We start from the raw sequence: 56612 nt of genomic DNA, 5'->3' as shown, positions 1-56612 counted from the left end.
TGATCCGCCGAGTAGTCCACCCGCGCCACCCATGCGCTGGTCACCACCATTCGTACCCTGGGCGGAACCGTCCGGCATCGCCGTGCCGTCTTGCCCCTGCGCGCCACCGTCCGACGGCATGCCGGTCGGCGCACCCGTGGCCGCACCGTCCGGGGGCGTACCACCGGGCGCGGCACCGTCCCTGGCGCCGGTGGTGGCGGATCCCTCGGCGCCGGGCCTGCCACCGTCACCGCCGGGACGCATACCGGGTCCACCCATTCCGTGCATCCCGCCGGAACTCGGACCGGCGGAGGGGATCGCACCGGAATGCGCGGACGCGAGAGTGTCGACCGAGTAGGCGATCGGCCCGGCGAGTCCGATGAAGGCGGCGGCGAGCGCGGCGATCACCGACTGCTTGCGCGCCAGTGGGAACACGAAGGCAACGGTGGTGACGACGCCGGCAGCAAGAATCGCCCATCGCAACCACGGCTGGAAGGAAGCACTGCGCGACAGCAATATCCACGCGGTCGCCGTGGTGAGCCCGATGGCCACAGCACCTGCACACCGCACCCACAACCGATCACGCGAACCCCAGATCTGCACCGCCCCGATCCCCACCAGCGCCGCGACAGCGGGCGCGAGCGCCACCGTGTAGTACTGGTGGAAGATCCCCGCCATGAAGCTGAACACCAACCCGGTGACGAGAAGCCAACCGCCCCAGAGAATCAGCGCGGCACGGCGGCGATCGGTACGTGGCGCTCGGCCGCGCAACACGAGCCCGGCCACGAGCGCGAGCAACGCCGCCGGAATCAACCACGCGATCTGACCGCCCTGCGCGGACTCGAACATCCGGGTGATCCCGGTGCTGCCCCACATTCCGTTCCCACCTGCGGGCAGTTCGCCACCCGGCCCGACGCTGCCGGTCTCATTGCCGTTCAACCGCCCGAGCCCGTTGTATCCGAGGGTCAGTTCGATGATCGAATTGTTCTGCGACCCACCGATCCACGGCCGGGAATCCGCGGGCCACAGCTCCACCGCCAGCAACCACCAGCCCGCCGCGACCACCATCGCCGCGCCGGCGGCGAACAGCTGTGCGACCCGCTTACCCAGCTTGGGCGGTCCGGCGATCAGATACGTCAGCGCCAAGGGCGGCACCACCAGCAGCACCTGCAACTGCTTGGCGAGGAAGCCGAATCCGATCAACCCGCCGGTGAGCAGCAACCAGCGCCAGCGCCCGTCCGCGACCGCGCGCGTCATCGCCCACGTGGCCGCGACCATCAGCAATACGAGCAGCGCGTCAGGATTGTTGAACCGGAACATCAGCACCGCAACGGGAGTCACCGCGAGAACCGTGCCCGCGATCAACCCCGCCGCGGGTCCGAACGACCTGCGCACCGTTGCCCACAGCAACGCGACACTGGCCACGCCGAGCAGGACCTGTGGCACCAGCATGCTCCAGCTGTTGAGCCCGAACAGCCGTACCGAAAGTTCCATCACCCACAGCGAAGCGGGCGGTTTGTCCACGGTGATCGAGTTCGCGGCATCGGAGGAACCGAAGAAGAACGCCTCCCACGATTGCGAACCCGCTTGTATCGCAGCGGCATAGAAGTCGTTGGCCCACCCGTTGGCGCCGAGATTGATGAGATAGGCGATCAGCGTGCCGAGTAGCAGCACCGCCAATGCCGGGCGCTCCCAACGTTTTCTGGTCGCCGTGGGATTCACGATGTCGGAGGGAGACGGGGGAGCGATGGTCGTAGTCATCGACGCACCTCCAACGCACCGAGGCGTTCTGCCGATTCGTGGCCGCTGTCGGTAGCGCCGAACGCCGGGGCGGAGTGGGTCGAGTGCGCGAGGACCGGGCGGTCGGTGCCCACGTTCCGGAACACCCAGCGCAAGCCGACGAAACGAGCAAGTGTCGCAACGAGATTGGCGGTGATCAGCACGGTGAGCTCCACCGCGACGGGCGCGTCGGGAGCCCAGCGGTGCAGGGCGAACAGCGACCCGCTGGTGATCGCCAGCCCGAACGCGAAGATGGCCAAGCCCTGGAACTGGTGCGACACCGCGCTGCCGCGCCCGCGCACGCCGAAGGTGAACGCCCGGTTGGCGGCGGTATTGCCCACCGCGGTGATCAGCAGCGACACCAGATTGGCGCCCTGGCTGCCTGCCACCGGCTGCAACAGTAGGTACAGCACGATGTAGGCGAGCGTCGAGGTCACCCCGACGATCGCGAACCGCACCAGCTGGCCGACCATGCCGAGCGGCACCCCGGCCACCAGCGGTTCACGCCCGACGGCGGCCCGCAACTCGTCCAGCGGGAGGGCGCCGGTGGTCAGCGCCCTGGTCAACCGCCAGATCCCGCGCAGATCCTTGCGCGCGGTATCGACGATGTCGACCCGGCTGTCGGGATCGTCGATCCAGTCGACGGGCACCTCGTGAATCCGCAGTCCCGCCCGTTCGGCCAGCACCAGCAGCTCGGTATCGAAGAACCATTCGCCATCGCGCACCAGCGGCAGCAGCTCGCGAGCGACATCGGTTCGCACGGCCTTGAATCCGCATTGCGCGTCCGAAAAGCCAGCCCGCAGTGTGGTTTTCAGCAGCAGGTTGTAGCAGCGGGAGATGATCTCACGCTTGGGGCCGCGCACCACGCGAGCCGACGAATCGAGCCGGGTGCCGATCGCGAGATCGGAATGCCCGGATACCAGCGGCGCGATCAGCGGCAGCAGCGCGTCCAGATCGGTCGACAGGTCGACGTCCATGTACGCGACCACCGCCGCATCCGACCCTTCCCACGCGGTCCGCAATGCCCGCCCACGCCCCTTGGCGTCCAGGTGCAGTACCTCGACGCCGTCGAGTTCCGCCGCCAGCAGCTCGGCCACCGCGAGGGTGGCGTCGGTGCTGGCATTGTCGGCGATGGTGATGCGGGCCGTGAACGGGAATCCGGCGCGCAGATAGGCATGCAGCCTACGCACGCGCAGGCCGAGATCGACCTCCTCGTTGTAGACGGGTATCACTACGTCGAGCACCGGCGCGCGGCTGCTCTGCATGGCCTTCTGCTCGGCCTCGGTCTGAGTCATGACACCCAGACTCGATGGCCGCGCTGCCACCGAGCTGGGACCGAGCTGGGAGGTTGCTGGGGATCGTGATCAGCCGCGACGCACGCGCAGCACGCTGTCGGCGCGCTCACCGACCACGCCGTCGGGGCTGGTCGACGGGCTGTGGACGAGCTCGGCGGTCTCGACCTGCCAGCCGGGCCCGAGCTCGAGCTGCTCGATTACCTGCTCGATGGTCGGGAACACATGCTCGTGCATCGCGCTGGAGGCCCAGCTCGGCGCGGCCGCGTGCGCGCCGATCACCAGCACCCCACCCGGTGCGACGGCGGCCGCCGCACTGCGCAGGATCCCGGCTCGCTCGTCCGGCCGCTCCACCGGCGAGTGCAGGAACTGGGCGGACACCAGGTCGAAGGTGCCCGCCGGGAAACTCGCCTGCAGGTCGTGGCGGTCCCACACGATCGTCACCCCGGCCTCGGCGGCCCGTCGCGCACCGCGCTCCATCGCGGTCGCGGAGATATCGACCGCGGTGACCCGCCAGCCGCGCTCGGCCAACCAGATCGCGTCGGCGCCCTCGCCGCAGCCCAGGTCGAGGGCCGTCCCCGGGTTCAGCTCGGACACTTCACGCACCAGAAGTGGGTTCGGGTTACCGGTCCAGATCTGCGCACGTTCGCGGTAGAAGTCTTCCCAGAACTCTTCGGCGTTCGCCACGGTCTCGGTCATCGATGCTCCTGGTCAGTCAGGGTGAAAGGATCATCCGATAGTGCATCGACTACTCCGATGACCGCCAGAATTCTTGCTGTTTCGGCAAATGTGTTTCCACTCTCGGTGGGGTGCGTAGCCTCCGGTACGGCCCGCCCTAGTATTACTACCGTGACGCGCGGTTACCCCAAAACGGACGAGGCGCCGCGTCGCCGTGTCGACGCGCGGACCGAACGCTGGCGTGAGCATCGCGTGCAGGTGCGTATCGAATTCGTCGATGCGGCTTTCCGGGCGCTGGATCAGGTCGGGCCCGATGTGAGCATGGGCGATATCGCCAAGGAGGCCGGCGCGGCCAAGCCGAAGCTGTATCGCCATTTCGAGGACAAGACCGACCTCTACAACGCGATCGTCGACCGCGTGCGCGACACGCTCTGGGAGCGCGTGCTCACCAGCGTGAATCTCACCGACGATTCCATCGCCGAACTCGTGCACACCGCGGCCACCGAGTACGTGGCGGTGGTGTCGGCACACCCGAATGTCTTCCGGTTCATGCTGCACAGCCATTTCAGCCAGCAGGCCAAGGAAACCGAACGCGCCCTGGTCGCGGCCCGTCAATCAGCAAGGCGCGCAGCGGAATTCTTCGCGGGCCTGCTCCCGACGGAATCGATCGACGTGACCGGGATCGAATTGGTGAACTATTCGATTTTCGGTGCGGTCGCCTCGGCCACGGACTGGTGGCTCGGCGCGAATCAACGCGAAGTATCGGCGATGCCGGTCGAGCGCTTCGTCGACTATCTGGCCGAGAGTATCTCGGCATTGGCGCAGGCGCATGCCCGCTTCAACGGGGTCAAAATCGACCCGTCGAAACCTCTGCACGACGCTTTCGGTCTCGACTGAATCCTCGCGCCCGACACGAACTCCATTGTTCTCGCCGATCACGCCGTTGGGGTCGGCTGGGGTGCGATGAGTTCAGTATGAACCTGGGCACCGACAAGTTCGCGACGCCACGCTAGGCATCAGTGTGCAGTCTCCAGAGTGGGGAGACGGGCCCGTGACCTGCGCCGAGGTCGTAGGAAGCGGCCAGGCAGCGGTAGGTCCACTCCTTGGCGAATTCCACCGCGTCGGGGACCGAGTAGCCGTTGGCGAGCGCGCTGGCGATCGCCGCGGCCAGGGTGTCCCCACCGCCGTGGTCGTTGCCGGTGGCGATGCGCGGCGCGGTGAACTCGCGGAAGGTGTCGCCGTCGTAGAGCAGATCGGTGCTGAATTCCGACGCGCGCAGGTGCCCGCCCTTCACGATCGCCCACTGCGCGCCCAGTGCGTGCAATGCCTCGGCGGCCTTGCGCGCGGTGGCGTCGTCGACCACTTCGATGCCGGTGATCAGGCGCACCTCGTCGAGGTTCGGGGTGACGACGGTCGCGAGCGGAATCAGCGTATTACGCACTGCCTCGAGGGCTTCCGCGTGGAGCAGCGGATCGCCGTGCATGGAGGCCGCGACCGGATCGACCACCAGCGGGATGGTGCCGTCGCGCCCGATCCCGAGCTCACGGCATACCCCGGCGACCGCCTCGATGATCGCGGTGGAGGCGAGCATGCCGGTCTTGGCCGCACCGATGCCGATATCGCGAACGACCGCCCGCACCTGATCGGCCACGATCTGCGGCGGGATCTCGTGAAAACCGCTGACGCCCACCGTGTTCTGCACGGTCACGGCGGCCACCGCCACGCACGCGTGCACACCGCACAGTGCCATGGTGCGCGAATCGGCCTGGATACCGGCGCCGCCACCGGAGTCGGTGCCCGCGATGGTGAGCGCGCGAACGGGGGTCTGGCCATCAGGGGTCAGCGGCAACATCTTCACGCCCCAACCCTACGGCTCGCGCGTGTTTGTGCGGGCCCCGACTGCGAGCTGCAAATGAAAACCATTATCATTAACTCTCGTGACCGATTCCCTGACACATCTGCCCGTCACCGTGCTGTCCGGCTTCCTCGGCGCGGGCAAGACCACGCTGCTCAACCACATCCTCGCCAACCGCGACGGCCGCCGGGTCGCGGTGATCGTCAACGACATGAGCGAGGTCAATATCGACGCGGCGCTGGTCGCGGGTCAGGGGCACCTCGACCGGACCGAGGAAAAGCTGATCGAGCTCACCAACGGCTGCATCTGCTGCACGCTGCGGGAGGACTTGATCGAGGCCGTCGCCCGGCTGGCGCGCGAGGGCCGCTTCGACCAGCTGGTGATCGAGTCGACCGGAATCTCCGAACCCATGCCGGTGGCCGCCACCTTCGACTGGGAGTTCGACGACGGGTTCCGCCTCGGCGACATCGCCCGGCTCGACACCATGGTCACCGTCGTCGACGCCTCCACCTTCCTCGCCGAACTGGTTCGCGGACAGGCGCTGGCCGAACGCGATCTCGAAGCGGGTGAGGGTGACGCCCGCTCGATCGCGGATCTGCTGGTCGACCAGGTGGAGTTCGCCGACGTGCTGCTGATCAACAAGACCGACCTGGTCAGCGCGAACGCCGCGGCCACCGTCGAGGCGACGGTGCGCAGGCTCAACCCACGCGCCCACGTGCTGCGCACCGAGAAGGGCGTCGTCGGCCTGTCCGAGGTGCTCGCCACCGGCCGCTACAACCCGCTGGTCGCCGCCGAATCCGAAGGCTGGGACGAGGAATTGGCGGGCGGGCACACTCCCGAGACCGAGGAATACGGGATCAGCAGTCTCACCTTCATCGCCGATCGCCCGTTCCATCCGCAGCGCCTCGCCGGCGTGCTGGCGCGGATGCGGGGGATGTTGCGCAGCAAGGGCTTCTGCTGGATCGCGAGCCGCCCCGAGCTGGCGGCGATCTGGTCGCAGGCCGGTCCGAATATCACCTTCGAACCCGGCGCGTGGTGGTCGGAGCTGGAAGTTCCCGCCGGACAGAAACTCGTGTTCATCGGGGTGCGCCTCGACGGGCCCGCCGTCCGGCGCGAGCTCGACGCCGCGCTGCTCACCGACGCGGAGTTCGCGGCGGGCGCGGGCGCGTGGACCGGCTACCCCGATCCGTTCCCGGCGTGGGGTGAGCTGCACGAGCATCACTGATTGGCGACTTTGGTGCGCGTATCACACTGCGCTGGTGCATGATTCGAATGGGCCGCGACCCACGCACCGATGAGGGGAGCGTGGGCCGCGGCACCTGATCGAATCAGGCGAGCCCGGCGAAGAACTCGCGGATGTCGCCGACCAGCACCTCGGGTGCCTCGTGCGCGGCGTAGTGCCCGGCCGCGTCGTTCGCGCCGCCCTTGCCCGTGCTGGTGTCGTAGGAATTCCAGCTCACGATCTTGCTGTGGTCACGCTCGGCGAACCGGCGGATCGACTGGAAATCGCCGGCGAACATCGCCAGCCCCGTCGGCACCGTGGTCGGCTCGGTCGGCTGCTCGCCCGCGTGCGCGTCCTCGTAGTAGAAGCGCAGCGACGAACCGGCCGTCCCGGTGAGCCAGTACAGCGCCACATTCGCGATCACGAACCGCGCGTCGAGCGATTCGCCGAACAGCTGCGCGTTCCAGCCGAGCAGGCCGACCGGGGAATCGGCCAGCGCGTAGGCCAAGGTCTGCGGCTGCTGGCTGTGCAGGGTGTTGAAGGCCATCTTGTTCTCGTGGAACCACTGAAGATGTTGCAGCGCGGCCATATCCGCCTCGGAGAGGCCTTCGAACTCGGCCGGGTCGCCGGAGGGGAACGAGAACAGCTGGGTGACGTGCACGCCGATCACATTGTCGGGCGCGATCCGGCCGATTTCGGGCGAGACCATCGAGCCGCCGTCGTTGCCGATGGCGCCGTAGCGCTGGTAGCCGAGGCGATTCATCAGCTCGGCCCAGGCCCGGGCGGTGCGGAAGCGGTTCCAGCCGGTGCTGCGGGTGGGGCCGGAGAAGCCGAAACCGGGCAGCGAGGGGATGACCAGGTGGAAGGCGGGCTGATCGGCCGATTCCGGCTCGGTGAGCGGCGCGATCACGTCGAGGTACTCGAGGACCGAACCGGGCCAGCCATGGGTGAGGATCACCGGCGTGGCATCGGCGCGCGAGGAGCGGATGTGCAGGAAGTGGATGTCCTCGCCGTCGATCTCGGTGGTGAACTGCGGGTAGGCATTGAGCTCGGATTCCACCGCACGCCAGTCGAACTCCTCGAGCCAGTACTCGGCGAGGGACTTCACCCGGCCGGCGGGCACGCCGTACGCGTCGCCGACGCCGGGCAGCTCGTCCGGGTACAGGGCGCCGCGCAGGCGGTTGGCGAGATCGTCGAGCCGGGCCTGCGGAACTTCGATCCGGAACGGGGTGATGGTGGCCATGTCGACTCCTCTTATTGAAACGGAATGTTTCGTTCTGTTCCAAATGTAGCAGAACGGAGCATTCCGTTTCAAGTGGTAGGCTGATATTCATGGCTAAGCAGACAGAAACCGCAGATCAGCCACGCTTGCCCGGCCGCAAGGCGCAGGCGGCGCGCAACGACGGACTGATCCTCGATGCCGCCCGCGCGGTGTTCCTCGACGATCCGAACGCTCCGATCGCCGCCGTCGCGGAACGAGCGGGGGTCGGGATCAGCGCCCTCTACCGGCGCTATCCGAGCAAGGAGGTGCTGCTGCGCACGCTCTGCCACGAAGGACTGCGCCGGTTCAACACCGAAGCCGATGCGGCGCTCGAGGATTCGGATGGGTGGCGGGGGTTCGTCGGATTCCTGGAGCGGGTCGTCGAGGCCGACGTGCACTCGCTCACCGTGCGCCTGGCGGGCACCTTCACTCCCGACGAGACGATGCTGCCCGACGTCATGCACTCGGGCGAGGCCGGCGAGGAGCTGGTCCGACGCGCCCACGCGAGCGGCAGGTTGCGCCCCGACGTCGACGCCCTCGACCTCGGCCTGATCTTCGAGGCCTGCGCCGCGATCACGATGCCGGACCCGGCGCGCACCGCCGAACTGCGCCAGCGGGTCCTCGCGTTGATGATCGACGGGCTCACCGCTGAGGGGCAGCTCCCTGGTCCGCCCCCCGCTACCGGTGAATTCGCCTGGCGCTGGGAACGTCGGTCCTGAGCGCTATCGGGGAATTACCGGGCCCGGGTAGAGACACATCAGGATTACCTGGCCCCGGCTGTGTACGGGCTGGCAGACTCGGCGCATCACCCCGGACTACAACGCGGAGGCGCGTAGTGAACTGGACTCTGGAAGTTGTGATCGTCCCGGTTTCCGATATCGACCGGGCCAAGGATTTCTACGCCACCCAGCTCGGCTTCGCCGTCGACCACGACACGGTGATCTCCGACGACGTGCGCATCGTGCAACTCACCCCGCCCGGCTCGGGCTGCTCGATCGTCATCGGCAAGGGCGCCGTGCCCGAGATGTCGCCTGGTTCGGTGAAGGGCTTGCAACTCGTGGTCCCCGATATCGAGCAGGCGCACGCGGAGCTGGTGGCGCGCGGGGTCGAGGTCAGCGAGGTGCAGGAGCTCGGCAAGAATCCGCGGCCGGTCCCGCATCCGCTCGACAATGTCGGCTTCGTCTTCTTCAGCGACCCCGACGGCAATAGCTGGGCGGTACAGCAGATCTCCAGCAGAGCCGACAAATCCTCGAGCTGATTCGAACCCTGTCGGTATACCGCTTCGGGCGGGCACCATGCTCGCATGCTGTTGGAGAGGCCCACCGAAACCGGCGAGCGACGGATCCCGCTGTACCGCCGCCCCGGGTTCCTTCGTGCGCTCTCGCCGATCGCGGTGTTGCTCATCTGGCAGCTCGCCAGCGCCAGCGGCTCGATCCCCGCCAAGAAGCTGCCCGCGCCGTCCGCGGTGCTGGACGCGGGCCTGGAAACCTACCGATCCGGCCAGCTCACCGAGGCCCTGCTGGTGTCCGGCCAGCGCGCGCTGTACGGCTTCGCGCTGGGTGCGGTGCTCGCGCTGGTGCTCGGTGTGCTCGCCGGTCTGAGCAAGATCGGTGAGTACGCGGTCGACCCGCCGCTGCAGATGATCCGCACCATCCCGCTGTTCGGCCTGATCCCGCTGTTCATCATCTGGTTCGGCATCGGCGAGGAACCCAAGGTCTACCTGATCGCGCTCGGCGTGTTCTTCCCGCTGTATCTCAATACCTTCGCGGGCATCCGCCAGCTGGACCCGAAACTGCTCGAACTCGGCAGCGCGCTGCACCTCGGACTCGTCGAACGCCTGCGCCTGCTCGTCCTCCCCGGCGCCCTGCCGCAGATCCTGGTCGGGGCGCGCCAGAGTCTCGGCATCGCCTGGCTCTCGCTGATCGTGGCCGAGCAGATCAATGCCAGTGCGGGACTCGGCTTCGTCGTCAACAACGCCCGCGAATTCCTGCGCACCGACATCGTGGTGTTCGGCCTGGTGGTCTACAGCCTGCTCGGCCTGCTCACCGACTCGATCGTGCGGCTGCTCGAACGCCGCGCCCTGCGCTGGCGCCCTGCGGTGCACCGCTGATGTTCGCCGCCACCTCCGCCGACCACAGGACCCACCCTGTCCCGCTGGTCGGCAGGCCCGCTACCCGCCGCCGTTCGATTACGAGGTTCACATCATGACCGCTGCCGCCGCCACGACTGTCACCCCCATCTCCGCTCGGCCGACCCGTGCGGCCGCCGCGCGAATCACCTCGCTGAGCAAGCGATTCGGTGAACGTATCGTGCTCGACGGGATCGATCTCGAGATCGGCGCGGGCGAGATCGTCGCGCTGGTCGGACGTAGCGGATCGGGCAAGTCCACGCTGCTGCGCATTCTCGGTGGACTCGATACCGCCACTCGCGGTGAGGTTTCCGTCGAAGGCAAGCCGACGATCGTCTTCCAGGAAGCGCGGTTGATTCCGTGGCAGCCGGTGGTGCGCAATGTCGCCCTCGGCAGACCGAAGCCTCGCAATCGACGGGCCGACGAACAAGCCGCCCGCGACCTGCTCGCCGAGGTCGGCCTCGCCGGTCGCGCCGACGCGTGGCCGCTCACCCTGTCCGGCGGTGAAGCCCAACGTGCCGCGCTGGCACGGGCATTGGTGGCCGAGCCGACCCTGCTTCTCCTCGACGAGCCCTTCGGCGCCCTCGACGCGCTGACCCGGTTGACGATGCACGACCTGCTCCTGGGCCTGCACGCCCAGCGCGAATTCGGCGTATTGCTGGTGACCCACGACGTGCTGGAGGCGATCACCCTGGCCGACCGCGTTCTGGTCCTCGACGACGGCCGGATCTCCGCCGACGTGCCCATCGAGCTGCCACGCCCACGCACCGCCGCCGCGCCGGAAGTCGCCGAGTACGCGACGCGACTGCTCGCGCTGCTCGGTGTCACGCACTGAACCCCCTCCGCACCATCGCACGAAAGTTGTTCCAGTGAAACGCAATCCGATGTCCCGCCTGGCAGGTCTCGCCCTCGCTGTTGTCGCAACGCTCGCAGTGAGCGCCTGCGGCGACGACGCGGCGACCGAGGCCGCACCCTCGGGCCCGGTCGACCTCAGCACCGTCACGCTGAAAGTCGGTGATCAGAAGGCGATTTCGATCGAGGTGCTGTTGAAGGCATCGGGACAGCTGGAGAACCTGCCGTACAAGATCGAGTTCTCCACCTTCACGGCCGGTCTTCCGCTGGTCGAGGCGGCGAGCGCCGGTGGCATCGACATCGCCCAAACCGGTAATACACCGGTGATTTTCGGCGCGGCCGCCGACGCCGACATCAAGATCGTCGGTGCGCTCTCGGCCACCGGTAAGGGTGACGCGATCCTGGTCGGCAAGGACTCGGCCATCGGCTCGGTCGCGGCACTGAAGGGCAAGAAGGTCGCCGTCTACAAGGGCAGTTCGGCCAACGCGAACCTGCTCCTGCAACTGCAGAAGGCGGGCCTGTCGCTCAGCGATGTGGAGCCGGTCTACCTCGCCCCCGGTGACGGCTACACCGCGCTCACCCGCGGTGACGTCGATGCCTGGGCCACCTGGGACCCCTACACCGCCATCGCCGAAAAGGAGATCGGCGCCAAGTCGATCGCCACCGCCGACCAAGCCGCCAACGGCTACAACTTCTGGGTCGCGGGCAACAAGACCGTCGCCGACGCGGGCAAATCCGCTGCGCTGGCCGACTTCTTCCAGCGCTATGCCGCGGCCACCAAGTGGTCCTCGGACAACCTCGACACCTGGTCGACCAAATACGCCGAGCTGACCCAGATCAGCGTGGATGCCTCCCGCACCACCTGGACCCGCTCGATCAAGGAACCGATCAAGCTGACCGACCAGGTCATCGCCTCCGAACAGGAGATCGCCGACGCCTTCACCAAGGCCAAGGCCATCCCCGGCAAGGTCGACTTCAAGTCCTACGTCGACACCAGGTTCGACAAGGCGTAGTCGCACCGACCGGCCACGGCGCCTTCGATCCACGCGGATCGAGGGCGCCGTTTCGCATGTGCGCCCACCATTCGCTCGCGGCCTCGGTCACGCTCCCCGGTGAACCGCTCGTAACTCGGTAGGTTGAGCGGCGGATCGGGTGCCACGGATCCGGATACCGGTCACGACCAGGAATCGGCGGTGAGGCGGCATGGTGGGCGAGGGCACGGGGACGTACGGGTCGGTGCGCTGGGCGATGCTCGGGGTGTTGTGCGCCAGCCTGTTGCTGGTGGCAATGGATGCCACCATCCTCAATGTGGCCTTGCCGTCGCTGATCGAGGATCTACAGGTCGGGCCGCTGGAGCAGTTGTGGATCATCGACATCTACGGTCTCGTGCTCGGCGGGCTGCTCATCACCACCGGTGCGCTCGGTGATCGGGTGGGGCGAAAGCTGTTGTTCATCAGCGGTTTCGTGCTGTTCGGTATCGCCTCGGTGGTCGCCGCCACCGCGGGGAGCGCGGCACAGCTGATCGGCGGGCGGGTGCTGCTCGGGATCGGCGGTGCGATGGTGATGCCGTCGACGCTGTCGCTGATCCGCAATATCTTCACCGATGCGCGCGAACGCACCATGGCCATCGGGATCTGGGCGGCGGTCGCGGGTGTCGGCGCCACGGTGGGGCCGATCGTCGGTGGGTTCCTGGTGGAGCATTTCGGGTGGTCGTCGGCGTTCTGGCTCAATGTGCCGGTGGTGCTCGTGACGGTGGTGGTCGGGCTGTGGGTATTGCCGGAATACCGTGCGCCACAGGCGGGCAGCCTGGACTGGTTCGCCGCGGCGCTGTCTGTGGCGGGCATCGTCTGCCTGGCCTGGGGCATCAAGCATCTCGCGAAAGGTGAAGCGAGCGTGGTGGACTGGGCGATCCTGGTCATCGGCATCGCCGCGCTGGCGTGGTTCACCCGGCGTCAGCTCACCGCCACCGACCCGCTGCTCGACGTGCGCTTGTTCCGCAACGGCGCGTTCACCGCGGCGGCCGTCGCGACCCTGCTGGCCATGATGGCGATCGGCGCGGCCATGTTCCTGATCTCGCTGTGGCTGCAATACGTCCACGGCTACAGCCCGTCACAGGCGGGTATCCGGATGTTGCCCGCCGCGCTCACGCTCCTCACGGCCTCCCTGCTCACGCCGATCCTGATGGAGAAATTCGGTGTCCGTGCGGTGCTCGGCGTCGGTCTCGGCGCGGTCGCCCTCGGCTTCCTGCTACTGGCGGTGAGTCCGGAGCCGACCACCTATCCGGTGGTCGCGCTGGTCCTGGTGTCCTTCGGTCTCGGCGACGGCATGGCCGTGACCGCGGCGGCCGCCGTCCTCGTCGGCGCCGTTCCCGCGGACCGTGCCGGTCAGGCGGGTGCGGTGGAGGAGACCAACTACGAGGTCGGTGTCGGGTTCGGTGTCGCTCTGCTCGGCAGCCTGCACGCCAGGATCTTCAGCCAGCACATGATGGATCTGCCCGTTCCCGCCGACAAGCTGGACCAGGCGAGCGGTTCGATCGGCGGGGCGGCCGAGGTGGCCACCGACCTGCCCGAACCCGCGCGCGACCAGCTCGCCCATGCCTCGAGCCACGCCTTCGACGTCGCCCTCACCACCACGTCCTATATCTCGGCCGCGGTCGTCGCGGTGGTGGCCGCCGGAACGGTCTGGCTGGTGCCGAAAGGCTTCAGCGTCACCGGCGACCACTGAGAGCACCCTTGACGCAACCGGAAGGTTGCAATACTCTGAGTTGCAACCAATCAGTTGCAATATATGAGGAGGCGTCATGGGATTCCCTGATCAGATCGTTCGGACCGTCGAGCTCGCGCATCCGCCCGCCCAGGTGTGGGCGGCGATCACCACCGCCGAAGGGCTCGCTAGCTGGTTCGGCAATACCGCCGAAATCGACCTGCGGCCGGGTGGGGACATGCGGATGACCTGGAAGGAAGGGTTCGCCGCGGACATGCGGGTGGAGCGGGTCGAGGAGCCCTCGGTGTTCGGCTACACCTGGCCGATCAACGGACTGCCCGACGACGACCCGCGGCGCACCTACGTCGAGTTCAGCCTCGAGCCGGTGGGCGGCGGGACCCGGCTGACCGTGACCGAGACCGGCTTCGCCCAACTGCCCGACGAGGCGCACAAGGAAGCATTCGAGGGCAATGTCGGCGGCTGGAAGAGCGAACTGGCCGAGCTCGTCGAGTACCTCGATGCGGCCTGAGCTCGAGGCCACCGCCGAACGGGTCTTCGTCGCGCTGGCCGATCCGAGCAGGCGGTCGGTACTCGCCGCACTCGCCGCGCACGGACCGGCCACCGCGACCGACCTCGCCGATCGGCTGCCCATCACCCGGCAGGCGATCGCGAAACACCTTGCCCTGCTCGCGGATACGGGCCTGGTGATCGCGGAACCGGGGGAGCGGCGGCGCGTGCGCTACCGCCTCGATTCCGCCCCGATGCAAGTGGCACAACAATTTCTGGCCGCCCTGTCCCGTGACTGGGACGGCCCACTCGACGCGCTCCGCCGGCATCTCGACGGCTGAGCCGGAAGGAAACGCAATGAGCGAGGACGACTTCACCGCGACCATCACCGTCGACAAGACACCCGAGGAGGCCTTCGCGGCCGTCAACAACGTGTGGGCCTGGTGGTCGGAGACCATCGAGGGCAGCACCGGCACGGTCGGCGACAGCTACCTCTTCGAGGTCCCCGGCCTGCACCGCGCCACCATGACGACCACCGAATCGATCCCCGGTAAGCGCCTGGTCTGGCACGTCACCGACTCGCACCTGTCGTTCATCACCGACACCGCCGAATGGGAGGACACCGACGTCGTCTTCGACATCACCGAAAACGCCGACGGCACCGAAATCCGTTTCACCCATACGGGTTTGGTCCCGGCTGGTGAATGCTACGAGGTGTGCGCCAACGCCTGGGGCGCCTACATCACCAGCAGCCTGCGCGGCCTGCTCACCACCGGCGAAGGCGATCCGTTCCGGCGGACGAGCACCGGGGAGTCGGAGTTGCGCAAGCACGGCAACGCCGATTTGGTGAAGCCACGCCCCTGATCAGCCCCGCGGCGCGATGAGCAGCGTCTGGGTGCTGCGCCCGATCGGCCCGGTCTCGTCGAACAGTGCGGATTCGGCGAGGCCGATGCCGTGCGGCTGGGGATGGGTCACCGCGTCCAGACACACCCACTCGCCGACCGGCTGACGATGCAGGGTGACGGTGAGGTCGGTGTTGATGAACAGATACTTCGACCAGTCGAGGACCGCACTGACCCCGTTGCCGGAATCGGCGGCGGCCAGTGTGCGTTCCAGCGGACTCGGAGTGGTGCCCGCGACGATCGGGTACTTCAACCGGATCCAGCAGACAGCGGGACCGGGCGCGGCGAAAGAGCCTGTGGTGAAACGATATTCGATGCCGGTGTGGAAACCGATCTTCTGCTCGGACGGAAACGGCTCCGGCTCGGTCGCCGCGGGCAGCGGCCTGGTTCCGGTCGGCAGGAACTCCGCGGGCAGATCGAGCGCGGGCTCGGCGACCTTGAGCCGCCACGCGTTGGCCTGCATCACCGGCCCGCGCTCCGACGACAAGGTCGCCTCGATCAGCTCGACACTGCGCCCCGACCGCACCACCTTCGCCTGCGCGGTGAGCGGAGCCAGCGGCACCGGCCCGAGGATCTCGACGGCGAGCCGGCCGACCTGAAACCCAGGCCGTGGCGCACATCGCTCGATCACATGCCCGAGCAGCGCCGACGGCGGGCCGGCATGCTGTGCGTCCGGCGACCACGGGCCGCGCGTCAGCTCGGTCGAGAGGTACCGATCCGGGTCGGCGGGGTCGGTGAGATAGAAGGCATCGGCCACCTCGCCGACGTTACCCCGCCGACCTTCGTGGCGGGATCGCGCTCTAGGCGCTGCCGGTGGTCAAAGCTGTGAACAGGTCGAACAGGGGGCGCAAGGCGCACGGGCTGGTGTCGGAGGTGCAGCCGATGGACGAGGACCCGGAGTCGGCGACCGGCAGCGATGCCGCCTGGGCGGTGCCGAGCGGGGCGGCGAGGGAAAGGGCGGCGGCCGCGAGGGCTCCGGCGACGATGCGCTTCATATGGTTCAGCTCCAGTGCTCGGCGTGTCGGTAGGTCGACACGCCGCCAACTTTACCGAGCGACACCGAGAGCGAAAGCCCCGAAATCCAGGGGTGCACGCGGCACACCCACACAGTGCGACGCCCACCCGATCGCGGAGAGCGGACGGGCGTCGACAGTGCTACAGCGGTCAGGAGACGACCGGGAGATACACCTTGCTGCCCTGGTCGGCGAACTCGGCGGACTTCTCGGCCATGCCCGCCTCGATCGCGGCGACATCGGTGAGCCCCTGCTTCTCGGCGTACTCGCGCACGTCGGCGGAGATCCGCATCGAGCAGAACTTCGGACCGCACATCGAGCAGAAGTGGGCGGTCTTGGCGGGCTCGGCCGGCATCGTCTCGTCGTGGTACTCGCGGGCCGTGTCGGGGTCGAGCGAGAGCGCGAACTGGTCGTGCCAGCGGAATTCGAAACGGGCCTTGGACAATTCGTTGTCGCGGTCCTGGGCGTGCGGGTGCCCCTTGGCGAGGTCGGCGGCGTGGGCGGCGATCTTGTAGGTGATCACGCCGACCTTGACGTCGTCGCGGTTGGGCAGGCCGAGGTGCTCCTTCGGCGTGACGTAGCAGAGCATCGCGGTGCCGGCCTGGGCGATGATCGCGGCGCCGATGGCCGAGGTGATGTGGTCGTAGGCGGGCGCGATATCGGTGGCCAGCGGGCCGAGGGTGTAGAACGGCGCCTCTTCGCAGAGCTCTTCCTCGAGCTTCACGTTCTCCACGATCTTGTGCATCGGCACGTGGCCGGGGCCTTCGATCATCACCTGCACGCCATAGGATTTCGCGATCTTGGTGAGCTCGCCCAGGGTGCGCAGCTCGGCGAACTGGGCCTCGTCGTTGGCGTCGGCGATGGAGCCGGGGCGCAGGCCGTCACCGAGGGAGAAGGTCACGTCGTACTTCGCGAGGATCTCGCACAGCTCACGGAAGTGCGTGTACAGGAACGATTCCTGGTGATGGGCCAGACACCAGGCGGCCATGATGGAGCCACCGCGCGAGACGATGCCGGTGACGCGCTTGGCGGTGAGCGGGATGTAGCGCAGCAGCACGCCCGCGTGCACGGTCATGTAGTCGACACCCTGCTCGCACTGCTCGATCACGGTGTCGCGGTACATCTCCCAGGTGAGCTTGGTGGGATCACCGTTCACCTTCTCGAGCGCCTGGTAGATCGGCACGGTGCCGATCGGGACCGGGGAGTTGCGCAGGATCCACTCACGGGTTTCGTGAATGTTCTTGCCGGTGGACAGGTCCATGATGGTGTCGGCGCCCCAGCGCGCGGCCCACACCATCTTCTCGACCTCTTCGGCGATCGACGACGACACCGCCGAGTTGCCGATATTGGCATTGATCTTGACCAGGAACTTCTTGCCGATGATGGTCGGCTCCAGCTCCGGGTGGTTGTGGTTGGCCGGGATCACCGCGCGGCCGAGCGCGACCTCGTCACGCACCAGCTCGGGCGAGACACCCTCGCGGGCGGCGATGAACCGCATCTCGGGGGTGATGATGCCCTGGCGAGCCCAGGCGAGCTGGGTCGGCGGGCCGTCGACGGTAGGGGATTCCCATTCGTAGCGCAGTTTCGGCAGGCCTGCTTCGAGGTCGATCACCGCGTTGTCGTCGGTGTACGGACCGGAGGTGTCGAAGACATCGAAGTGGTCGCCGTTGGTGAGGTTGATGCGGCGAACCGGGATGCGCAGGCCGTCCACCTCCTGGTAGTGCTTGACGCTGCCCTGGATCGGACCGGTGGTGACGGTGTCGACCGTTCCGTCAGAAGACGTGCTCGAGCCCATGATTCTTCCTCCCTACGCCGGCATTACCCGGTCAGGTTCATACGGTCGACGGCCCTGACGCCCGATTGGGCTAGCCGTCCTCTCAGCCCGCTGGTGCGAGCCCCCGTTGGTGTGAATTGCCCCGCCGACGATACCCGCCGTGAATCGCGACCCGCCCGGGGACAGCCCGGACGGATCGCGCGCGCGGGTCGCTACACCGACGCCGAGTGAAGCCGCTTCGGCGCGTCGTGCGCGATGTCCTCGGCCTCGTCGAGCCCGAACTTGTTGTGCAGCACCACGAGGGGCTTCGGCGCCCACCAGTTCCAGGTGCCCATCATCCGCATGAGCGCGGGTGCGAGCAGGCCGCGGATGACCGTCGCGTCGCTGATCACCGCGAGCGCGCAGCCGAGGCCGAACAGTTTCATCATCGACACACCCGAGGCGGCGACGCCGAGGAACACGATGCTCATCAGCAACGCGGCGGCGGTGAAAATGCGCCCGGTGCGGGCCACGCCCATCGCGACGGCCTCGGTATTGCCCTCGGTGGTCTTCGGCCCGGCCAGCCATTCCTCGCGAATCCGCGACAGCAGGAAGACCTCGTAGTCCATGGACGCGCCGAAGGCCAGGCTGAACATGAGGATGGGCATGGCCAGGTTGAGGGTGCCGGTGGCGGTGAATCCGAGCAGCTCCGACAGGTGGCCTTCCTGGAAGATCCACACCATCGCGCCGAACGTCGCCGCCAGCGACAAGATGTTGAGGATCAGCGCCTTGATCGGCAGCACCACGCTGCCGGTGAACAGGAACAGCAGCACCAGGGTGGTGAGGGCGATCAGCGCGCCTGCCAGTGGCAGTTTGCCGGTGATCGCGGTGACCGAGTCCTGGTTCAGCGCCCCAGGGCCGGTGATCAGGGCCTTCGACGGTGCGGCAACGGTGCGCAGAGTGTCGAGCTGGGCGCCGCCCGCGGTGGAGTAGGGGTCGAGTGAGGTCGCGACCGACAGGTAGGCGCCGTGCTGCGGGTCCGTCATCTCGGGCACGCCCGCGGCCACCCGCATCCCGTTGCGATACACCGCCGCACTGCTGAGGACGGCCGGTACGTCGGGCACCTTGGACAGCTCGCGGGCGTAGGTGTCGAGTTCTGCCGCGCTGCCACGGAATTCGGGCAGCACGACGGTCGCGCTGGAGGCGAGGTCGGCGTCGAATTCGGTGCGCAGGATGTCGCCCACTTGGCGACTGGCGACATCGGTGGGCAGCGCCCGGTCGTCGGGATAGCCGAACTGGACACCGAGGAACGGCGCTCCGAGCAGCAGCAGGAACGCGGTGGTGGCCAGCGCGATCGACATCGGCCGCTTCATCACGGCGATGACAAGGCCATACCAAAACGTCTGACGAGGTTCCTTTTCCGTCCTCGGAGACAGCCGGAACAGTCGGCGCATCGGTGCGCGCAGGTCGCCCGCATCGATGCGATGACCGACCAGGATGAGCAGGGCGGGCAGCACGATTACCGCGGCGGCCGCCGCGGCGGCGACCACGGCGATGCCCGCGTAGGCGAACGACCTGAAGAAGTACTGCGGGAACACCAGCAGTGCCGACAGCGAGAGCGCGACGACCAGTGCCGAGTACACGACCGTGCGACCAGCGGTGCGGATCGCGCGGGTCACCGCGGCTGCCGGGGTAGCGCCCGCGGTCAGTTCTTCGCGATACCGGCTGACGATGAACAGGCTGTAATCGATCGCCAGCGCCAGTCCGAGTGCCGTGGTCATGTTCAGCGCGAAGATCGACACGTCGGTGAGAGCGGTCAGCACGCGCAGAATGCCCAGCGACGCCGCGATGGCGAACAGCCCGATCGCCACCGGCAGCGCGGCGGCCATGAGGCTGCCGAACACCAGTGCCAGCAGCAGACCGGTGATCGGGATCGCGATCGCCTCGGCGATGATCAGATCCTTGCTGATCTGGGTGTTGATGTCGCCGAAGGTCGCGGCGAGCCCGCCGGCCTTGATCGTCACCAGACCGCTCTCGACCTGCAGTTCTTCGCTCAGCTTCGCCGCCCGAACGGGTAGTTCGGCGTCGTCGCCCTCGATACTGGCCAGGATCAGCGCGTGGTTGCGGTCCTTGCTCAGCATCCCCTGTTTGAGATCGGGGCGTGCGGTCCAATACGACTGCACCCCGCGCACCTCGGGATGGGTGCGCAGTACTGAGATCGCCCGGTCGGCGGCCTCGCGCGCGGCGGCGGAGTTTCCTACGTCCTCGGCGGAGATCGTCAGGACGTAGTTGGGCTCGCTACCGGGGAAGTGGTCGCTCAGGTATTGGCTGGCCTGCACCGAATCGAGATCTTCGGTGACGAATCCACCCGATTTCATGTGCGAGTGCACGGTGGCGCCGATCGCGCCACACAAGATCATCAGCAACAGTGCGACCGCGACCACCAACCGTGGCCGGGCAACGGCGGTGTGGGCGATTCTCGTCAACATCGTCGGGTGCCCTCTGTTCGGAAACGTTTTCGAACCGTCACCGTATCCCGCGCGCGAATCCGCGCGATACCGCCTCGGGGTGGAGGAAGGGCGAGTACCATCTCCGCCCCTGGGTGGACGCCTCGGCGCACGCATTATGGATAGGGGGCGGAGATTCGGCCACCGACCTCCCCGAGGCCGATCCGCCTTCCCTCGGTACCCGGCGCGGTGGCGGTGATCGTCACCTCGTCGCCGTCGGCCAGGAAGGTGCGTTCCTCACCGCTCACGGTGATGGATTGGGATCCACCCCAGGACAATTCGATGAAGGAGCCGCGTTGCGACGGCTCAGGGCCGGAAATCGTGCCGGAGGCGTAGAGGTCACCGGGTCGGATCGAGGCGCCGTTGGCGGTGAGGTGGGCCAGCATCTGGGCGGGAGACCAGTACATGCGCGAATAGGGTGGATGCGCTACGACTTCGCCGTTCCAGGCGACCGTGAGGTCGATGTCGAGGCCGTAGTTGCCCGCGCCGCGCAGGTACGGCAGCGGCTCGGGGTCCTGTGCCGGGAGCGGCACCTGTGCCTGTGCCAGTGCGGAAAGGGGCGTGATCCAGGCCGATATCGACGTGGTGAACGACTTGCCGAGGAACGGGCCGAGCGGCTGGTACTCCCAGGCCTGGATATCGCGCGCCGACCAGTCGTTGACCAGGGCGACGCCGAAGACGTGCTCGCTGAACTCGTCGACGGTGACCGGCACCCCGAGGGTGGAACCGGTACCGACGACGAAACCCAATTCGGCCTCGATATCCAGCCGCTGCGACGGGCCGAAATCAGGTGTGCCCGCGGCTGTCCGCCGCTGGCCCTGCGGCCTGATGACCGTCGTATCCGAGACGACCACGGTGCCGGCCCGGCCGTGATAGCCCACCGGCAGGTGGCGCCAATTCGGTAGCAGCGGTTCGCTATCCGGGCGGAAGAGCCTGCCGAGGTTGGTGGCGTGATCGATGCTGGCGTAGAAGTCCACGTAATCGCCGATCCGCACCGGCAGCGCCATCCGCACCGACGACACCGGGTACACGGCATCGACGGGCAGCGCGGTGCCTGCGAGTTCACGCAGCCTGTCGCGGACTTCGCGCCAGCGGCTGTGCCCCTGGGCGAGAAAGGCATTCAGGTCGGGACGGGCGAACACCGAATCATCGAGCAGCGCCGCCAGATCGAGCACCGAATCGCCCAATCGGGCACCGACCCGGAAGTCGCCGCCCGGTGGTGCGAAAACGCCGTAGGGCATGTTCTCCGCGCCGAACAGGGAATCGGCGGGGACCTCCACACGCAGCAGGCTCATCGCAGCCCCGGCCCGCGACCCGACCACGTCCACGCATACGCCGGATCTTCACAGGCCAGCGCACCCTCGCCGAGTTGCAGCGGCCGGAACGTGTCCACCATCACCGCCAGTTCGTCGAAGAACTCCGCCCCGATACTGCGTTCGTAGGCACCGGGTTGCGGGCCGTGCGCATAACCACCCGGATGCACCGATACCGAACCCTGGGTGATGCCGGAACCCTTGCGCGCCTCGTAGTTTCCGCCGCAATAGAACATGATCTCGTCGGAATCCACGTTGGAGTGGTAGTACGGCACCGGAATCGACAGCGGGTGATAGTCGACTTTGCGTGGCACGAAATTGCAGATGACGAAATTGGTGGCCTCGAAGGCCTGATGCACCGGCGGCGGCTGATGTACGCGGCCGGTCAGCGGTTCGAAATCGGCGATATTGAACGTGTACGGGTACAGGCAGCCATCCCAGCCGACGACATCGAACGGATGCCTCGCGTACGTCATCCTGGTGCCGATCACCTCGTTGCCCGCCCGATGTTTCACCAGCACCTCCACATCGGTGTCCCCGACGAGCAGCAATTCGAGTGGTCCGTGCAGATCCCGCTCGCAGTACGGCGAATTCTCCAGCAGCTGACCGAATTTCGAGAGGTAGCGCTTGGGTGGGGTGATGTGGCTCGACGCCTCGATCACATACGCGCGCACCGGTTCCTCGCCCATCGGCAGCCAGCGGTGCGTCGTCGAGCGCGGCATCAGCACCTGGTCGCCCTGCCGGACCGGCAAGATCCCGAACACGCTCTCGACCACGGCCGCACCGGATTCCACGTACACCAGCTCGTCGCCGATGGCATTGCGGTACAGCGGTGACGCGCCCTTGGCGACCACGTACGAGATCCGCACATCGGCATTGGCCAGCAGCAACCTGCGCCCGGTCACCGGGTCGGTCGTGGTGGCCGTATCGCCGGGGAACAGCAGCGGCAGCCGCAGATGCCGGTGGTGCAGTGGATGATTCGGCGTCAAGGTCTGGTCGGGCAGCTCCCAGACGGTCGCGTCGACGATCGCGGGCGGCAAGCCGCGGTGATAGAGCAGCGAGGAGTCCCCGGAGAACCCCTCCTCGCCCATCAACTCTTCGTAATAGAGGTTGCCGCGCTCATCCCGATGCTGGGTGTGGCGCTTCGGCGGCACCGACCCGACACGGCGATAAAACGACATAAGGGATACCTCCCGCTACGTTGCAGCTGGAACTTCCACCTCCAACGTACCGAGAACGCGCGCCGACCACTCAGAATTCGGCGATGACCGGGGCGTGGTCGCTTGCGCCCTTTCCCTTGCGTTCCTCGCGGTCCACCGACGCGTCCTTGATCCGGTCGGCGAGGGCGGGGGAGGCGAGGATGAAATCGATGCGCATGCCCTCCTTGCGGGGGAAACGCAGCTGGGTGTAGTCCCAGTAGGTGTAGACGCCGGGGCCGGGCGCGAACGGGCGCATCACATCGCGGAAGCCGAGATCGAGCATGGACTGGAATGCCTCGCGCTCGGGCGCGGAGGTGTGGGTCTTGCCGATGAACAGCTCCGGCGCCCAGACATCGTCGTCGGTGGGGGCGATATTCCAGTCGCCGACCAGCGCGATCTTCGCCTCTGGGTCTTCGGCCAGCCAGCCGGCCGCCTTCGCGTGCAGGGTCGAGAGCCAGTTCAGTTTGTAGGTGTAGTGCGGGTCGGCGAGTGCGCGGCCGTTGGGGACGTAGAGGCTCCACACCCGCACTCCGCCGCAGGTCGCACCGAGCGCGCGCGCCTCGACCACCGGCGATTCGATCAGCGAATCGCCCGCGTCCTTGTCGAAACCGGGCTGATCGGGGAACGCGAGCTCGACATCGGCGAGCCCGACCCGCGAAACGATCGCGACACCGTTCCACTGATTGAGCCCCACATGCGCCACCTCGTACCCCGCGGCCTCGAACTGCTCGAAGGGGAACTGATCGTCACGGCACTTGGTCTCCTGCAACGCCAGCACATCGATGTCGTGGCGGTCGAGAAAGGCGATCGCCCGATCGACGCGGGAGCGGATCGAGTTGACGTTCCAGGTGGCGAGACGCACGACAGCGATGGTCCTTTCGGGGACTAATGGCTCTGGGGGGCGGCGTAGCGGTAGGCGTGGTGTTCGATGAAGCCGAGTTCGCGGTACAGGGCAAGGGCGCCGGAGTTGCCCACTTCTACCTGGACGTAGGCGTGGCTCGCGCCCTGCTCGGCACCCCACCGGATCAGTTCGGCGCACAGTAGCGCGCCGAGTCCGTTGCGGCGGTGCGCGGTCGCTACGGCCACGCAGGTGAGGCCGACCCAGCGCCTGCCGTCGGGGGCGGTGGTCACCGCGCCGCGGCCGATGGACAGTGGTTCGGGCAAGCCGAGTGAGGCGAAGCCGAGAGTGCCGTCGAGGACCGAGGTGAGCACGGCCAGATCCGGTTCGCGCACGGCGGGGTCGAGGGGGATCTCGCCGCGGTAGCGGTGGGTCCGGAGCCAGCCGTCCTCTGGCACATCGGCGATCCGCACCATCGAGGGTCCTTGCGGCAGGACGAAATTCGCGATGTCGAGACCGAGGACCACGGTCTCGCTCCAGGTGTTCCAGGTCGGCGGGACAGGGGCGAGCCGGTCGGGCAGTTGCAGCAGCAGCGGCAACCCCTGACTCGTGTACCAGTCCGCGATCTTGTGCATGGTGTCGATCGACAACACCGCGGGCACTCCCGACTCGCCCAGCGGCACAGCCGAATTCGCACGCCCGGTGTAGCCGTTGCCCGCCCGCACCAGCCAGCCGTCGATCCACAGGTGCGCGCTGCCCGGCCAGGCCATGGCCGCCGCGGTCTCCAGCGACCGGATCTCTTTGGTTCGAATCGGCCTCGGCCCCAGCGCTTTCAGCGCGACAACGCGATCAGCGGACACCGAGACCAGCTCACCCTCGGTGGTACGCACCGAAGGCGGCGTCAGGGACACCAGTTCGCCGATCACATCGGTGAGCGGCTGGGGATAACCCGCGGGCAGCTGGTACCGCATCACCACGCGCCGCCCGAGCGGAATGTCAGTCGTCATGACCGAACGGATCGGGAACGGTTCCGGGAATCCAGCTCAAACCCGGTGTGCCCCAGCCGTTTCGCTTGATCGCCTTCTTGGCGGCGCGGGCATTGCGGCCGACCAGCACGTCGACGTAGAGGAAACCGTCGAGGTGGCCCACCTCGTGCTGCAGCATGCGCGCGAAGAAGCCGGTGCCCTCCAGCTCGACGGGCTCGCCGTTCTCGTCGGTCCCGGTGACCTTCGCCCAGTCCGCGCGACCGGTCGGGAACTGCTCGCCGGGCACCGACAGGCAGCCTTCCTCGTCGTCATCGGGGTCGGGCATGGTCTCGGGGATCGCCGAGGTCTCCAGCACCGGGTTCACCACCACGCCCTTGCGGCGCACGGGGTTGCCGGTGGCGTCGAAGTCGGGGCAGTCGTAGATGAACAGCCGCTTGCCGACGCCGACCTGATTGGCCGCCAGGCCGACACCCTTGGACTCTTCGAGAGTGTCGTACATATCCGCGATGAGCTCGGCCAGCTCCGCGGGGGTCTCCGTCACCTTCGCGGTGGGGTTGTGCAGAACGGGGTCACCGACGATCACGATCGGGAGAATTGCCATGGTCGCCATTATCGCCGCTCGGGTGGGCCGATGATCGGCGGACCCCTGTGGGCCGCGCCACCCCTACTGGCCTTCAGTCAACACGCCGTGACATGGGTCGAATGATCCGGGGAACCCGTGGTTGAATGACGACGGTATTCAGCGTCTCGTGATACACGGCGAGGGAGCAAGATGGACGGCGCAGTAGCTCGGCACAGCTCCGGGATGTCCGACGGCCCCACTGTGGGCGAACAGGACTCGGCGGCCGACGAGAGCACCGGTCTGAGCCGCCGCGAGCTCGACATCCTCGACTTCGAACGTAAATGGTGGAAATACGCGGGCGCCAAGGAAGACGCGATCCGCGAACTGTTCTCCATGTCGGCCACCCGGTACTACCAGGTCCTCAACGCGGTCGTCGACTCCGACGCGGCGCTGGCCGCCGACCCGATGCTGGTCAAACGGCTGCGCAGACTGCGGGCGAGCAGGCAGAAGTCCCGTGCCGCCCGCAAACTCGGTTTCCAGGTCTGACATGACGGCCACACACCCGCTGTTGCGGCTAGGGTTGGGCGGGTGAGCAACCCGAACCCCACCCCCGGCGGCCCGCCGTTGCGCGCGCTGGCGATGGTGTTGATCGCGCTGGCCATTGTCTTCGCCGGTCTGGGTGCGATGTCGCTGTCGAACTCCGATGCCGTGGCATCGGACGCGGAGACCGAGACCACCACCTCCAGCGCGGTCGCGCAGGCGCCTGCCACCACGCCCGCGCCGAAGACCACCAGCGCGGCCGCTCCGACCACGACGACCTCCGTCGCGCCGACGACCACCGCCACGACCACGACCCCCGCAGCGGGTGCCGCGAATCAGGCGGTGCCGGTACGGGTGCTGAACAACAGCCTGGTCGCGGGTCTGGCCGCGCGCACCGCGAGCGAACTGACCACGGCGGGCTGGACCAATGTCAGCACCGGCAACTACAGCGGCGAAAACCTCACCACCACCACCGTGTACTACGGCGGCGGCGCGGGCGACAAGGCCGCGGCCACCGCGATCGCCCAGCAGGTCGGCGGGACGGTCGTGCCCAAGTCGGGGGATACCACCCCGGGTGTCGTCGTCGTACTGACCGGTCGCTGAACCAGGCGCGGCACGCGGTGCCGTAGGCCGCGTCGCCGCTGTGGCATCATCTTGAGCGGTATAGCCCCAGTCCGATAAGGAGTCCCCTGATGGCCACGTCGACAACTCGTCGCCCGTCCTGGCGCATTGTGACCCCGGTGCTCGCGGTCGCCGCGTTCGGGCTCGTTGCCTGCACCAACAGCCAGGAGTCGAGTGACGTCAAGGGCACCACGCCGCCGGTGTGGACCAGCTCGGCGGCCCCAGGGGCTGAAAGCGGCGACCACGGTGGCGGTCACGCCGCACCGTCGGCGACCGCGGCCCCCGGCCACGGCGACGATCACGGTGGCGTGGCGGGCGGCTTGAAGACCTCGCTCAAGAACGGTGCGGGTGCCGAGGTCGGCACCGCGACCATCGTCGCTGAGGGCAACCACCTGGTCGTCACCGTCGAGGCGCGCGGTCTGACGCCCGGCTTCCACGGCCTGCACTTCCACCAGAACGGCACCTGCGAGGGCGACTTCACCTCGGCCGGTGGACATCTGCAGGTCGGCGGTGCCACCGCGCACCCGGCCAGCGGTGACCTCACCTCGCTGCAGGTCGGCGCCGACGGTACCGCGAAGCTGGTCACCCGGACCGACACGGTCACCCTCGACAACCTCAAGGGCAAGGCGCTGATCATCCACGCGGGCGCCGACAACTTCGGCAACATCCCCCCGCGCTACACGCGTGAGGGTGGCACCGGCCCGGACGAGACCACCTTGAGCACCGGCGATGCGGGCGCCCGCGTGGCGTGCGGCGTCGTCGGTTAGCGAGACACCACCCATGGCCGGGGCATACGAGTCGGTTCCGTTTCGCGGTTCGCCCCGGCCGACCATCGGCATCGAATGGGAGATCGCGCTCGTCGACAAGGTGACGCGTGATCTTTCCAACACCGCCTCGGCGGTGTTCGACGCGGTCGGTGACCTGCGCGCGCACGACGGCACTCCGCAGGTGACCAAGGAATTGCTGCGCAACACCGTCGAATTGGTGACCGGCGTGCACGATACGGTCGGCGGCGCGGTCGAAGACCTGCACGGCACCATGAACGCGGTGCGGCGCGCGGCCGATCCGCTCGGCGTCGACCTGTTCTGCGCCGGCACCCACCCGTTCGCGGCGTGGTCGGCCCAACAGCTCACGCGCTCACCGCATTACGACGAACTGATCGAGCGCACCCAGTGGTGGGGCCGCCAGATGCTGATCTGGGGCGTGCACGTGCATGTGGGAGTGTCGCACCGGGACAAGGTCTTTCCGATCCTGAACTCGCTGCTGCTGTCGTATCCGCACCTGCTCGCGCTGTCGGCCTCCTCGCCGATGTGGTCCGGCGACGACACCGGCTACGCGAGCAACCGGGCGCTGATGTTCCAGCAGTTGCCGACCGCCGGGCTGCCGTTCCAGTTCGAGAACTGGCGCCAATTCGAAGGTTTCGTGCACGACCAGATGAAAACCGGTGTGTTCGAACAACTCGGCGGCATGCACTGGGACATCAGGCCCGCGCCCAAGTGGGGCACCATCGAGGTGCGCGTGTGCGACGGGCTGTCCAGCCGCGCCGAACTGGCTTCGGTGGCCGCGCTGATCCACTGCCTGATCGTCGATCTGGACCGGCGCCTGGAAAACGGCGAGGACCTGCCGACGCTGCCGCCATGGCATGTGCAGGAGAACAAATGGCGGGCCGCGCGCTACGGGCTCGACGCGATCGTGATCGTCGACGACGCCAGCAATGAGCGTTTGGTCACTGACGATCTGATGGATCTGCTCACCCGGCTCGAGCCGACCGCGAAGCGTCTCGGCTGCGTCGACGAGCTGGCCGCGGTGGCTGACATCCCCCGCCACGGCGCCTCCTACCAGCGGCAACGCCGGGTAGCCACGCAGACACAGGGTGACATGGTCGCGGTCGTCGACGCGCTGGTGCGCGAGCTGGATCATTGACATCCTCCCTGCCCTAAAGGACGGGGATTCCTACCAGCGCCCTCTGGCGCTCTCGGTGGGTTCCTGCTTCACCGCGCAGCGCCGGAACAAGTCCCGGACTCACCCGCACTCCACAAGCGTTTAACCTCTCCGCCTGACCAGCGGCGAGAATATTCTTGGCGGCGTTCACATCCCGGTCGTGGATGATGCCACACCCGCACGTCCACCACCGCACATGCAACGGCTTCTTCCCACCGACAACCCCACATGCCGAGCACAGTTGCGACGACGGGAAGAACCGGTCGACCTTGGCGAAAAACCGCCCGTGCCGGACCGCTTTCTCCCCGACCAGGCGGGTGAACATCGACCACCCAGCGTCATGCACCGACTTCGCCAGACGGGTCCGCGCCAAACCTTTCACACACAAATCCTCGACAAACACCGCTTGGTTATCACGGACAATCGTCGTGGACAGTTTGTGCGCGAAATCGCGGCGCTGATCGGCAACCTTGGCGTGAGCGCGGGCAACCCTGATCCGAGCCTTGCCTCGGTTACTCGACCCCTTCTGCGTCCGTGAAAGTGCTTGCTGAGCTTTACACAGCTTACGTTCGGCCCGACGGAACAACCTCGGGTTCTCGATGACCCGCCCATCGGAGAGGACCGCGAACGACCTCAGGCCAAGATCGATACCCACCTCGGCATCGACCTCGGGCAGCGGCCGGATTTCCGCCTCCACCACTAACGACGCGAAATAACGTCCCGCCGCGTCCTTGATCACAGTCACTGACGAGGGTTCCGACGGCAGCCGCCGCGACCACACCACCTTCACGTCCCCGATCCTGGGCAACCGCAACTTCTCCCCGGCGGTGACCGCGAACCGGGCGTTTCGGGTGAACCGGATCGCCTGCCGGTTGTCACGACGCGACCGGAACCGCGGCGCCGCGATCTTCGGCCCCTTCCGTGTGCCTGTGACCGAGCCGAAGAAGTTGCGGTACGCGGTATTCAGATCCGCTAGGGCCTGCTGCAACACCACCGCTGACACCCTCGACAACCACGCTCGCTCCGGGGTCTTCTTCGACTCGGTCAACAGCTTCGACAGTTCCGCGTCCGTGACGCGGCGGCCGTCCCGGTACGCCTGCTGCCGTATCGCGAGGGCATCATTGAAAACGACCCGGGCACAGCCGAATGCTTGCGCCAACGACTGCTGCTGCCCCGCTGGGGGGTAGAGGCGGAAGTTATATCGCAGCTGCATAACCGACAGTGTCGCACCGGGGTACGACAACAAACCAGCCACCATGAGTCGTGCGAGATCGACCGGTTCAGTGCACGCGCGGCCCTTGGCGGCCCTCGTGGGCCTCACCCCATAGCGGGCGTAGCACTAGCCCACATCCGATAACGTTCAACTGCGCGGCGGTCTGGGTTAACCCGCCGTTTACGATGGTTGGATGCTTGTCGAACAACCTGGCACTGTGGTGGGGGGTGCCACCCTCGGTTCCCGTCTGCGTGAACCACGGACTCTCGCCGTTATCGCGGTGTCCGCAGTGCTCGCATTGCTCATCGGACTGCAGGTCACCGCGTCTATCAACGGCTTCGACGGTCCCCTGGCCAGCTTGGCTCGCGACTTCGTCGGCACGCCCAAATCGATGTCGGTGCCGTGGGCAGGGCTGGTGCTCGCACTCGTCGGGATCTCCACGCGCCGAAGGGTGATCGCGCTGGCCGCCGCGATCGGGATCGATGCGGTGTGGGTCGCGCTGCGGCTCATCGACGGCAAGCCGTTCACGGTCGGCAACGGGCCGACGATCGTGCTGGCCGCGCTGGCGGTGATCGCGGCGGTGCGCTGGCGGGGGCGTGAGCGCGGTGACGCGTTGAAGGCCGTGGCCCTCGGTGCGCTGCTGGTGCTGGCGACCAAGGTGGGTGATGTGTGGCTGCACGTGACCTCGGCGGTGCGACCCACGGTGCTCGACGAGTACGCGCTGCTCGCCGATCACGCGCTCGGTGACCCGTCGTGGGTCGTCGGGCGGGTGCTGGATGTGCTCGGGCCCGAGGTGTACGCGGTGCTGCACTGGGTCTACATCGAATTGCCGGTGGCCGCGATCGCGGTGGCGGTGTGGCAACTGCGCAAGGTGGTGACCACGGGGCAGTGGCCGAGTCACTATCTGGTGCGCACCTTCCTGGTGCTCGGTCTGGTCGGGCCGCTGTTCTATGTGCTGTTCCCCGTCGTCGGGCCGATGTTCGCGTTCGGGGCCGACGGGCACGGTTTCCAGGTGGGCAACTTCTGGCCCACCGCGCTGCCGCCGATCGACTCGAACCCGGCCGCGCTGGCGTTCGACGAGTTCACCCCACGCAACTGCATGCCCTCGATGCACACCGCGTGGGCGCTGTCGCTGTTCATCCACACCCGTCGCGATATCGACGGGTCGCGCGCGCCGATCTGGATGCGCTGGGGCGGGGCCTTCTGGCTGGCCGCCACGGTGACCGCGACGCTGGGATTCGGTTATCACTACGGCGTGGATCTGGTGGCAGGCGCGGTGCTGTGCCTGACCGTCGAATCGGCGCTGCGCGCGCCCGAGCGGGGCTGGGGTGCGTTCCGGATTCGGCTGGTCGGCTTCGGTGTGGCGGTGTTCGCGGCGCTGCTGTTGTCCTACCGGTACCTGGCGGTGCCGATGGCGGAGTATCCGGTGGTCGCGGGCGCGATCGTCATCGGGCTGCTGGCCGCGGTGGCGATCGCCTTCCACAGCACCTGGTTCGCCACCGCCCCTGAACCCGCCCTCGAGCGAATCGCCACGCCCGCTACTTAGAAGAACCCATCACGGTGCCGTTGTTCGCGGTAGGCGGTGCGGCCGATGAGATGGGCCACGACCGGGGCCGTGATGATCGTGAACAGGCCGGTGAGGACGAGCATCCAGACGTTGACGTCGTCGCGGATGTCGATGCCGGTGCCGACGAGCACCAGGATGAGGCCGACCACCTGCGGTTTGGTGGCCGCGTGCATGCGGGTGAGGGTGTCGGGGAAGCGGACGATGCCGATCGACGCCGTGAACGCGAGTGCGCAGCCGGTCAGGATCAGGACCGCCGATACCCATTCCCAGATGCTCATCGATCGTCCCTGACCCGGAATCGGGTGACCGCGGCCGAGCCGAGGAAACCGACCAGCGCGAGCGCGACGATCGCCGGGATCACCGTGGTGTCGTTGCTGTAGGCGGCCCATACCGCGAGTCCGGACGCGGCGATGGCCATCAATGAATCGATGCCGACTACGCGGTCGAGGGTGCTCGGCCCGGCGAGCACGCGGTAGCTGGTGATCACCGCGGCGGCGATGAGCAGGATGCCCGCGATGACGGCGACGACGGTCATGGTTGCACCTCCGTTGGTGGGTCGACGCGACGGCGTTCGCTCGGTCGCTCGAAGGCGTTGATCATCAGGTGTTCCAGGCGCCGGGTGGTGTGGTAGAACTTCGCGACCGCCTCGTCGCTGCCCACGTCGAGCACGTGGACGTAGACCACGCAGCGGGGGCGGTCGAGTTCGAGGACCATGGTGCCGGGGATCAGGTTGAGCAGGTCGGCGCACATCACCAGCACCAGATCGGACTGGATGCCGAGGTGCACGCGCAGCACGCCCGAGACCGGCGGTCCGCTGGGCCGGATGGCGAACCAGGCCACTTGCAGACTCGATTCGAGCGCGTAATACGTACCGACCGCGATCAATTCGAGAAACGACAGTGGATGGAAGCGCCCGGCCACCGGGACCAGAGGCAGGGGAAGCGCGAAGACCACGATCAGCGCGACCACGGCACCGGCGAGTGCGTTGGCGAGGCTCAGATCGCCCCAGAGCGCGACCCAGACGGCGGTGAGCCAGATCAGTACACCGACGCGAAGGGCGTTGTCGCGGTTGATGAGTCGGCTCATCGCAGCTCCGGTCCGAGTACCGAGTCGATGTAGACCGACGGGTCGTTCAGGTCGCCCGCGGCGCGTTCGGCGATACCGAGGACGGGCCCGGCGAACACCGTGAGCGCGAGCCCGGCGCAGACGAGCCCGGCGGTGGCCAGCGCCATCAGCACGGGCATCCGGCCCGGATCGGTACGGTCCTCGTACTGCACATCGGTCGAATCCTCGATCAGTGTGGGCAGATTCGCCGCGGTGAGATGGCCTTCCGGCGCCTCTTCGCGCGGCCGCCAGAACGCTTTGCTCCAGACCCGCGCCACCGCGTACAGCGTGAGCAGGCTCGTGATCACCGAGCCCGCGACCAGCACCCAGGCCAGGACGCTGCCGTCGGCGGCGCCGGCTTCCAGGAGCGCGACCTTGCCGATGAATCCCGAAAACGGCGGGATGCCACCGAGATTCAAGGCGGGGAGCAGGAACAGTATGCCCAGCAGCGGACTCGCTGTCGCCAGCCCGCCGATCCGCCGCAACGACACCGATCCGGCTTGGCGTTCGATCAGTCCGACCGCGAGGAACAGCGCGGTCTGCACCAGAATGTGGTGGGCCACGTAGAACACCGTGCCGGTCAGCCCGGCCGTGGTGGCCAGGCCGATGCCGAACACCATGTAGCCGATGTGGCTGATCAGGGTGAACGAGAGCAGTCGCCGGATGTCGGTCTGCGCGATGGCGCCGAGGACGCCGATGAGCATCGTCGCCAGCCCGGCGACCAGCAGGATGTCGTCGAACGCGCCGTCGGGGAACCAGAGCGTGTGGGTGCGGATGATCGCGTAGACGCCGACTTTGGTGAGCAGACCCGCGAACACCGCGGTGACCGGCGCGGGCGCGGTGGGGTAGGAGTCGGGCAGCCAGCTCGACAGCGGGAACACCGCCGCCTTGATCCCGAACGCGACCAGCAGCACCGCGTAGCAGGCGGTGCGCACGCCACTCGGCGTCGCTTCCAGGCGCACGGCCAGTTGCGCGAGATTCAGGGTGCCCGTCGCCGCGTAGGTGAGGCCGATGCCGATCAGGAAGATCAGCGACGACACCATCGACACCATCACGTAGGCGATGCCGGTGCGGATCCGTTCCTCGGTGGCGCCGACGGTGAGCAGCACGAACGAGGCGACGAGCAGGATCTCGAAGCCGACGAACAGGTTGAACAGGTCACCGGCCAGGAACGCGGTCGACACGCCCGCGGTCAGGATCAGGTAGGTGGGCCGGTAGATCGAGGTCGGCTGGTGCTGGTCACCGTCGGAGATATTCTGTCCCGCACCGTAGATCGACACCAGGAGCAGCACGAAGGCCGAGACCAGCAGCATCGCGGCGCTGAGCCGGTCGACGACGAGAGTGATGCCGATCGGGGTCGGCCAGCCGCCCACCTGCACGGCGGTGGTGCCGTCGCGATCGGCGAGGTACAGCAGCAGCGCGCTGATCACCAGCACCACCGACAGCGCCGTCAGCGTGATCATCGCCTGCAGGCGCGGGCGGCGACCGAACACCAGCGTGGCCGCGGCGGCGAGCAGCGGAACCAGCACGGGCAGTGCGGCGATGGCGGGCAGCAGATCCGGGGACAGGGTCACTGTTCGGGATCCTCCCGTTCGCGCTGGGCCGCGACCTGGGCGTCCTCGGGGTCGTTGGTCACGTCTTCGGTGGTGGTCAGCATGTAGGCGCGGTAGGCGAGCGCGAGCACGAAAGCCGCCAGGCCCATGGTGATCACGATCGCGGTGAGCACCATCGCCTGCGCGAGCGGGTCGGCCATGCCGTCGGGAGAGGTATCGGAGCTGCCGAGGATCGGTGGCTTCCCGTCCGGGCCGCCCATCGTGAGGATCAGCAGGTTCACCGCGTTGCCGAGCAGGATCATCCCGAGCAGCATCTTCGACACCACCCGCTCGAGCAGCAGGTAGACACCGCACGCGGTGAGCACGCCGATGGTGATCAGCACAGCGAGATTGGCGCTCATAGCAGTTCCTTGTCCAGGCGGGCGCCGAGGCTGCGCAGCACGTCCAGCACCAGCCCCACGATCACCAGGTAGACGCCGAGGTCGAAGAACAGGGCGGTGACCAGTTTGATGTGGCCGAGCAGCGGCAGTGTCACCTCGATGATCGTCGAGGACAGCGGGGGTGCGCCGAACAGCAGCGATGCGGTGGCGGTGCCCGCGGCGAGGGTGAGGCCCGCGCCGAGCAGGTGCCCGGCGTCGACCGGGAGTGCTTCGCCCAGTTCGTATCGCCCGCCCGCGAGGTAGCGCAGAGTCAGCGCCAACCCGGCGACCAGGCCACCCGCGAAGCCGCCGCCGGGCGCGTTGTGGCCGGAGAAGAAGAAGTACACCGACAGCACCATGATGGTGGGAAAGACCAGGCGGGTGGTGATCTGCAGGACCATCGAACGGTCGCGGCGGTCGAGGAGGCGGGCGGCGGGCAGCCAGCTCACCGCGTCGGGGTCGTAGTTCGGTGAATCGGCGGCGCGGGGTGCGCTGCCGAAGCGGCGGCTGCGGAACACCAGCGAGGCGACGCCGGTCGCGGCGACGACGAGCACCGAGATCTCGCCGAGGGTGTCCCAGGCGCGGATGTCGACCAGCAGGACGTTGACCGCGTTCTTGCCGCCGCCGATCCGGTAGGCCGCGTCGGGGATGGCCTGCCAGATCGGGTCACCGTGCCTGGCGGCGATGGCGAAGGCGGCGAGTACTGGGACGGTGATGCCGACGGCGATGGCCAAAAGGGCCCGGCGGAATTTGAAGGCCGTGCCCTGGCTGTCGGCGATCTCCGCGGGGAACGCGCGCAGGACGAGCACGAAAACAACCAAAGTCAGTGTCTCGACCAGGAATTGGGTCAACGCGAGATCGGGGGCGCCGTGCAGCGCGAAGATCACGCCGCAGCCGTAGCCCGTCACCCCGACGACGAGCACGCTGGCCAGCCTGTTGCGTAATACGGTGGCGGCCAACGCCATCGCGATCATGATCGCGCCGATCGCGGCCTGCAACGGTGAATCCCACAGTCGCAGCTGCACTCCGGTGCGCGTGCCGAGGGCGAGCAGAACTGTCGGCAGCACGATGAGGGTGCCGAGGATGGTGGCCTGGCTGGCAGGCAGCGAACCGGACTGCACAGTTCCGGTGATGCGCAACGAAAGCCGGTCCATCGCGCGCAGGGCCGCGTCGTAGCCGCGATCGGCATTGCCGAGGCGCGGGTGTGCCGGTTCGCCGATCCGGCCGCGGATCAGGAACAGCGCGACGCCTGCCGCGACGATGACCACCGTCAGCGCGAGCGGTCCGGTGAAGCTGTGCCAGAGCGCGAGATGGGTGTCGAGTACGCCGGGCAGCGACTCGGCGTAGGGGCTCAACCATCGATCGACGACCGGCGTGTCGAGGCCGCCCGCCAGCCCGGCCACCGCGAGCACCGCGGGCGGCGCGAGTAACAGCGCGCCGGGTGCGTGCCAGGTGACCACGCGCTCGGGATCGGCGGTGGTTCCGAAAGCGCCCCAGATGAATCGGATGCTGTAGGCCACCGTGAACGCCGAACCGACCGTGACCCCCGCCAGCAGGGCGAACCGCACCGGCGGGCTCAGCACCTCGGCCGACCACAGCGCGCCGAGCGCCGACTCCTTGCCGACGAATCCGAGCAGCGGTGGCAGTCCGGCCATGCTGAGCGCGGCGAGCACCGCGATCGCGCACAGCACCGGCGCGCGCTGACCCAGCCCCGACAATCTGCGCAGATCCCTGGTGCCCGCACCGTGATCGATGATGCCGACCACCATGAACAGGCTCGCCTTGAACAGCGCGTGCCCCACCAGCAGGGCGAGCCCGGCCAGCGCCGCGTCCGGTGTGCCGATGCCGACCATCGTGATCATCAGACCCAGCTGGCTGACGGTGCCGAACGCCAGCACCAGCTTCAGATCGTGCACCTGGATCGCCCGCCACCCGGCGAGCAGCATCGTCGCGATGCCGAGCGGCAGCAGCATCAGATGCCATGGCGGTGTCTGCGCGAGCGCGGGTGCGAGCCGGGCCACCAGGTAGATACCGGCTTTCACCATCGCGGCCGCGTGCAGGTACGCACTCACCGGCGTCGGCGCCGCCATCGCACCCGGCAACCAGAAGTGCAGCGGCACGATCGCTGATTTGCTGATCGCCCCGAGTAGTACCAAGCCGATCGCGACCGACACCGCGCTCCCCGGCGGGACAGCGCTCGCCGCGAGCAGATCCGAGAGCAGGAAACTGTCGTAGCGAAGTCCGAGAACGACGATCCCGACCAGCATCGCCAGCCCGCCCGCACCCGTCACCAGCAGCGCCTGGATCGCGGCCCTTCGGCTGACCGAACGCTCGGCGTAATGGCCGACGAGCAGGAACGACAGCACCGTCGTGATTTCCCAGAACACGTACAGCAGCAGCATGTTGTCGCTGACGACCAGCCCGAACATGGCGCCGGCGAACCCGGTCAGCTCGGCCGCGAACACCCCGAGCCGGGCTTCGTCACGCTCGAAGTAGCGGCCGCAGTAGGCCAGGATCAACGCGCCGACGCCGAGCACCAGCGTGCACATCACCGCGGCGAGGGAGTCGAACCGCAGGTCGATATCCATCGAGATCTGCGGCGCCCACCGCACCTGCGTGCGCACGGTGTCGCCCCAGTGCGCGATCACCCAGCCGAGACTGCCCAGCGGGACCAGCGCCAGCAGATAGAAAGCGTTGCGGCCGAGCACTCGTACGCACAGCGGGGCCAGGAGGGCGGCCAGTGCGTGAACGAGCAGAACGGCTAGCAACTCCCCCTCCGTCGGGTAGGTAGCGGTCGAGTAGCGCGCCCCGATCCTACGGGCGCGAACGGGATGTTCGGCGGCACCGAGGTTGTCGCGTCGGCCATGTCGAGTGCGGTGTGGCTATGGCTGGGCCACCCGTGGCGGCGTGGCGGGCCGAATCTGGTACAGCACCGCGAGTCCCGCCGCGGCGCCGACGGTGATGGCCAGCGCGACCTGGCCCGGGACCCGCTCGGCAACGGCGGTGCTGCTCGTCGGCCAGTGTCGTTGCCCGGTGGGAATCGCCCACAGGATCGACGGCAGGTACAGCGCACCGAGCCCGAGCATCGCGCTCGGCAGGTAGGTGACCCGGATCGAACCGATGGCGAAACCTGTGACAAAGGTCAACAGCACCACCCCGGCCGGCCACACGAACGCCCACGGCAGGTGTTCGGCCACCGTGGCGAAACCGCAGATGGCGGCGGCACCGAGCAGCGCGCCCCACGATGTCGCCCAGCGCAGGCCCGCCAGGATGGCGACAACACCGACGGCGAGAACGAGTAGGAGATGCCAACCGAGATTCGGTGCGTCACCGAGTGAATCGGCTGCCGCGGCCACGCTCACGGCGACCAGGACACCGGCGCCGTCACGGCCGGGCAGCAGCATGGCGGCCACGAACGCCGCCACGATCGTGACGCTCACGGCGACCACGATGTGCCAGGAGTTCACGCGTCGTCCGTCGAACACGCTGCCGAGCCAGTCGGTGGCGATCAGCAGCGACAGCGACAGCACGGTGGTGGCGATGATCGGGGTGATCGGCAGATCCGCCGCTATGCGCGGCACCGCGGACAGCATGAGGCCGTGCCGATGGCGCGCGGTGTTCATCGCGAGTAGCACGACCGCGGCGCCGACCAGCCAGAACGGGGTGTGCACGGCCTTGTCCGCCGTCGCCGAGGCATTCGAGGTGAACACCGCGACGACCTCGCCGTAGACGAACACGACCAGGACCCCGAGCCCGAAACCGACCGCCGACCAGCGCATCCGCCACGAGCAGATGCACAGAGCGCCGAACAGCACACCGCCGCACAGCGAGTCGATGTAGTTCTGGGTGGTGAGTACATCGGCGGAGGTCATCGCCTCCCCGATGAAGTAGTTGATCGCCAAGGCCGTCGCCCCACCCGTCGCGGTGAGCCAGATGAGTCCCGGCCGGGTGACCGGCCTGGCCAGTACGGCGACGACGACAGCCACGATGAGACCGAGCGCCGCCGCGCGGGGAACGCTGTTGATCAGACTGGTGACGCGGTACGGCGAATCGACTCCCGACTCGTCACCGAAGCTGAACGGCAGGAACAGCGACATTCCCGCGGCCGCGGCCCCGGCGAACGCCGTGACCGCGTCCAGACCATCACCGATCTTGGGCACCGTGCCGACGATACCGGCGACTACCCGTCCTACCTGGGATGTCGTGTCCGGGTCGGTAGGCGGCGAGTTCCGCCGGCCGGGATCAGGCTCTGCTCTCCGCGTAGCGTCGCAGCGATTCGACCTGTGCGGGATCGAGGGACGGGCGCACGGTGGCGCGGGCGGTAGCCACGTCCTCGGCGGTGACGTCGGCGGCGGCCATATCGCGGCGCAGTGCCGAGAGCGCGGCCTCGCGGAGCAGGGCGGCGCAGTCGGCGGCCGAGTAGCCGTCGAGATCCTCGGCCAGGGCGGCCAGGTCGACGTCGTCGGCCAGCGGAACCGAGCGGCCCGCCGTGCGCAGGATCTCGAGCCGCGCCGGACCGTCCGGCGGTGGGACGAAGACGAGCCGGTCGAGCCTGCCCGGCCGCAACAGCGCGGGGTCGATCAGTTCGGGGCGGTTGGTCGCGGCGACCACCACCACGTCGCGCAGCGGTTCGACACCGTCGAGTTCGGTGAGCAATGCGGCGACCACCCGGTCCGACACCCCGGAGTCGCTGCTCTGGCCGCGCCGGGGAGCGAGTGCGTCGACCTCGTCGAGGAAGATCAGCGACGGTGCCGAGTCGCGGGCCCGCTGGAACAGTTCGCGCACCGCTCGCTCCGAGGAACCGACCCACTTGTCCATCAGCTCAGCGCCTTTCACCGCGTGCACGCTGAGCTGACCGGTGCCTGCCAGTGCCCGCACGAGGAAGGTCTTGCCGCAGCCGGGTGGCCCGTAGAGCAGGACCCCACGCGGCGGTTCGACGCCGAGGCGGGCGAACGAGTCGGGGTGGCGCAGCGGCCACAGCACCGTTTCGGTGAGCGCCTGCTTGGTCTCGACCATGTCGCCGACATCGTCGAGGTCGAGCGATCCGATCGCCAATTCCTCTGTCCCCGAACGTGACAGGGGTCGGATCACCTCGAGCGCGCCGATCAGGTCTTCTTGGACGAGTGCTGGTTCGGTGTGTTCGCGGCTGGCCCGGCCCGCTGCCCGCACGGCCGCTTCCCGGCACAGCGCGGTCAGGTCGGCCACCACGAAACCCGGTGTGCGCGCGGAGATCGCGTCGAGATCGAGTTCGCCGGCCGGTACCTTGCGCAGCAGGTGTTCGAGCAGTGCCCGCCGGATCGCCGCGGTCGGCAGCGGCAGTGCCAGTTCGCGGTCGCACAGGTCCGGTGCCCGCAACCGCGAATCCACCTGTGTCGGATGGGCGGTGGTGGCCAGCAGGGCGACGCACGGCGCGCGCACCGCGGCCCGCAGCTGGTCGAGAATCAGGGTGGCGACGGGTTCGGCCTCGGCGGGCAGCAGTGCGTCGATATCGGTGATCAGCAGCACGCCACCCTGTCCGGTGGCGACATCGGCCACCGCCTCGGCCACCTCACGCAGCCGGGTGCCGCTCTCGGTCGCGCCGACGCTCGGACCATCGACCTCGATGATGCGACGTGGTGCGGCAACGGCTTTGGCGAAGGTGGCCTTGCCGACGCCGGCCGGGCCGGTGATGAGCACCCCGAGATGCGCCGGTGCGCCGAGCGTCTTGAGCAACTCGGGTTCGTCGAGTGCCAAGCTCAGCCACTCGGCCAGCTTGCCCGCCTGACTCTGCACCCCTGCCAGGTCCTCGATCTGGATCGGCGTACTCCCCGAACTCACCTTCACCGCGACCGGCCCCGGCTGCTCCGCCTCCGAAAGCCACTGTTGCCCAGGCGCACCGGGCCGGTTCCCCGAAGGCGGCCGGGTGTCGCCGTCGCGTTCCAGGATGTGCTGGATCGCGGCCGCGCCCGCACCCCAGCCGACGGCCGAATTCGGTTGCACGCTCACTGGTCCCGGCATCGGCTCGATCGCCGTCACGGTGAGCAGTTCGGTGGTCCAGGCGATACCGAAGGTGCGCGAGAGCGCCTGCGTGGCCGCCGAGGAACTGATGTCGGGTCCGAGATCGCGCGGTAGCAGCGACACCGTGTCGCCCACGGTCACCACTTTGCCGAGCAGCGCCTGCCGCAGGGTGGCCGCCGGAATGCTGCCCATCGCGTGCGCCGAGCCGCTCAGTGAGATCTGTCTGGCGCCGAAGACCGTCACCGGGGCGACCGTCACCGCCGCGTTCTCCCGCAACCCCACATTCGACAGCGTCACGTCATCGAGCAGCGCCACCCCCGGCGGACTGTCCGCGGGCGCCTTCGCCACCACCGCCGCGGTCCTGCGCGCGCCGATCAGGGAGATTCCGTCCCACTCCCGCAGGCCGAGCGCGGTGAGCGTCTCGGGGTGCAAGCGCACCACCCCGCGGCGGGCATCGGCTGCGGAGGGGTTGAGCCGGGCGGTGAGCGAAAGTTCAGCCACCGCCCCATTCTGCCGCTTCGCGGCGCGATCAGGAATCGATAGGCGGACCGCAAGGTCAGACGGCCATTCTGGCGGACATGACGAACTCTCGCCGCAAGTCGGTACGCTGCACCGGACGCGCCGGAGGTACCGGCGCCGCGATCTCTCGGGGAAAGCAGCAGATGAACCGAATCTCCCTCGCCGTTCTGGCCGCCGGGGCACTGACCCTGACACTGGTCGGGTGCGGTTCCGGCGACGACTCCGCCGATGCGAGCGGGCTGCGCAAGGGCACACCGAGCTCCAGCGCGCCCGCCACCACCACAGCGCCCACTTCGAGCGCGGCGCCGACCGCTGCCGCCGTGAGCGCCGACATCACCTGCACGCAGTTCAAGTCGCTCGACGCGGACGGCGAGAAGAAGGCGATCGACAAGATCCTCGCGGAAAACCCCGGTGGGCCGTTCGACGGCAGCCCTAACGTGGCGCTCAGCACCGTGAAGCTGGTCTGCCTGGTGCCGGCCAATGCCGACAAGCCGGTCGCCGACGCCGCCGGGATGAAGCCCTAGTTTTTGGAGCGCTGGCGCGCTCGAGCGGGGCCCTTCGGGCCCCTGATCTTCCCTCCCTCCGGGTACTCCTTCGTCGCACCCTCCGCTCAGTCCAGATCAGGGCGGGCCCCTTGGGGTAGAGACATACGATGTTGGCCAGGTGGGATCTTCGGGATGTTTGCGGCTCAGCTCAGGAGCGATTGCCAGTTGGCGGGCACGCGGGCGGCCGGGCCGGGGACGGACTGATCGGTCGGGTGGCTGGTCGGCGGGGCCAGTTCGGGACCGTCGCTGTACATCTCCCCGCTGGAGAAGTTGTAGAACCAGTCCTCGCCCGGCTCGTAGCTCTGCATGAACGGGTGCGAGGTGGCCTCGAAGTGCTTGGTCGCGTGCTTGCTGGGGGAGCTGTCGCAGCAGCCGACGTGCCCGCATTCGGCACAGCGGCGCAGATGCACCCACCAGCCGCCGCTCTCGTCGCACTCGGCGCAACCCGCGCCACTGGGCGGCACGCTCGGATCGATCCCCGCTTCAGCCATCCTGACCTCCTGTAATAGGTGTGCTCACATCCTCCGCCGCCGGCTCCAGGGGCAGGCGGACGATGAACCGCGTGTTGCCGGGTTCTGATTCGACCCGGATGTCACCGTTGTGCTTGTTCACCACGATCCGGAACGAGATGTCGAGGCCGAGGCCGGTACCGTCGCCGACCGGTTTGGTGGTGAAGAACGGCTCGAAGATGCGACCACGCGCCTCGGGCGGAATGCCGGGCCCGGTGTCCCCGATTTCCACGGCGGCGCAGTCGTTCTCCTTGAAGGTGCGGATCGTCAGGGTGCCCTCGCCGCCCATCGCGTAGACCGCGTTGTCGATGAGGTTGGTCCACACCTGATTGAGTTCGGCGGCGAAGCAGGGGACCGGCGGCAGGCCGCGGTCGTAATCCTTCACCACATGTACGCCGTCACCGAGTTTGCGGTTGAGCATCACCAGGGTGGAATCGAGCAGTTCGTGCAGGTCGACGACCTGATAGGGCGCGCGATCCATCTGCGAATACTGTTTGGCGGCACCGACGAGCGTGGAGATGCGGGTGGTCGAGTCGAAGATCTCGTTCATCAGCAACTCGGTCTCGATGGTGTAGTTCAGCCAGCGCACCGCACCCTCGAACACCGGCGCCTTGCAGGCTTCCAGCGTGGCGTGCACGCCCTCGAGCCAGTCGGTGTCAAGGCCCGCCTGCACGAAGGTCGGCGCCAGATTCCAGCCGTCGGCGATGCCGCGCTCGTCGAACCAGTCGGCCAGCGCGTCCTCCCGATCTGCCGCTTCCAGCGGGCTGAGGTCTGGTGCCTTGGCGACCTGCTCGGCAGCCTGCTCCTGCAATTCGATGAGCTTGACCAGCGCGTCGGCCGGGAACTTGCCCTCGGCCATCATCTTGAGCTTGTGCCGCATCCCGGCCACGCGTTCACGCAGGCCCGAGGTGGCGCGTACCGCGGCGGCGGCGGGATTGTTGAGCTCGTGGGTGAGCCCCGCCGACAGCGATCCGAGGGCGAGCAGCCGTTCCCGTTCGGCGATCCGCTGGCTGGACTTCTGCCCGCCGAAGAACGCGCCCTCGAGCAGGTGCACGGCCATCGGGAACCACTCGTGCATGATCCGGGAGAAATCCGCCGCGTCCATGACCAGGAACCGGGAGCGGCGCAGCACGTACATCGAGCCGTTGTAGTTCTGGTTCGCCCGCTCGCCCAGATACGCCATCCAGGCACCGGCGTACACCCCGCGATGGTCGGTGCGGTTGATCTCGATATCCACCCCACCGGACAGCTTGGTCAGCCGCACCTCGCCGTCGATCATCACGTAGAAGCAGGTCGCCGGTTCACCCTCGCGGAACACCGGGCCCGGGTCGACGTACTCGATGCGCCCGACGGCGCACAGCTCGGCGAGCTGGGAGTCGTCGAGCTTCTCGAACAGAAACAGCGTGCGCAGTTCTTCCGGATCGCAGATCAAAGAACTCATCTCCTAGGCCAGATACCGGTGGACGAGCATGACCGCCATCGCGCCTTCACCGACCGCCGAGGCGACCCGCTTGGCGGATTCGGCGTGCACATCGCCCGCGACGAACACACCGGGCACGCTGGTCTCGAGATGCTGCGGTGGGCGCGGCAGTTCCCAGCCGGGTGGTCGCGCGCCGTCGACCATCAGATCGGGTCCGGCCAGCACGTATCCGGCGGCGTCGCGGGTGACGACGCCGTCGAGCCAGCCGGTCTGCGGTGCGGCGCCGATGAACAGGAACAGTCGTTGCGCGTCGACCTTGTCCTCGGTGCCGGTGCTGTTGTCGCGCAGGATGATCCGTTCCAGGTGCGTGTCGCCGTCGACGCCGACCACCTCGGTCTCGGTGTGCACCACGATGTTCGGGATCTCCGCGATCTGCTGGACCAGATAGTGCGACATCGACCGATCCAGCGAGTCGCCCCGGACAACCAGGTGCACACGACGGGCATTGCGGGACAGGAACACCGCGGCCTGTCCGGCCGAATTGGCCCCGCCGACGATGTAGACCTCCTGCTCGGCGCACTCGGCGGCCTCGGTCATCGCCGAGCCGTAATACACACCGCGCCCGGTGAATTCGTCCACACCCGCCGCCGGATGACGCCGATAGTCCACGCCCGTCGCGATCAGAACCGTATGCGCGCAGAGCTTTCCGCCGTCGGCGAACCGCACCGTGCGCGCCGAACCGTTGATCTCGAGCGCGACCACATCGCGAGTGGTGATGATCTCCGCACCGAATTTCGCCGCCTGCCGCCTGGCCCGATCCGCCAGCTGCGACCCCGAGACCCCGTCGGGAAATCCGAGATAGTTCTCGATCCGCGAGCTCTGCCCCGCCTGCCCGCCGGTGGCCGTGCGCTCCACCAGCACCGTGCGCAACCCCTCCGACGCGCCGTACACCGCCGCGCCGAGCCCGGCGGGCCCGCCGCCGACCACGATCAGATCGTAGAAATCGCCACTTGGTTCGACGGTGAGGCCGACGTTTTCGGCGAGCTCGCTGTCGGTCGGCTGGATCAGCGCGGTACCCGCGGCCGTGATCACCACCGGACAGGTCAGCGGATCGGCGCCCGCCGCCTCCAGCAACCGGGTGCCCTCCGGCTCGTCGACCGGGTACCACCGATACGGCAACTGATTGCGCGCCAAGAACTCTCGCACCTGCGAAGACCGGGGCGACCAACGGTCACCGACGACCTTGGTCTCGTACACCGGCCGCTGCTCGGCACTGCGCCACACATCGAGCAACCCGTCGATCACCGGATACAGCTTCTCCTCCGGCGGATCCCACGGCTTGAGCAGATAGTGGTCGAGATCGATGACATTGATCGCGTCGATCGCGGCATCGGTGTCGGCGTAGGCGGTGAGCAGCACCCGGCGCGCGTACGGGTGCAGATCCATCGCCTGTTCGAGGAATTCGATCCCGTCCATACCGGGCATCCGGTAGTCGGCGATCAGCACCGCCACTGGCTGCCCGCGCAGTTTCATCTCCCGCAGCGCCTCCAGCGCCTGCTGCCCCGATTCGGCTCGCAGAATCCGGTAGTCGGCGCCGTAGCGGCGGCGCAGATCGCGCACGACCGCCCGGGAAACGCCGGGGTCGTCGTCAACGCTCAGAATGGCCGGTTTGGTTACCGAGGGAGTGCTCACCCGATCGAGTATCCCCCTTGGGGCGCGGTGGTCGTCAGAGCTGGCGGTGGAGCACGAGGTCTAGTTCGGTGGGGGTGAGCAAACGTTCGAGGCGTTCCTCGCGTTTGAGACGGGTGCCGCGCGACACGAACGCGCTGGGGAGCGCGAAGGCGTCGTCGGGGTGGATGCTCGGCAGGAGCGGGACCTCGTTGATGTGCCTGCGTGGCAGGAGTGAGCGCAGTTTCACGGCCGATCACCTCGGGTTTGACGACGGGAACGCTGGAGGCTGAGCTTCGTAGATCAGCAAACGTCGGTAGCGAAAAGTTTGCCAGCATGTCCGAGGTGGTGCAAGTGGGACAAGGTGGACACGGCGAGCCAACCGATCGGCGGCCTGCTTCGACGCAGGCCACCCCGGTTTGCGAGTAGTTGCTGATCAGCTATTTCCAGGCGGGCATGGTGACAATCTGTGCCGCATAGGACAGCCCGGCACCGAAGGCGATCAGCAGCGCGGTGTCGCCCGGCTTCGATTCGCCCTTGCGCAGCAGCGCCTCCATCGCGAGGGGGACAGATGCTGCCGAGGTGTTGCCGGAGTCCTCGATGTCGTTGGCGAGCGCGCAGTGCTCCGGTAGCTCGAGCACCCTGGCCATGATCTCGATGATCCGGCCGTTGGCCTGGTGCGGGATCATCGCGTCGAGATCGCCGGTGGTCAGGCCCGCGCGGTCGATCGCCTCGCGGCAGACCTTCTCCAGTGAGTGCGCGGCCCAGCGGAACACCGCGGTGCCCTCCATCGTGAGGTACGGGCGGACCGCGTCGGTGCCCTTCTCCTCGATCTCGGCGAAGAACTCCGCCCAGTCCTTCGACTGGCGGATGGCGTGGTGCTGGGTGCCGTCCGAACCCCATGCGGTCGGGCCGATGCCCTGCTCGGCAGACGGGCCGACGACTACCGCGCCCGCGCCGTCGGCGAACAGGAACGCCGTCGAGCGGTCGGTGAAATCGATGGTCTCGGTGAGTTTTTCGACGCCGACCACCAGCACGTGGTTCGAGGTGCCCGCGCGGACCAGGTCTGATGCCATCCCGACCGCGTGACAGAACCCGGCGCAGCCCGCCGCGATGTCGAAGGCGGCCGCGCCGGTCATGCCGAGGTCGGTGGCGATGCGCGGGCCCACGGAGGGGGTGAGTACCAGATTCGTCGATGTCGCCACGATGACGCAGTCGATCTGCTCGACCTGCACGCCCGCGGCGGCAATCGCGTCGCGCCCGGCGGCGACACTCATGGCCTGGATGGTTTCCTCGGCCGAGGCGAAGCGCCTGGTCTTGATGCCCGATCGAGTGCGGATCCACTCGTCGCTGGAGTCGATCGGTCCTGCGACCTCGTCGTTGGTGACCACCCGAGCTGGGCGGTAGACGCCCAATCCGAGGATCGCGGTGTGCTCAGCACCCGTCGTCTGGGCGATTCGAGCAGCCATTGTGCGTCTCCTATGTACCTGTCAACCTGCGGCAGCACCGCTGGGTGTACCCGAAGCATCGAAATCTGTCCCTCATCGCCCGTGACTCGTGCGTGGACACCATGTGAACGCTGAGACATGAGGCTTCCTCATATTAGCGCGTCAGATTGTGATCTGAGTGTCGATTGTCACAAGACGGCCGGGGGTATCTTGGGGAGGAGGCGATTGCTTGCCGACCCATCGAGGGATCGAGGACATCATGCTCGGACTCGGCATCATCAGTTGGATCATCATCGGCGGTCTCGCCGGTTGGATCGCGAGCAAGTTCATGAAGACCGACGCACAGCAGGGCATCCTGCTCAATATCGTCGTCGGGGTCGTCGGCGGTCTGCTCGGCGGTTTCCTGCTGAGCCTGTTCGGCGTCGATGTCGAAGGCGCGGGCTGGATTTTCAGCTTCATCACCTGTCTGGTGGGCGCCTGCGTGCTGTTGTATCTGGTGAAGCTGTTCACCGGGCGTAAATCGGTCCACTGACCACGGGTGCTTGCCCCGGGCTTCCCGTAAGGTGTGATCGCTTGTAGTCATCACACGAAAGAGGGAGCCCGTGGCACGCCGCCCCACCCCGTCCGGCACGCCCGATACCACGGCCGTCGGCCATGTCGTCGACCTGGTTCGGGCCGCTGTACCCCCGCTTCATCCCGCCGGACTGCCGTTCGTCGCGGTGCCGTTGGCGGTGGCGGTCGTCGGCGGACGCAATAAATGGGTGCGTCGAGCCGGTCTGACCGCGGCCGCCGCCTGCGCCGCCTTCTTCCGGCACCCGCACCGCGTGCCGCCGAACCGGCCGGGCATCGTGGTCGCGCCCGCCGACGGTGAAGTGGCGCTGGTCGACACCGCGGTGCCGCCCGTCGAGCTCGGACTCGGCGATCAGCCGTTGCCGCGCGTCAGCATCTTCCTGTCGGTGCTCGATGTGCACGTGCAGCGCGTTCCGGTGTCCGGAACCGTGCGCGAGGTGCTGCATCAGCCGGGCAAGTTCCTCTCGGCCGATCTGCCGGAGGCCTCCGACGCCAACGAACGCAACAGCATGGTCATCGACACCGCCGACGGCAAGCAGGTCGTCGTGGTGCAGATCGCCGGTCTGCTGGCCCGGCGCATCGTCTGCGATGCCCGCGGCGGTGACCTGCTCACCATCGGCGACACCTACGGCCTGATCCGGTTCGGGTCTCGCGTCGACACGTACTTCCCGGTCGGGACCGAACTGCTGGTCGCCCCCGGGCAGCGCACGATCGGGGCAGAAACCGTCCTGGCTGTGCTGGGATGATCGAACAGGCTCGTAAGCGTCCCCGCTCGGTACGGCTGCTGCCGAGCGTTGTCACCATCCTCGCGCTGTGTGCGGGCCTGTCGGCGGTGAAGTTCGGGCTCGACGGTGAGCTCGGTATCTCGTTGGCGATGGTCGGCGCGGCCGCCGTGCTCGACACCCTCGACGGTCGGCTCGCGCGCATGCTCGACGCCACTTCCAAGATGGGCGCCGAACTCGATTCGCTGTCGGACGCCATCTCCTTCGGTGTCGCGCCCGCGCTGGTCATCTACGTGACCCTGCTCGACGGCTACAGCGCGGGCTGGATCGTCGCGCTGCTGTTCGCGGTGAGTCTGGTCTTGCGCCTTGCCCGCTTCAACACCCTGCTCGACGACGATTCCCGCCCGAACTGGGCGCGTGAGTACTTCGTCGGTGTGCCCGCGCCCGCCGGTGCGTTGATCGCGCTGGTGCCGATCGCGTTGAAGGTGCAGTTCGGCGACGGCTGGTGGGACGGTTTCGCCTTCGTCGCCGCCTGGACGGTCTTCGCCGCGCTGCTGTGCGTGAGCACGATCCCGACCCTGGCGATGAAGTCCGTCTCCGTCGCCCCGCAGGCCGCAGCGGGTCTGCTGGTCCTGACCGCGTTGGCTGCCGCGCTGCTGGTGACCTACCCGATCGTGCTGCTGCTGATCTTGGTCGCGCTGTATCTGGCGCACATCCCGTTCGCCTGGCGGTCGGCCCGCTGGGTGGCTGCCCGGCCGGAGACCTGGCAGCACAAGCCCGCTGAGCGTCGGGCGCAGCGTCGCGCGCAGCGGCGGATGCCCGCGATTCGCCGACCGGCTATTCGCGGATCCGCACGGTTGCGTCTGCGTCGTCCGCGCAACGACGACTAGGTTCTCACCGCGCGAGACGGCGCCCACATCGTGGTGATCGGCGGGGAGTGCGGCGGTACCGTTGCGGCACTGAATCCGCGGGCAAAGGGGCAACGAGTGGAATCCGACGGCGTCGCCGAGTTCATGGAGCATCGTCAGCGGCTGTTCTCGCTGGCATATCGGATGTTCGGTGCGGCGAGCGAGGCCGAGGACGTCGTGCAGGAGATCTATCTGCGGTGGGCGCTGGCCGACCGCGGCGAGATCGCCAATGCCGAAGCGTGGTTGACGACCGTCACCGTGAATCTGTGTCGTACCCAGCTCGTTTCGGCCCGCGCCCGGCGCGAGACCTACGTCGGTCAGTGGCTGCCGGAGCCGGTGCCGACCGGCGCCGGTGCGCTCGGCCCGCTGGGGACCGTCGAGGAACGCGAGTCGGTCTCCCTTGCCGTGCTCACCGCGATGGAACGGCTCAGCCCGATCGAGCGCGCCGTATTCGTGCTGCGCGAGGCGTTCGGCTACCCGCATGCCGAGATCGCGCAGATGCTCGATCTCACCGAGGCCAACACCCAGCAGGTATTCCATCGGGCCGGTCAGCGGGTGCGCACCGGCAAACAGCGCTACGTGGTGTCGGCCGAGCATGCGCGCACGATGATCGAGAAGTTCCTGCAGGCGGCCTCGACCGGCGATGTGGGCGGCCTGCGCGAACTGCTCGCCGACGATGTGGTGTCGGTCGCCGATGGTGGCGGCCGGGTTGTCGCCGCCAAGATCCCGGTGGTCGGCGGCGATGTGGTCGCGCGCTACCTGTCCAACCTGCGCCGCTTCCTGAGTCCGACGTCGCGGTTCGAATTCGCCGAGATCAACGGCGACGTGAGTCTGATCATGTTCCAGGACGAGGTCCCGGCCGGCGTGCTCGTTTTCGACTTCGACGAAGCGGGTTCGATCCTGGCGGTTCGCACGGTCGTGAACCCGGTCAAATTGGGCGCCGTAGCAGTATGATCCAGATCACGACGAGAACCTGTCAGGAACTCGGCTGCTGATCGGTCTGGTGTGTGTCGGCATTTCGAGAGAAGGAGCCACATCATGACCGGTCAGCATCGGATCGTCGTCCTCGGCGCCGGGTACGCGGGACTCACCGCGGCCCGCGCCCTCGCGAAGAAGACTCGCGACACCCAGATCACCGTCGTGGACGCCCGCGCCGAATTCGTGCAGCGGGTGCGTCTGCACCAGGCCGCCGCGGGCCAGCCGGTCAAGCGGCTCGACCTGCGGAAGTCGCTGGAACGCAAGGGCATCGAGTTCATCCAGGCACGGGCCACCGATCTGGACCCGGACCGCAAGATCGTCGCCATCGACGGTGAGTGGACGCTGCACTACGACACCCTGGTCTACGCGCTCGGCAGCCAGGCCGACCGCAATGCCGTGCCCGGTGCCGCCGAGCACGCGAAGTTCGTCGCCACCGCCGAAGACCTGACGGAGCTGTCCGGTCAGATCGTCATCGTCGGATCGGGCCCGACCGGCATCGAACTGGCCACCGAACTCGCTGAGTCGCAGCCGGATTCGCGGGTCAGCCTGCTCGGTACCGAAGATCCCGGCGCCTGGCTCTCGCCGCGCGCGCACCAGGCGATCCGCGCCGCGCTCACCCGTCTCGGCGTCGAAATCCTCTCCGGCGTCAAGGTTGTCGAAGTGCTGCCCGATGCTGTCCGGCTCGCCGACGGCACCCTGGTACCCGCCGCCACCACCGTCTGGACCACCGGTTTCACCGTCCCCGATCTGGCTCGTCGTGCGGGCCTCGAGGTCGCCGCCGACGGTCGCATCCGCACCGACGACACGCTGCGCTCGGTATCGCACCCCGACATCTACGCCGTCGGCGACGCCGCGCTGATGGCGGGTGTGGACGGCCGCCCGCTGCGGATGGCCTGTGCGACAGCGATTCCCGCCGGCCAGTACGTGGTCGGCGCGATCACGGCGCGGGCGGGTGGTCGCGAACCCGAGCCGATGAACGGCCGCTACGTCGCGCAGTGCATCAGCCTCGGCCGCAACGACGCGGTGCTGCAGCTCGTCAAGGCGGACGACACCCCGACAAACAGGGTGTTCACCGGTCGAATCGGTGTGGTGATGAAAGAGCTGATCGTGCGCGGCACCGCCTTCACGGTCGGGCTGCGGTGAGCCGCGCTGGGCGCACACTCAGTGTGCGCCCAGCGTAGTCCGGACCCGACGGCCCAATGCCCACCCCCACGGTGCGATCGCGACCAGGCCGAGCACACCCAGCCACGGCAGTCGCCACCACCAACGAGATTCGTGCTCGACTTCCGTCGGCGGCTCGGTCAGTAGCCGCGCCGTCGACGACCACACCACGAACGCATCCCCGATCGGCAACAGCCCGAACGCATAGCGTTTGGACCACGGCAGATCGATCGGCACCCCGAGCAGCTCGCCTTCCGATCCGATCGCGGCCGCCAGGGTGCGGTCACCGTTCATCCTGGCCGCTCCGACGGCGACGACGGTGGCGGACAGGCTGATCCCGGCGACCAACGGCCCGGAATCGACATCACCGCTCCCGTCGACTCCCTTCGGATACTCGCGAACAGCCGGACCGAAACCGCCGGGGTAGGACAGGAATTGATCGCGAAAGAGCGCGTACTGGTTCTTCGCGAACGCCGGATCTACCTCGGGCAGGAACCGATGTATCGCTGTCTGCGAGGTGGCCCGAGCGCCGGTCATCATCGATCCGTCGGCCGCGGAAACCTGATGCGGCAGCAGTCCGGTCGCGGGGTCGAGTCGGGTCTTGGCCTGCTCCAGCCAACGGTCGATGACAGCGGTGTACTTCGCGCCGAACAGCTTGTCGTGCAGGCGAAGTGAGCCATCGCGACAGTCGAATCGACCGGCCAGGCTTGGCCCTGATAGGCCTGGAGGAATGGCGTGTCGGCCGTCGAGAACGCCTGCGCGATCTCGGCGCTGTGCACGGAAAACTGGTGCACAGCCGAGGTATCGGAGTGATCGAGCGAGAGGATCGCCCCGCGCAACCAGTTGGTCCACCCCGCCCAGAACACCCCGTACGCGGGCTGCAATCGAGGGCTGAAAACCGCGCGCCCCTCGTCGGACTCCACTCGTGCCAGCGCCCAGCGTGATTCACGCAGCGCGTCATCGCGCAGTCCCGAGTCGGTGTGCGCGGCCTGCACCCAGGCGAGACCGTAGAGCACGTTCGAGAAGACGTACCCCTCCGGAAACAGTTCTTGCGCAGCCGTATCCGAGCTGTTGTCGAGTGCGTCACGCACGAATGTCAGCTGCCGCTCGGTCGCCCCCGGCTGCTCGTCGAGCCCCGGCTGCGGCCACAGCAGCCGTCCGGCGCCGACCAGGCACGCCACCGTCACGACGATCCCCACAACGCGCGGCGCCCAGCGCCGAATTCTCCCAATGGCGCCACTCTGCCAGGAATTGACCGTCAACCAACCGTTGACGATCCTGCATCGTCAACCTACAGTTGACGCATGAGCACTCCGAACTTCCGCCTCGACGACCTCATCGACGGCATCAAGAAGGCCCGCCCCGACAACGTCCTCGACCAACTCTCCGACGCCGTGGTCGCCGCCAATCACCTCGGTGAGACGGCAGACCACCTGATCGGCCACTTCGTCGACCAGGCCCGCCGTTCCGGCGCCTCCTGGACCGACATCGGCTCCAGCATGGGTGTCAGCAAACAGGCCGTCCAGAAACGGTTCGTGCCGAAGGGGCCGAGCGACACGGCCGCCATGGACCCGCAGGCGGGCTTCGCCAAGTTCACCGACCGCGCCCGGCAGGTGGTCGTCGGCTCCCAGGAAGCTGCCCGCGCCTCGGGGAGTGGCCAGATCGCGCTGGGACATCTGATCCTGGGTCTGATCGGTCAGTCCGAGGGGCTGGCCGCCCGGGAAATCGTCGCCAGGGGTGTGGCGCTGGACGCGGTGCGCGATGCCGCGACCGCCTCGCTGCCCGCCGCCGAGGGTGACGTGCCTGCCCTCATCCCGTTCGATGGTGACACGAAGAAGGTTCTCGAGCTGACCTTTCGCGAAGCGCTGCGCCTCGGCCACAACTACATCGGCACCGAGCACATCCTGCTGGCTCTGCTGGAACAGGAGAACGGCTCGGGCGTACTCAGCGGTGTGGGCCTTGACAAGGCCGTCGTCGAGGCCGAACTCGTCGAGTTGCTGAATCAGTTCCTGGCTTCGGCCGACGGCGAGGCCTGAACGGGCGGGTCGCGCCCGGTGTGTCCTGGGCCCCGGGCGCGACCTTGCACTCTCGTCACCCGAGTGCTAAAAATGGCTTTGGCACTCGTGACTGTTGAGTGCCAGGTCGGGGTGGTGAGATCGGGTTCCATCGACACCCTCGGTCGTCCGTCGCGGGCACCGCACCTGGCCAGCGTAACTTTGGGGCGATCCAACCTGTGGTCGTCTCGTGTGTCAGCCATAGACATGTGGAGGATCTCAACGCAATGGCCAAGACAATTGCGTACGACGAAGAGGCCCGTCGCGGTCTCGAGCGGGGTCTGAACGCCCTCGCCGACGCTGTCAAGGTGACGCTGGGCCCGAAGGGTCGCAACGTCGTGCTCGAGAAGAAGTGGGGCGCCCCCACGATCACCAACGATGGTGTTTCCATCGCCAAGGAGATCGACCTCGAGGACCCGTACGAGAAGATCGGCGCCGAGCTGGTCAAGGAAGTCGCCAAGAAGACGGATGACGTCGCCGGCGACGGTACGACCACCGCTACCGTGCTCGCCCAGGCGCTCGTGCGTGAAGGTCTGCGCAACGTCGCGGCCGGCGCGAACCCGCTGGGCCTGAAGCGCGGCATCGAGAAGGCCGTCGAGGCCGTCACCGCCAAGCTGCTCGAGACCGCCAAGGAGATCGACACCAAGGAGCAGATCGCTGCTACCGCTGGTATCTCCGCGGGCGACTCGGCCATCGGCCAGCTCATCGCCGAGGCGATGGACAAGGTCGGCAAGGAAGGTGTCATCACCGTCGAGGAGAGCAACACCTTCGGGCTCCAGCTGGAGCTGACCGAGGGTATGCGCTTCGACAAGGGCTACATCTCCGGTTACTTCGTCACCGACCCCGAGCGTCAGGAAGCGGTCCTCGAGGACCCGTACATCCTGCTGGTGTCGTCGAAGATCTCGACCGTCAAGGACCTGCTGCCGCTGCTGGAGAAGGTCATCCAGGCCGGCAAGCCGCTGCTGATCATCGCCGAGGACGTCGAGGGCGAAGCCCTCTCGACCCTGGTCGTGAACAAGATCCGTGGCACCTTCAAGTCCGTCGCCGTCAAGGCGCCCGGCTTCGGTGACCGTCGCAAGGCCCAGCTGGCCGATATCGCCATCCTCACCGGTGGCGAGGTCATCAGCGAAGAGGTCGGCCTCTCCCTGGAGACCGCTGGCATCGAGCTGCTCGGCACTGCGCGCAAGGTCGTCATCACCAAGGACGAGACCACCATCGTCGAGGGTGCGGGCGACGCGGAGGCCATCAAGGGCCGCGTGGCGCAGATCCGCGCCGAGATCGAGTCCTCGGATTCGGACTACGACCGTGAGAAGCTGCAGGAACGTCTGGCCAAGCTGGCCGGCGGCGTTGCGGTGATCAAGGCCGGTGCCGCTACCGAGGTCGAGCTCAAGGAGCGCAAGCACCGCATCGAAGATGCCGTGCGCAACGCCAAGGCCGCCGTCGAAGAGGGCATCGTTGCCGGTGGTGGCGTCGCGCTGCTGCAGGCCGCCCCCGCGCTCGACGGCTTCAGCGGCCTGACCGCTGACGAGGCGACCGGTGTCAACATCGTGCGCGTCGCGCTGTCGGCTCCGCTCAAGCAGATCGCCTTCAACGCGGGCCTCGAGCCCGGCGTCGTGGCCGAGAAGGTCTCCAACCTCCCCGAGGGCGAAGGCCTGAACGCCGACACCGGTGTCTACGAGAACCTGCTGGCCGCCGGCGTTGCCGACCCGGTCAAGGTCACCCGCTCGGCCCTGCAGAACGCGGCCTCCATCGCCGCGCTCTTCCTCACCACCGAGGCAGTGGTCGCCGACAAGCCGGAGAAGTCCGCCCCCGCGGGCGACCCCACCGGCGGCATGGGCGGCATGGACTTCTGATCCCCTGATCAGCAGTTCTACGCAAGTCACGAAGGCCGGTCCACCACACGGTGGGCCGGCTTTCGGCATGAAATAGGGGAGTGAACATGGCGATCGTCCGCACGGTCCGCAAGTACTGGTTGTTCTGTGTACTGATGGGGATAATTTGCGGCTGGGTGATTCTGTCGGGTCTGCTCGATCTGGCTGACAGTACGGCCACCTGTCACGACTGGAGCCCACTCGTCCTGGATTTCACCAGCTATGACATGGCCCCAGGGGATAACGCGTGCGGGATGCCGAAGTCCGGCTACGCCAACTACGCGGACGTGAAGATGATCAACAATGTCCTGGACTCGGTGCGGGTCATCATCGGTGCGGTGATGTTGTGGATAGGTTGCTCTGCCATACGCGACTTGGCCGAGAAGGCCTACCCGAGCGAATAGACCGATCTGCGCGCGGGAGGTCAGCCGACCGGGGTCAATCGCAGGCGCTCGGCCAACTCGTTGAAGATGTAGAAGTTGGGGATGGTGCTGACGGGGGCCAGGGACATCCACATGCCGGAGAGTTTGATGCGGATGTGGCCGCTGCGGGCGTCGATGAGCTGGATGTCTTCCCAGGACAGGGCTTCCGCGCGGAAGGTGAGGGCGTCTAGGGAGAGGGCGAGGTCGCCGAAGGGGACGGTTTCGCCGTTGTCGATGGCGGCTACCGCGGCGGGGAGTTGGGTTGCGGTGACGGCGGACTGGATGGCGCGGGCCCATTCGCGGGCGCGGGCGAAACCCTCTTCGTCGATGGTCGCCTCGACACCGCCGGGGCCCGACAGTTCCAGCAGGTAGGTGACCGGGGTGGTGTCATGGAAGGGAATCGAGTGCTGACGCACTTCGGTGCTGTCCCAACGGAATCCGGCCACGCGCTGACCCGATCGGTAGACGGTGACGCCGTGGTCGAACAGGTCGATGCGGGCGGCACGGTTCTGCCGGTTGATCACGCCACGGCGCAGGGCGAGGAGCACGGGCGCGGCAGCGATCACCAGCAGGGTGATACCGCCTTGCCAGGCGCCCACAGCGCCGACGATGACGCCGATGGTGGCGATACAGCCCGCCACGATGCCGCAGCCGCGCACGAAGGTGTCGTCGGCGGGGGTGGCGAGAAAGGTGTCACGGTGCGCGCCGAGGTGCTGATACTCCGCCATCAGGTGTATCAGTTGGGTCAACGGCACCGCGTGCCGCGTATCGGCTACGTCCTCCGGCCTGTTCGGAGTGATCACTCGTCCCTCCATGAGGCGTTTTCATCCGCGGCGAAGCGTATGCGAACCGGCGGAATATTGCCACCGGTATGGTTCGGAAATTCTGGCCGCGACCGGGCGGAATGGTTCAGCCGATGGCGAAAGCGACGAAGAATCCTGCCGCGGTTGCCATCCCGACCCACCAGCCGCCTTCGCGATAGGCCTCGGGAATGAGCGAGTCGGCGAGCACCGCGATCGTCGCGCCGCCTGCGAAGGCTTGCACCACGCTGATCGCCGTCGTCGACACCGAACCCGCGAAACCGTTGCCCAGCACGGTCACCGCGACGAGCACCGAGGCCGTCACCGCCCACAGTGCGAAGGTCCGGGCCGTCTCGAACCCGTGCTGCTCGCGCATCAGTACCGCCCCGCTGAGCGCTTCGGGCACATTGCCCGCCGCGATTGCGACCAGCAACACGAATCCGCCTCCGCCACTGAGGGATACGCCGAGGGCGAGGTTTTCCGGCACGCCGTCGAGCACGGTCCCCAGCAGCAATGCCCAGCCGATCGCGGCGGGTCCCAGCTTGTTCTCGATGAGGTGGTTGGCGACCACGTACACCCCCGCACCGGCGAACAGCGCGGTACCGGCGATGAGCGGACCGTCGCGACGGAAGGCGGGCGCGAAGAGCTCCTCCGACATCGCCGCGATCATCGTTCCGGCACCGAATGCCATCATCGCGGCGAGCACGGCCTTCGGCAGCGTCCACCGAAGTCC

The 56612-nt window shown here is 67.7% G+C and carries 57 protein-coding genes and 1 riboswitch (2 of these 58 running past the window's edge); of the genes, 25 read left to right on the top strand and 32 right to left on the bottom strand.

Features of this window, described 5'->3' with window-relative positions; all coding sequences use genetic code 11:
• The 3 genes from ACFWPX_RS15820 to ACFWPX_RS15810 all read right to left on the bottom strand — a co-directional run.
• Positions 1–1740, bottom strand: the 5' portion of a protein-coding gene (locus ACFWPX_RS15820; RefSeq protein ID WP_378927968.1) for an ArnT family glycosyltransferase. It extends 348 nt beyond the left edge of the window; the window shows 1740 of its 2088 coding nt (coding positions 1–1740); the start codon lies at positions 1738–1740; its stop codon lies off the left edge, out of view.
• Positions 1737–3053 (bottom strand): glycosyltransferase, encoded by a 1317-nt coding sequence (locus ACFWPX_RS15815; protein WP_378927967.1) that lies wholly within the window; start codon positions 3051–3053, stop codon positions 1737–1739. The genes ACFWPX_RS15820 and ACFWPX_RS15815 overlap by 4 nt, the downstream gene beginning before the upstream one ends.
• Positions 3054–3122: 69 nt before the next feature.
• Positions 3123–3749, bottom strand: coding sequence for a class I SAM-dependent methyltransferase (locus ACFWPX_RS15810; protein WP_378916644.1), 627 nt, complete (start codon positions 3747–3749; stop codon positions 3123–3125).
• A 150-nt stretch (positions 3750–3899) separates the two neighbouring features.
• Between ACFWPX_RS15810 and ACFWPX_RS15805 the strand changes: the two genes are divergently transcribed.
• Positions 3900–4625: a TetR/AcrR family transcriptional regulator gene (locus ACFWPX_RS15805; RefSeq protein ID WP_378927966.1), complete on the top strand. Its 726-nt coding sequence runs from the start codon at positions 3900–3902 to the stop codon at positions 4623–4625.
• 112 nt (positions 4626–4737) lie between these two features.
• On the opposite strand, the gene thiD is transcribed toward ACFWPX_RS15805, so the two are convergent.
• Positions 4738–5586 carry a bifunctional hydroxymethylpyrimidine kinase/phosphomethylpyrimidine kinase gene (gene thiD / locus ACFWPX_RS15800; RefSeq protein ID WP_378916637.1) on the bottom strand — a complete coding sequence of 283 codons (849 nt, stop codon included), beginning with the start codon at positions 5584–5586 and terminating at the stop codon, positions 4738–4740.
• 79 nt (positions 5587–5665) lie between these two features.
• Between thiD and ACFWPX_RS15795 the strand changes: the two genes are divergently transcribed.
• The gene (locus tag ACFWPX_RS15795) at positions 5666–6808 is read left to right on the top strand and encodes a GTP-binding protein (protein ID WP_378927965.1); all 1143 of its coding nucleotides are present in this window, start codon (positions 5666–5668) and stop codon (positions 6806–6808) included.
• A 103-nt stretch (positions 6809–6911) separates the two neighbouring features.
• On the opposite strand, the gene ACFWPX_RS15790 is transcribed toward ACFWPX_RS15795, so the two are convergent.
• Positions 6912–8048 (bottom strand): epoxide hydrolase family protein, encoded by a 1137-nt coding sequence (locus ACFWPX_RS15790; protein WP_378927964.1) that lies wholly within the window; start codon positions 8046–8048, stop codon positions 6912–6914.
• Between the two features lie 89 nt (positions 8049–8137).
• Between ACFWPX_RS15790 and ACFWPX_RS15785 the strand changes: the two genes are divergently transcribed.
• The 9 genes from ACFWPX_RS15785 to ACFWPX_RS15745 all read left to right on the top strand — a co-directional run bounded on the left by ACFWPX_RS15785 (position 8138) and on the right by ACFWPX_RS15745 (position 15120).
• On the top strand, positions 8138–8785 hold the full coding sequence (locus ACFWPX_RS15785) for a TetR/AcrR family transcriptional regulator (RefSeq protein ID WP_378927963.1): 648 nt from the start codon (positions 8138–8140) through the stop codon (positions 8783–8785).
• A 116-nt stretch (positions 8786–8901) separates the two neighbouring features.
• Positions 8902–9324 carry a VOC family protein gene (locus ACFWPX_RS15780; protein ID WP_378916625.1) on the top strand — a complete coding sequence of 141 codons (423 nt, stop codon included), beginning with the start codon at positions 8902–8904 and terminating at the stop codon, positions 9322–9324.
• Between the two features lie 45 nt (positions 9325–9369).
• A complete protein-coding gene (locus tag ACFWPX_RS15775; protein ID WP_378927962.1) occupies positions 9370–10176 on the top strand; it encodes an ABC transporter permease in 807 nt (268 codons plus the stop codon).
• A 94-nt stretch (positions 10177–10270) separates the two neighbouring features.
• A complete protein-coding gene (locus ACFWPX_RS15770) occupies positions 10271–11029 on the top strand; it encodes an ABC transporter ATP-binding protein (RefSeq protein WP_378927961.1) in 759 nt (252 codons plus the stop codon).
• Between the two features lie 49 nt (positions 11030–11078).
• Positions 11079–12059, top strand: a complete 981-nt coding sequence (locus tag ACFWPX_RS15765; protein WP_378928001.1) for an aliphatic sulfonate ABC transporter substrate-binding protein — start codon at positions 11079–11081, stop codon at positions 12057–12059.
• Between the two features lie 190 nt (positions 12060–12249).
• A complete protein-coding gene (locus ACFWPX_RS15760; RefSeq protein ID WP_378916619.1) occupies positions 12250–13770 on the top strand; it encodes an MFS transporter in 1521 nt (506 codons plus the stop codon).
• Between the two features lie 76 nt (positions 13771–13846).
• Positions 13847–14278 (top strand): SRPBCC domain-containing protein, encoded by a 432-nt coding sequence (locus tag ACFWPX_RS15755; protein ID WP_378927959.1) that lies wholly within the window; start codon positions 13847–13849, stop codon positions 14276–14278.
• Entirely contained in the window at positions 14268–14597 is a 330-nt protein-coding gene (locus ACFWPX_RS15750) for an ArsR/SmtB family transcription factor (protein WP_378927958.1), read from the top strand. Before ACFWPX_RS15755 ends, ACFWPX_RS15750 begins: the two co-directional genes overlap by 11 nt.
• Positions 14598–14613: 16 nt before the next feature.
• Positions 14614–15120, top strand: a complete 507-nt coding sequence (locus tag ACFWPX_RS15745; protein WP_378927957.1) for an SRPBCC domain-containing protein — start codon at positions 14614–14616, stop codon at positions 15118–15120.
• On the opposite strand, the gene ACFWPX_RS15740 is transcribed toward ACFWPX_RS15745, so the two are convergent.
• The 9 genes from ACFWPX_RS15740 to ACFWPX_RS15700 all read right to left on the bottom strand — a co-directional run bounded on the left by ACFWPX_RS15740 (position 15121) and on the right by ACFWPX_RS15700 (position 25368).
• A complete protein-coding gene (locus tag ACFWPX_RS15740; protein ID WP_378927956.1) occupies positions 15121–15915 on the bottom strand; it encodes a thioesterase family protein in 795 nt (264 codons plus the stop codon).
• Between the two features lie 43 nt (positions 15916–15958).
• Complete coding sequence (locus ACFWPX_RS15735) at positions 15959–16153, bottom strand: hypothetical protein (protein ID WP_378916604.1); 195 nt, start codon at positions 16151–16153, stop codon at positions 15959–15961.
• 169 nt (positions 16154–16322) lie between these two features.
• Positions 16323–17966 carry a phosphomethylpyrimidine synthase ThiC gene (gene thiC, locus ACFWPX_RS15730; RefSeq protein WP_378927955.1) on the bottom strand — a complete coding sequence of 548 codons (1644 nt, stop codon included), beginning with the start codon at positions 17964–17966 and terminating at the stop codon, positions 16323–16325.
• Positions 17959–18083: riboswitch (TPP riboswitch) on the bottom strand. It overlaps the preceding gene by 8 nt.
• Positions 18084–18157: 74 nt before the next feature.
• On the bottom strand, positions 18158–20413 hold the full coding sequence (locus ACFWPX_RS15725; protein WP_378927954.1) for an MMPL family transporter: 2256 nt from the start codon (positions 20411–20413) through the stop codon (positions 18158–18160).
• A 134-nt stretch (positions 20414–20547) separates the two neighbouring features.
• A complete protein-coding gene (fahA, locus tag ACFWPX_RS15720) occupies positions 20548–21726 on the bottom strand; it encodes a fumarylacetoacetase (protein ID WP_378927953.1) in 1179 nt (392 codons plus the stop codon).
• Positions 21723–22925 (bottom strand): homogentisate 1,2-dioxygenase, encoded by a 1203-nt coding sequence (locus ACFWPX_RS15715; protein ID WP_378927952.1) that lies wholly within the window; start codon positions 22923–22925, stop codon positions 21723–21725. Before ACFWPX_RS15715 ends, fahA begins: the two co-directional genes overlap by 4 nt.
• Before the next feature lie 70 nt (positions 22926–22995).
• Entirely contained in the window at positions 22996–23805 is an 810-nt protein-coding gene (locus ACFWPX_RS15710; RefSeq protein WP_378927951.1) for an exodeoxyribonuclease III, read from the bottom strand.
• A gap of 23 nt (positions 23806–23828) precedes the next feature.
• Positions 23829–24788, bottom strand: a complete 960-nt coding sequence (locus ACFWPX_RS15705) for a GNAT family N-acetyltransferase (RefSeq protein WP_378927950.1) — start codon at positions 24786–24788, stop codon at positions 23829–23831.
• The gene (locus ACFWPX_RS15700) at positions 24778–25368 is read right to left on the bottom strand and encodes a peptide deformylase (RefSeq protein ID WP_378927949.1); all 591 of its coding nucleotides are present in this window, start codon (positions 25366–25368) and stop codon (positions 24778–24780) included. Before ACFWPX_RS15700 ends, ACFWPX_RS15705 begins: the two co-directional genes overlap by 11 nt.
• A gap of 171 nt (positions 25369–25539) precedes the next feature.
• Here ACFWPX_RS15700 and ACFWPX_RS15695 point away from each other — a divergent pair, with 171 nt between their 5' ends.
• The 4 genes from ACFWPX_RS15695 to ACFWPX_RS15680 all read left to right on the top strand — a co-directional run bounded on the left by ACFWPX_RS15695 (position 25540) and on the right by ACFWPX_RS15680 (position 28413).
• The gene (locus ACFWPX_RS15695) at positions 25540–25875 is read left to right on the top strand and encodes a DUF3263 domain-containing protein (RefSeq protein WP_378927948.1); all 336 of its coding nucleotides are present in this window, start codon (positions 25540–25542) and stop codon (positions 25873–25875) included.
• A 42-nt stretch (positions 25876–25917) separates the two neighbouring features.
• The gene (locus tag ACFWPX_RS15690) at positions 25918–26472 is read left to right on the top strand and encodes a LytR C-terminal domain-containing protein (RefSeq protein WP_378916577.1); all 555 of its coding nucleotides are present in this window, start codon (positions 25918–25920) and stop codon (positions 26470–26472) included.
• Between the two features lie 89 nt (positions 26473–26561).
• Positions 26562–27257, top strand: a complete 696-nt coding sequence (locus tag ACFWPX_RS15685; protein ID WP_378916574.1) for a superoxide dismutase family protein — start codon at positions 26562–26564, stop codon at positions 27255–27257.
• A gap of 13 nt (positions 27258–27270) precedes the next feature.
• Positions 27271–28413 carry a glutamate--cysteine ligase gene (locus ACFWPX_RS15680; RefSeq protein ID WP_378927947.1) on the top strand — a complete coding sequence of 381 codons (1143 nt, stop codon included), beginning with the start codon at positions 27271–27273 and terminating at the stop codon, positions 28411–28413.
• 13 nt (positions 28414–28426) lie between these two features.
• Here the strand turns inward: ACFWPX_RS15680 and ACFWPX_RS15675 are convergent, their stop codons facing one another.
• A complete protein-coding gene (locus ACFWPX_RS15675) occupies positions 28427–29644 on the bottom strand; it encodes an RNA-guided endonuclease InsQ/TnpB family protein (protein ID WP_378927946.1) in 1218 nt (405 codons plus the stop codon).
• A 193-nt stretch (positions 29645–29837) separates the two neighbouring features.
• Between ACFWPX_RS15675 and ACFWPX_RS15670 the strand changes: the two genes are divergently transcribed.
• A complete protein-coding gene (locus ACFWPX_RS15670) occupies positions 29838–31190 on the top strand; it encodes a DUF5933 domain-containing protein (RefSeq protein ID WP_378927945.1) in 1353 nt (450 codons plus the stop codon).
• On the opposite strand, the gene mnhG is transcribed toward ACFWPX_RS15670, so the two are convergent.
• From mnhG to ACFWPX_RS15630, 8 genes are all read right to left on the bottom strand, one after another.
• Positions 31187–31489: a monovalent cation/H(+) antiporter subunit G gene (gene mnhG, locus ACFWPX_RS15665; RefSeq protein ID WP_378927944.1), complete on the bottom strand. Its 303-nt coding sequence runs from the start codon at positions 31487–31489 to the stop codon at positions 31187–31189. The two genes, ACFWPX_RS15670 and mnhG, sit on opposite strands and share 4 nt — an antisense overlap.
• Complete coding sequence (locus ACFWPX_RS15660; RefSeq protein WP_378927943.1) at positions 31486–31746, bottom strand: monovalent cation/H+ antiporter complex subunit F; 261 nt, start codon at positions 31744–31746, stop codon at positions 31486–31488. The genes mnhG and ACFWPX_RS15660 overlap by 4 nt, the downstream gene beginning before the upstream one ends.
• A complete protein-coding gene (locus tag ACFWPX_RS15655; protein WP_378927942.1) occupies positions 31743–32297 on the bottom strand; it encodes a Na+/H+ antiporter subunit E in 555 nt (184 codons plus the stop codon). The genes ACFWPX_RS15660 and ACFWPX_RS15655 overlap by 4 nt, the downstream gene beginning before the upstream one ends.
• Entirely contained in the window at positions 32294–33889 is a 1596-nt protein-coding gene (locus ACFWPX_RS15650; protein ID WP_378927941.1) for a Na+/H+ antiporter subunit D, read from the bottom strand. The genes ACFWPX_RS15655 and ACFWPX_RS15650 overlap by 4 nt, the downstream gene beginning before the upstream one ends.
• Positions 33886–34269 (bottom strand): Na(+)/H(+) antiporter subunit C, encoded by a 384-nt coding sequence (locus ACFWPX_RS15645; RefSeq protein ID WP_378916537.1) that lies wholly within the window; start codon positions 34267–34269, stop codon positions 33886–33888. Before ACFWPX_RS15645 ends, ACFWPX_RS15650 begins: the two co-directional genes overlap by 4 nt.
• On the bottom strand, positions 34266–37055 hold the full coding sequence (locus ACFWPX_RS15640; protein ID WP_378927940.1) for a Na+/H+ antiporter subunit A: 2790 nt from the start codon (positions 37053–37055) through the stop codon (positions 34266–34268). Before ACFWPX_RS15640 ends, ACFWPX_RS15645 begins: the two co-directional genes overlap by 4 nt.
• 114 nt (positions 37056–37169) lie before the next feature.
• Positions 37170–38447, bottom strand: coding sequence for a hypothetical protein (locus ACFWPX_RS15635; protein ID WP_378927939.1), 1278 nt, complete (start codon positions 38445–38447; stop codon positions 37170–37172).
• 82 nt (positions 38448–38529) lie between these two features.
• Entirely contained in the window at positions 38530–40785 is a 2256-nt protein-coding gene (locus ACFWPX_RS15630) for an AAA family ATPase (protein WP_378927938.1), read from the bottom strand.
• A gap of 77 nt (positions 40786–40862) precedes the next feature.
• On the opposite strand from ACFWPX_RS15630, the gene ACFWPX_RS15625 reads away from it, so the two are divergent.
• Positions 40863–41327 (top strand): hypothetical protein, encoded by a 465-nt coding sequence (locus tag ACFWPX_RS15625; RefSeq protein WP_378927937.1) that lies wholly within the window; start codon positions 40863–40865, stop codon positions 41325–41327.
• A gap of 164 nt (positions 41328–41491) precedes the next feature.
• On the opposite strand, the gene ACFWPX_RS15620 is transcribed toward ACFWPX_RS15625, so the two are convergent.
• The 5 genes from ACFWPX_RS15620 to ACFWPX_RS15600 all read right to left on the bottom strand — a co-directional run bounded on the left by ACFWPX_RS15620 (position 41492) and on the right by ACFWPX_RS15600 (position 46414).
• A complete protein-coding gene (locus tag ACFWPX_RS15620) occupies positions 41492–41839 on the bottom strand; it encodes a UBP-type zinc finger domain-containing protein (RefSeq protein ID WP_378916525.1) in 348 nt (115 codons plus the stop codon).
• Complete coding sequence (locus tag ACFWPX_RS15615) at positions 41832–43298, bottom strand: ATP-binding protein (RefSeq protein WP_378916523.1); 1467 nt, start codon at positions 43296–43298, stop codon at positions 41832–41834. Before ACFWPX_RS15615 ends, ACFWPX_RS15620 begins: the two co-directional genes overlap by 8 nt.
• Before the next feature lie 3 nt (positions 43299–43301).
• Positions 43302–44969, bottom strand: a complete 1668-nt coding sequence (locus tag ACFWPX_RS15610) for an FAD-dependent oxidoreductase (RefSeq protein WP_378927936.1) — start codon at positions 44967–44969, stop codon at positions 43302–43304.
• A 34-nt stretch (positions 44970–45003) separates the two neighbouring features.
• Positions 45004–45195, bottom strand: a complete 192-nt coding sequence (locus ACFWPX_RS15605; protein WP_378916518.1) for a hypothetical protein — start codon at positions 45193–45195, stop codon at positions 45004–45006.
• A 190-nt stretch (positions 45196–45385) separates the two neighbouring features.
• Positions 45386–46414 carry a beta-ketoacyl-ACP synthase III gene (locus ACFWPX_RS15600; RefSeq protein ID WP_378927935.1) on the bottom strand — a complete coding sequence of 343 codons (1029 nt, stop codon included), beginning with the start codon at positions 46412–46414 and terminating at the stop codon, positions 45386–45388.
• 238 nt (positions 46415–46652) lie between these two features.
• Here ACFWPX_RS15600 and ACFWPX_RS15595 point away from each other — a divergent pair, with 238 nt between their 5' ends.
• The 5 genes from ACFWPX_RS15595 to ACFWPX_RS15575 all read left to right on the top strand — a co-directional run bounded on the left by ACFWPX_RS15595 (position 46653) and on the right by ACFWPX_RS15575 (position 50714).
• Entirely contained in the window at positions 46653–46925 is a 273-nt protein-coding gene (locus tag ACFWPX_RS15595; RefSeq protein WP_378928000.1) for a GlsB/YeaQ/YmgE family stress response membrane protein, read from the top strand.
• Positions 46926–46995: 70 nt separating this feature from the next.
• A complete protein-coding gene (locus tag ACFWPX_RS15590) occupies positions 46996–47709 on the top strand; it encodes a phosphatidylserine decarboxylase (RefSeq protein ID WP_378916514.1) in 714 nt (237 codons plus the stop codon).
• Positions 47706–48575, top strand: a complete 870-nt coding sequence (locus ACFWPX_RS15585) for a CDP-alcohol phosphatidyltransferase family protein (RefSeq protein WP_378916512.1) — start codon at positions 47706–47708, stop codon at positions 48573–48575. The genes ACFWPX_RS15590 and ACFWPX_RS15585 overlap by 4 nt, the downstream gene beginning before the upstream one ends.
• A gap of 96 nt (positions 48576–48671) precedes the next feature.
• A complete protein-coding gene (locus ACFWPX_RS15580; protein ID WP_378916509.1) occupies positions 48672–49547 on the top strand; it encodes an RNA polymerase sigma-70 factor in 876 nt (291 codons plus the stop codon).
• Between the two features lie 84 nt (positions 49548–49631).
• Entirely contained in the window at positions 49632–50714 is a 1083-nt protein-coding gene (locus ACFWPX_RS15575) for an NAD(P)/FAD-dependent oxidoreductase (RefSeq protein ID WP_378927934.1), read from the top strand.
• Positions 50715–50732: 18 nt separating this feature from the next.
• Here the strand turns inward: ACFWPX_RS15575 and ACFWPX_RS15570 are convergent, their stop codons facing one another.
• Positions 50733–51269 (bottom strand): hypothetical protein, encoded by a 537-nt coding sequence (locus tag ACFWPX_RS15570; RefSeq protein ID WP_378927933.1) that lies wholly within the window; start codon positions 51267–51269, stop codon positions 50733–50735.
• A complete protein-coding gene (locus ACFWPX_RS15565) occupies positions 51269–51919 on the bottom strand; it encodes a hypothetical protein (RefSeq protein WP_378927932.1) in 651 nt (216 codons plus the stop codon). The genes ACFWPX_RS15570 and ACFWPX_RS15565 overlap by 1 nt, the downstream gene beginning before the upstream one ends.
• A 117-nt stretch (positions 51920–52036) precedes the next feature.
• On the opposite strand from ACFWPX_RS15565, the gene ACFWPX_RS15560 reads away from it, so the two are divergent.
• From ACFWPX_RS15560 to ACFWPX_RS15550, 3 genes are all read left to right on the top strand, one after another.
• A complete protein-coding gene (locus ACFWPX_RS15560; RefSeq protein WP_378927931.1) occupies positions 52037–52768 on the top strand; it encodes a Clp protease N-terminal domain-containing protein in 732 nt (243 codons plus the stop codon).
• A gap of 245 nt (positions 52769–53013) precedes the next feature.
• Positions 53014–54639 (top strand): chaperonin GroEL, encoded by a 1626-nt coding sequence (groL, locus tag ACFWPX_RS15555; RefSeq protein ID WP_378916501.1) that lies wholly within the window; start codon positions 53014–53016, stop codon positions 54637–54639.
• Positions 54640–54725: 86 nt separating this feature from the next.
• Positions 54726–55061 carry a hypothetical protein gene (locus ACFWPX_RS15550; RefSeq protein WP_378927930.1) on the top strand — a complete coding sequence of 112 codons (336 nt, stop codon included), beginning with the start codon at positions 54726–54728 and terminating at the stop codon, positions 55059–55061.
• A gap of 20 nt (positions 55062–55081) precedes the next feature.
• Here ACFWPX_RS15550 and ACFWPX_RS15545 read toward each other — a convergent pair whose 3' ends face one another.
• Both ACFWPX_RS15545 and ACFWPX_RS15540 read right to left on the bottom strand, forming a co-directional pair.
• Complete coding sequence (locus ACFWPX_RS15545) at positions 55082–55882, bottom strand: DUF6585 family protein (protein WP_378916496.1); 801 nt, start codon at positions 55880–55882, stop codon at positions 55082–55084.
• Between the two features lie 106 nt (positions 55883–55988).
• Positions 55989–56612, bottom strand: partial view of a ZIP family metal transporter gene (locus ACFWPX_RS15540; protein ID WP_378927929.1) — the 3' portion only. The gene runs 63 nt beyond the window's last position; only the last 624 of its 687 coding nucleotides appear in the window; the start codon falls outside the window, past its right edge — the gene reads right to left on this strand; it ends in the stop codon at positions 55989–55991.

Origin of the sequence: Nocardia sp. NPDC058518, from assembly GCF_042719655.1 — a bacterium.
In the GTDB taxonomy this organism is placed as follows: domain Bacteria; phylum Actinomycetota; class Actinomycetes; order Mycobacteriales; family Mycobacteriaceae; genus Nocardia.
The sequence above is the reverse complement of the archived record's forward strand: the minus strand, read 5'-3'. Positions and strand labels throughout refer to the sequence as shown.

Bases quoted from the DNA above. Each gene is read 5' to 3' on its own strand.
- ACFWPX_RS15815 (WP_378927967.1), bottom strand. From the start codon at position 3,053: ATGACTCAGACCGAGGCCGAGCAGAAGGCCATGCAGAGCAGCCGCGCG.
- ACFWPX_RS15810 (WP_378916644.1), bottom strand. From the start codon at position 3,749: ATGACCGAGACCGTGGCGAACGCCGAAGAGTTCTGGGAAGACTTCTAC.
- ACFWPX_RS15790 (WP_378927964.1), bottom strand. From the start codon at position 8,048: ATGGCCACCATCACCCCGTTCCGGATCGAAGTTCCGCAGGCCCGGCTC.
- ACFWPX_RS15785 (WP_378927963.1), top strand. From the start codon at position 8,138: ATGGCTAAGCAGACAGAAACCGCAGATCAGCCACGCTTGCCCGGCCGC.
- ACFWPX_RS15775 (WP_378927962.1), top strand. From the start codon at position 9,370: ATGCTGTTGGAGAGGCCCACCGAAACCGGCGAGCGACGGATCCCGCTG.
- ACFWPX_RS15770 (WP_378927961.1), top strand. From the start codon at position 10,271: ATGACCGCTGCCGCCGCCACGACTGTCACCCCCATCTCCGCTCGGCCG.
- ACFWPX_RS15765 (WP_378928001.1), top strand. From the start codon at position 11,079: ATGTCCCGCCTGGCAGGTCTCGCCCTCGCTGTTGTCGCAACGCTCGCA.
- ACFWPX_RS15760 (WP_378916619.1), top strand. From the start codon at position 12,250: ATGGTGGGCGAGGGCACGGGGACGTACGGGTCGGTGCGCTGGGCGATG.
- ACFWPX_RS15755 (WP_378927959.1), top strand. From the start codon at position 13,847: ATGGGATTCCCTGATCAGATCGTTCGGACCGTCGAGCTCGCGCATCCG.
- ACFWPX_RS15750 (WP_378927958.1), top strand. From the start codon at position 14,268: ATGCGGCCTGAGCTCGAGGCCACCGCCGAACGGGTCTTCGTCGCGCTG.
- ACFWPX_RS15745 (WP_378927957.1), top strand. From the start codon at position 14,614: ATGAGCGAGGACGACTTCACCGCGACCATCACCGTCGACAAGACACCC.
- ACFWPX_RS15735 (WP_378916604.1), bottom strand. From the start codon at position 16,153: ATGAAGCGCATCGTCGCCGGAGCCCTCGCGGCCGCCGCCCTTTCCCTC.
- thiC (WP_378927955.1), bottom strand. From the start codon at position 17,966: ATGGGCTCGAGCACGTCTTCTGACGGAACGGTCGACACCGTCACCACC.
- ACFWPX_RS15725 (WP_378927954.1), bottom strand. From the start codon at position 20,413: ATGTTGACGAGAATCGCCCACACCGCCGTTGCCCGGCCACGGTTGGTG.
- fahA (WP_378927953.1), bottom strand. From the start codon at position 21,726: ATGAGCCTGCTGCGTGTGGAGGTCCCCGCCGATTCCCTGTTCGGCGCG.
- ACFWPX_RS15715 (WP_378927952.1), bottom strand. From the start codon at position 22,925: ATGTCGTTTTATCGCCGTGTCGGGTCGGTGCCGCCGAAGCGCCACACC.
- ACFWPX_RS15705 (WP_378927950.1), bottom strand. From the start codon at position 24,788: ATGACGACTGACATTCCGCTCGGGCGGCGCGTGGTGATGCGGTACCAG.
- ACFWPX_RS15700 (WP_378927949.1), bottom strand. From the start codon at position 25,368: ATGGCAATTCTCCCGATCGTGATCGTCGGTGACCCCGTTCTGCACAAC.
- ACFWPX_RS15695 (WP_378927948.1), top strand. From the start codon at position 25,540: ATGGACGGCGCAGTAGCTCGGCACAGCTCCGGGATGTCCGACGGCCCC.
- ACFWPX_RS15685 (WP_378916574.1), top strand. From the start codon at position 26,562: ATGGCCACGTCGACAACTCGTCGCCCGTCCTGGCGCATTGTGACCCCG.
- ACFWPX_RS15680 (WP_378927947.1), top strand. From the start codon at position 27,271: ATGGCCGGGGCATACGAGTCGGTTCCGTTTCGCGGTTCGCCCCGGCCG.
- ACFWPX_RS15675 (WP_378927946.1), bottom strand. From the start codon at position 29,644: ATGCAGCTGCGATATAACTTCCGCCTCTACCCCCCAGCGGGGCAGCAG.
- ACFWPX_RS15670 (WP_378927945.1), top strand. From the start codon at position 29,838: ATGCTTGTCGAACAACCTGGCACTGTGGTGGGGGGTGCCACCCTCGGT.
- mnhG (WP_378927944.1), bottom strand. From the start codon at position 31,489: ATGAGCATCTGGGAATGGGTATCGGCGGTCCTGATCCTGACCGGCTGC.
- ACFWPX_RS15660 (WP_378927943.1), bottom strand. From the start codon at position 31,746: ATGACCGTCGTCGCCGTCATCGCGGGCATCCTGCTCATCGCCGCCGCG.
- ACFWPX_RS15655 (WP_378927942.1), bottom strand. From the start codon at position 32,297: ATGAGCCGACTCATCAACCGCGACAACGCCCTTCGCGTCGGTGTACTG.
- ACFWPX_RS15645 (WP_378916537.1), bottom strand. From the start codon at position 34,269: ATGAGCGCCAATCTCGCTGTGCTGATCACCATCGGCGTGCTCACCGCG.
- ACFWPX_RS15625 (WP_378927937.1), top strand. From the start codon at position 40,863: ATGACGAACTCTCGCCGCAAGTCGGTACGCTGCACCGGACGCGCCGGA.
- ACFWPX_RS15620 (WP_378916525.1), bottom strand. From the start codon at position 41,839: ATGGCTGAAGCGGGGATCGATCCGAGCGTGCCGCCCAGTGGCGCGGGT.
- ACFWPX_RS15615 (WP_378916523.1), bottom strand. From the start codon at position 43,298: ATGAGTTCTTTGATCTGCGATCCGGAAGAACTGCGCACGCTGTTTCTG.
- ACFWPX_RS15600 (WP_378927935.1), bottom strand. From the start codon at position 46,414: ATGGCTGCTCGAATCGCCCAGACGACGGGTGCTGAGCACACCGCGATC.
- ACFWPX_RS15595 (WP_378928000.1), top strand. From the start codon at position 46,653: ATGCTCGGACTCGGCATCATCAGTTGGATCATCATCGGCGGTCTCGCC.
- ACFWPX_RS15585 (WP_378916512.1), top strand. From the start codon at position 47,706: ATGATCGAACAGGCTCGTAAGCGTCCCCGCTCGGTACGGCTGCTGCCG.
- ACFWPX_RS15575 (WP_378927934.1), top strand. From the start codon at position 49,632: ATGACCGGTCAGCATCGGATCGTCGTCCTCGGCGCCGGGTACGCGGGA.
- ACFWPX_RS15570 (WP_378927933.1), bottom strand. From the start codon at position 51,269: ATGACCGGCGCTCGGGCCACCTCGCAGACAGCGATACATCGGTTCCTG.
- ACFWPX_RS15560 (WP_378927931.1), top strand. From the start codon at position 52,037: ATGAGCACTCCGAACTTCCGCCTCGACGACCTCATCGACGGCATCAAG.
- groL (WP_378916501.1), top strand. From the start codon at position 53,014: ATGGCCAAGACAATTGCGTACGACGAAGAGGCCCGTCGCGGTCTCGAG.
- ACFWPX_RS15550 (WP_378927930.1), top strand. From the start codon at position 54,726: ATGGCGATCGTCCGCACGGTCCGCAAGTACTGGTTGTTCTGTGTACTG.